Here is a 54,569-nt window from a genome sequence, read left to right on the forward strand (position 1 = left end):
ATCGAAGCGCTGCAGGTGCCAGCAGACTGGTTGCAGGTGGCGCCGTGGGGGGCGCCTCGGGACGATCCTGACAAAGGGTGTGTTCCGGTTGCCAGCTACCGCGAGGCAATCCGGGCGGAACAGAAACTCAAGCTGGTTTACGTCAATTCCGAAGACGAGCGTACGGAACGTGTCGTACGCCCGGTTGCGCTGATCTATCACATCGAATGCACGATGCTGGCGGCATGGTGCGAGTTGCGAAACGGCTTTCGACACTTTCGCACGGACCGTATCTGGGCGTGTGACGTTCTGGACGCGCATTTCTGCGGTCAGGGCCAGCCGCTGCGCGCCATCTGGCAGGAGAACAACAATTGGGATGCGTCATCAGCCCCTGTTTGACCGGCAGGTAATTGCCGATTTCACCGGAATGTTGCTTGAGGCTTCAACGGCCTGCCGTGATATACTGGCCCAAACAAATCAAACCCGATGAACGGGTTCATGAGCAGAGGGTAAATCCATGACGATTTCCAAGTTTGTTATTTCTGCCGGGCTGTGTTCGGCCCTTGTTCTTGGCGCATGTACCGACCCGGGTACGCTTTCAGTGCAAAGCGACCCCAATCAGAATGCAAAGCAGGGTGCCTTACTGGGCGGTTTGATCGGTGCAGGCGTCGGCGCTATTGCCAATGACTCGGATCCGCTTTTGGGTGCGCTGGCCGGTGGTGCCATTGGTGCCGCAGGTGGCGGCGTCATCGGCAATCAGCTTGATCGCCAGGCGGCGGAGCTGCGTCAGCAACTGGCCAATGACGGGATCACCATCGTCAATACAGGCGACCGCCTGATCGTCACCGTCCCCAATGACATCACCTTTGATACCGACAGCTCGACCGTGCGTCCAGGGCTGCGGTCCGATCTGGTGAAGGTGGGGCAGAATCTGGTCAACTACCCGAATTCGAATGTTCAGATTATCGGCCATACCGACAGCGACGGCGACGCCACCTATAATCAGGGCCTGTCCGAGCGGCGGGCCAATGCCGTGGCCGATGTCCTGCAGGCCAATGGCGTTAGCTATTCGCGCATCACTACAATCGGTCAGGGTGAAAACAATCCGGTCGCTTCGAACCTGACGCCGGATGGCAAAGCGCAGAACCGTCGGGTCGAGATTGTCGTCCTGCCCAGCGGCAACGCCTGATCGGATCCAACAACCGTGGACAGGGCACATGCTGTTGCCCTGTCCATGCGCACTGACTGTGCGTCAACAGGGCTATGGTCCCGGTCCATCCCCGTATAAGTTCCCGAAAACAACAAAGCGGAGTTCCCGATAATGTCCGAACCGACCCTTCTGGGCCTGTCTGGTTCGTTGCGCCAGAACGCGACAAACCGAAAGTTGCTGTGCGAGGCCGCGCGGTTGTTCGAGTCCGGCGCTTTCATCGAGGCCGACCTCAACCTGCCTCTGTATGACGGTGATCTGGAGGCGGGTGAGGGCATTCCCGCGTCGGTTCAGGTGCTGGCTGACCAGATTGCGCAGGCCCATGCGGTGATCATTTCGACCCCGGAATACAACAAGGGGCCGTCCGGCGTGCTGAAAAACGCGCTGGACTGGGTCAGCCGAACCAGTGGCAAACCATGGGCGGACAAGCCCGTTGCGGTGATGTCCGCCGCCGCTGGCCGGGCTGGCGGCGAACGCGCGCAGATGATGTTGCGCGCCTATATGGTGCCGTTTCAAACACGCATCCTGCAAGGTCCTGAAATCCATCTTGCCGACAGCTCGAACGCATTTGACGATCAGGGGCGGCTGATTAGCGAGCGCTATGAGAACCCGCTGCGGACGCTGATGCAGAAGCTGAAAGCCGAGGCCGGTTTCTGAGGTCAAGGCGCGGTACTTGTTCCGCAATGCCCTGGCGCGTAACGTGCGGGCATGTCAGATGAAACTCGGGCCGAAACACAGCAGGACATGATGGATCCCGCGCGCGCCGCTGCCTTGCAGGTGGCGCTCGGACAACCAGTTTCCGTTGCGGCGGGCGCACCGCTTCCGCCGTTTTTTCACCAGTTGTATTTCTGGTCACCGCTTCCGCCCGATGAGCTTGGCCGGGATGGGCACCCCAGGGTGGGCGGCGGCCTGATCCCGGATCTGGGCCTGCCACGCCGCATGTGGGCCGGAGGCCGGTTGCGGTTCCGCGCGCCCCTGGTCGCGGGCAAGCCAGCCCAGCGCCGGTCCTTTCTGGAAAGCGCCACGTCAAAAACTGGCCGGACCGGGCCACTGGGTTTTGTCACCTTGCGGCACGAGATCTGGCAGCGGGAAGATCTGTGTCTGACGGAATGGCAGGATCTTGTTTACCGTGAAGACCCTTCGGCTAATGCAATCAAGCCGAAGCCGCCAGTGGCCAGAACCGACCAAACGGATCGCCGAGAGGTTGGGTTTTCCTCAACTTTGTTGTTTCGGTATTCGGCACTGACATTCAATGGCCACCGGATCCACTATGATCTGGACTATGCGCGCGACGTTGAAGGCTATGAGGGGCTTGTTGTTCATGGACCGTTGCTGGCGCAGCATCTGATGCTGTTTGCTACCGATCTGATGGGGCCGCTGTCCGAGTTTTCGTTCCGCGCGTCCTCCCCACTCATGCACTTCGAAACGGCGGCCCTGTGCCGGAACGGTTGCGAGCTGTGGGTCGCGGGGCCGGACGGCCGGCAATGTATGCAGGCGGTTGCCACTCCGGTGTCAGAGTGAGGCTTCGGGTCTGAATCCCTCCGGTATCTGATCGCGGTTTTCCAGTATCAGATCGGCCATGACATCGGCCACTTTGGGGGCCATGCCGAATCCGATCTTGAAGCCGCCATTGGCAATGTACTGACCCCTGTGCATCGGATGTTCGCCCAGCATTGGTGCGCGGCTTTTGCTGCGGGGGCGGACCCCGGCCCAGCGTTCAATCACTTCGGTGCCGTGCAGAACGGGAACGGCGCGCGCGGCGCGGTCGATCACGTCATCTAGGGCGCTGTCGGTGCTGGAAGGGTCTTCATAGTCCCGCTCGGATGTCGATCCGATGGCCAGAGTGCCGTCCGCATGGGGCACGATGTGAATTGCATCAACAAAAAGCTGAGGCACCGTCCCTGCATCGAACCTAAGCAGGGCAGCCTGGCCCTTGACCCCATTGCCAACAGTTTTGCCATAGTGGCAGTTCAGTTCCTGCAGGCCCGCCAATCCGGTGGCGTGTACGACCCGACCCCGGTCGGGCGAGTCTGTGGCAATTTCGACCCCCATCACGGACAGGGCCGCAACCAGCGCGGCACAGGCCCGTCTGGGATGCATGCGCGCACTCAGCGTGTCGTGGATGACGTATCCCGTCGGGCTGGGTGGGCACCAGGCGCCAGCCTTGGCGGTTTCAACAACGCGCCATTCTGCCTGTCCCTGCCACAGTTCGAGGGCCGTTTTAGCGCGCTGATGCGCAAGATCCAGATTGCGCTGGTCAGCGATGGGTTGCAAGCGACCCAGACACGCATAACCGGGTGACACGCCACCTGTCACCTCGACCTGATTCCAGAACGCTTGGGCCATGATCAGGCTGTCGAACTGAAATGCCTTTTTGGCATTCCAGTTTTCCGGCACATGAGGTGCCAGTGCACCGACCAGACCACCGCTGGAGCCCGAGCCGGGACCAAAAGGATCGACTACCTGCACCTTTGCGCCGCGCCGCGCGCAGGTCCAGGCAATGGACAGGCCGAAAATACCCGCGCCACGCACTGTCACATCGACCATTGCCAATCCCCTTTTCCTTGTTCAGTGTCGCGCCGCCTAGCTACAGGATTCCCCGATGGCAGACCAGCGCGCCGCACTGACCTGGACGGACGAGCAGATCCCGATTTCGGACCGTTTCGACGATCCATATTACTCGCTCCAGAACGGGCTGGAAGAGACACGGCATGTGTTTCTGACGGGCAACGATCTGCCCGGTCGCTTCGCGCCGGGTTTCCGAATCGCCGAGCTTGGATTCGGAACCGGCCTGAACATGCTGACGGTCTGGTCCGCGTGGGAGGCATCGGGCCAAACGACGCCTCTGAGCTTCACCAGTTTCGAAGCCTTTCCGATGGATCCTGCAGACATGGCACGCGCACTGGCATGTTTCCCGGAGCTTCAACCCTGGAGCAGCCGGTTTCTGGCGCATTGGCAAGGTGGCGAATGCGATCTTGGCACACTGCACCTGAAAGTGATCGAAGGCGACGCGCGTGAAACCCTGCCCGCTTGGTCGGACATTGCGGACGCCTGGTTTCTGGACGGGTTTTCCCCGGCCAAGAACCCGGAGTTGTGGCAGTCGGACCTGATAAAGCAGGTCGCCGGTCACACTGTGGCTGGCGGAACAGTCGCGACATATACTGCGGCCGGTTTCGTGCGGCGTGCGTTGACCGAGGCCGGGTTTTCAGTCACGCGTTCGCCCGGATACGGGCGCAAACGGCACATGACACGGGCGATCAAAGAATGAGTCAGCAGAACAACGTGCGGGCCGGGATCGCCCTGATGGTCGCGGCCACAATCGTCTTTGCGTTGCAGGACGGGATTTCGCGTCATCTGGCCGGAACCTACAACACCTACATGGTCGTGATGATCCGGTATTGGTTCTTCGCGGCATTTGTCATCACCATCGCGGCCCGTGCACCCGGCGGGCTGAAGGCGGCAACACAAACCAGCCAGCTTGGGCTTCAGGTCATCCGGGGCGTGTTGCTGGCGGCCGAGATCTGTGTGGCCGTTTTCGGATTCACGGTTCTGGGGCTGATCGACAGCATGGCCGTTTTCATCTGTTATCCCCTGCTAGTGGCCGCGCTCAGCGGGCCGGTTCTGGGTGAAAAGGTGGGCTGGCGGCGCTGGTCTGCGATCGGGGTAGGATGCATCGGAGTCCTGATCATTCTCGAACCGGGTGTTGGCGTCTTCAACCCCTGGGCGGTCATTCCTTTGATTTCGGCCCTGATGTTTGCGGTCTATGGATTGCTGACCCGATACGTTGCCCGTCGCGACAGCACGGCCACCAGCTTTTTCTGGACGGGTGTCGTCGGGGCGGTGGCCATGACGCTGGTTGGCATGTGGTTCTGGGAACCGATGGCCCAGGCGGACTGGTTGTGGATGGCACTATTGTGCGTCAGCGGCGTGACAGGGCATTGGTTGCTGATCAAATGCTATGAAATGGCGGAAGCCAGCGCAGTTCAGCCCTTTGCCTATTTCCATCTGGTCTGGAGCGCATTGTTGGGCATTTCGATATTTGGCGAAACGCTGCGCCCAGCTGTTGTCGTGGGCGCGGCGCTTGTCGTGGCGGCAGGTCTGTTCACCCTATGGCGCGAAAGACGCCAGGGTTGAGCCGGTAAGTTCCTGCGAAAACGGAATGGGCAGGGCCGGCTTGCCCAGACGCGCGCGATAGACGGGCATGCTTTCCGCGACGCGCATGACATAGTTGCGCGTTTCGCTGAACGGGATGGTTTCGATCCAGTCGATGACGTCGACCTCTCCGGCGCGGGGATCGCCAAAGCGTTCCATCCACGAAATCGGACGCTTGGGTCCCGCGTTGTACCCGGCCGCCATCATGACCACGTTGCCGTTGAACTCGGCGGCCAGCCCGGACAGGTAGTTCGCCCCCAACTTGGCGTTGTATTGCCAGTCCGATGTGAGGCGTCCGGTCTGATGGCCGCTGAGGATACCCATCTCCTGCGCGACCAGCTTGGCGGTGGCTGGCATGACCTGCATCAAACCACGTGCGCCGGCTCCGCTGACCACGACCGGGTCAAACTCGCTTTCCCTGCGGGCAATGGCCAGGGTCATTTCCTTCGCCATGGGCAGGCCCATATCGGCCACCGGATGGACAGGGTAGTAGGCCGCAGGCAGAACCGATCCTGTTCTGGCGGCGCGCTTGGCGATCATGACTGCCAGATGTGGCTCCTTGAGTTCCAGCACCAGATCACCCAGTTGACCGGCCTCAACCGGATCGAGACCTTCCACCAGATGGGTCAGAAACTGTTCTGTCAGATTGTCTTCGCCGGCTCGCAGCAGCAGAAGCCCAGCTTCCAATACACTGGAATTCGCAAACCCGGCCTGTTTCCAATGCGGTGCACGGCGCGGGTTGGCAAGCTCGCTGTCAAACGGGCGCCCGATGCGCTCGGCAGCCAGCAGGCCATAGAAGGAAGTCTGGTAATCCGCGCCGATTGCGTAGGCGTCATAGGCCTTGTCCGCATCGCCCTGCGCCGCATGAGCCCGGCCCAGCCAATAGCCGCCGCGCCCTTTGGAAATTGGCGACTGAACTGCGGCCGAGAAATTCTGGAAATGGCGCACGGCCGTGTCCGGATCGTTCAGTTTGCGCAGCGCGAGGAACCCGGCGAGCCATTCCAGATCAGCGTAACCATAGCCCATTTCGGGTGTCATGTGATGGTTGGCCGCAACGTCATAAGCGCGTGCGATATTTCCGTTGCGCATCTCCAGCCGCGCCAGCCTGCGCCGACCTTCGGCCCATTTGTCCGGCTCGCCCAACGCCTGTGGGCTGGTCGAGCGTTCCAGCATCAAATCGATGGCGCTGTCGTCAAGTTCCTTGCCGTCCCGCCATACGAATCGGTCGAAGGCCAACCCGGCTGACGACGCCAGCGAGTCCGGCACTGCCGAAATCTTGGCATCCACACCGGGCTGACGTTTTTGCAGCGCGATTCTGGCTTCGGCCAATTTCCGTTCATCCGCACTGACCAGCGGCAACATCTGATCAGCGCTGACCAGATGCCCGTCCCAGAGCATACGGTCCAGCCGGGCCGCGTGATGCGGTTTCAGCAATTTGTCGAAGTTTTCCAGATAGTCCTTCTGCAAACCCGACCCCATGGGCATCGTGCGCCAGGCCATCACGATATCCGCCTCGGCATCGCCCCTGCGACCCTTGGCCATTAGGGCAACCGCGAAATTCAAGGCACCCTCGGCGGTTTGCGGCGGTGAGCCGTCGTAGAACTTCAAAACCCGGTCCGGGTCGGCCCCGGTGAACGAAGGTTCGCTTTTGCGGCGCAGCCACCCCAGTCCGGGCCAGTCCGACCGGCGGTCGAGAAACACAAGTACATCGCCCGAACTGCCAAAGCCGCTGCGCAACCAGTGCCAGACGATGATGTCACGAGACACCGACCCGCGCGTTCCTGCGACGCGCAGGGCCTCGTTCCAGTCGCCTTTGCGCATCTCGTTCAGCGCGGCGCGCAGGTCCGCGGCGGCATCCGCGCGCGCCTGAGCCGTCGAACAAAGAATCACGGTGATCAATACCGCCAGAAAACGTGTCATCCCTTGCATTTCCCAACCAACCAAGGATACAGCCATTCAGGATAAACCTTGCGCCGCCGGGATCAACTCACAAACCGAAGATTGTGATAAAGGGTGGCGCGTTCACAGCAAACTGTACGCTAAGGAGCGTTCCATGTTCAAAGGCTCGATGCCAGCACTCGTCACCCCGTTCCGAAACGGTGAGTTGGACCTGGACACGCTCAAACATCTGGTGGAATGGCAGATCCAGGAAGGTTCGACCGGGCTGGTGCCGGTGGGAACCACGGGCGAAAGCCCAACGCTCAGCCATGAAGAACACGAAGTGGTGGTGGAAGAGGTCGTCAAGGCCGCTGCCGGCCGCGTACCGGTCATCGCGGGTGCCGGATCCAACAACACCGTCGAAGCGATCCGGTTCGTACAGTTCGCCGAGAAGGTCGGCGCGGCTGCGGCTCTGGTTGTCACGCCGTATTACAACAAGCCGACCCAAAAGGGTCTGATTGCCCATTTCAGGGCGTTGCATGATTGCGCGGATATTCCGATTGTCATTTACAACATCCCGGGCCGCTCGGTGATCGACATGACACCGGTGACAATGGGCCAACTGGCACAGCTGCCGCGCATTGTCGGGGTGAAGGATGCAACCGGCGATCTGGCGCGGGTCAGCCAGCAGCGGGCAAGCTGCGGTACCGATTTCTGCCAATTGTCCGGGGAAGATGCGACCGCTCTTGGCTTCAACGCTCATGGCGGGGTCGGATGCATCTCGGTGACGGCAAACGTGGCCCCGCGCCTGTGCGCCGAATTCCAGCAGGCGACCCTTGCCGGTGACTACGCCAAGGCGCTGGCCTATCAGGACCGTCTAATGCCCCTGCACGAAGCGATCTTCATCGAACCCGGCCTTGTCGGCGCAAAATACGCGCTCAGCAAACTGAACCGTTGCAGTGAGGACGTGCGCTCGCCCCTGACCGGGCTGGACGGCAGCACAAAATCCGCCATCGACGCGGCAATGGCACACGCCGGACTTCTCTGAACGCGCTCGACACGAAAAAAGGGCGGCATTCACCGGGTGAAGCCGCCCTGTTTCTTTTCGGTAACCGGACTTCTTTTGTTCGAAAATCCCCCGGTGGTGGACTGAGCCTAAGGTTCAGGAGGGGGCTGGCCCCCTCGTTTCAACGCTTGCCGTAATACAGTCCGACCACATGCTCGGCCTGAGCGAAGAACAGCCAGCGTGATACGGCAACGCCAGCCAGGTGCGACAGCACGGCCAACAGCACAAAGAAATGGCTGAACGGCAATACCAGCAACACAACGGGGACAAGGAAGGCCAGCGTGAACGAAATGATCCGCAGCTTCTCGGCGTGTTTGCGTCCGACCACATACACGAATTCGCGCAACAGGTAGTTGGTCCCGGTATGCGGTGGTTCAAACGCCCGGACAGACCCTCTCGACCCAAGCCCGGTTGCGGTGCCCAGATCGGTCCCTGAAGCCGCAAGGGCTTTGTCGCCCCGCACCCAGTACAGAATCTGAACCAACCCGGCAATCATCAGCAGGGGACGGGCCAATCCCGTCTGTCCGGCCAGCAAGGCACCGCCGGCCAGGCTGAAGGTAAGAAACATGAGCGGGGTCAGTTTCATGTTCCAGCGTGGAATGGTCTTCAGCTGGGTATAGATCATCGAGGTGGTAAACACGGTCGCCAGTGAAAACAGCGCCCCCAATGCGCCCAGAACGCTCCAGCTCTGGCCCAGAAAGACCGCGCCAAAGGCATAGAGGCCCATAAGAACCAATGCGATGACCGCGCACCAGCCCTCACGCGACAGCCAGCTTGATCGCCACTGCGAAAAGGCTTTGAGCGCGCGTTCGGGGTGGCCCAGATGGAAGGTCGACGCCATCAGGCCGCCAACGGCCAGACCGTAAGCGATTGCGTAGAAAACAAAAGCCACCCAGCCGGTGACGTCCGGGCTGCCAAGGCCAAGAAAGAACAGCAGGCCAAAACCAAGGCCGGACAGCGTGGTGAAGATGATAACAGAAGGTGCCGGATGCATCAGAGCTTCTCCAGTGTTTTGTCGAGCCAGCCCAGAAAGCCCTTAGGTTCTTCGGCGACGGGTGCCAGAAGTGGTGCAAGGATGTCGATCTGGTCTTCGACGGTGTCCTTCGGGCGCGGCGGCAGGTATTTGTTGACGGGCTTGGTGCCCATTTCCGGCATCAGATCCATGCCATCCCGTTCGGCGACCAGTTTTGATACATCGCTGTTCGGGTCGCCCAGATCGCCGAAATGCCGGGCCCCGGCGGGGCAGGTACGCACACATGACGGGATGCGATCCACCTCGGGCAGGTTGTCGTTGTAAATCCGGTCGACGCAGAGGGTGCATTTTTTCATCACCCCTTCGGCCTGATCCAGTTCGCGGGCGCCGTAAGGGCAGGACCATGCACACAGGCCGCAACCGATGCAGTCGCTTTCATTGACCAGTACGATTCCATCCTCGACCCGTTTGTAGCTGGCTCCGGTCGGGCAGACGGTGACACAAGGCGCGTCTTCGCAGTGCAGGCAGGATTTGGGGAAGTGGATCAGTTGGGCGTGACCTTCGGCGGGCTGCACCTCATACGAGTGTACCCGGTTCAGGAAAGTCCCCGACGGGTTGCCGCCATAGGCATCCTGATCCGACAAAGGCGCGCCATAGTTTTCGGTGTTCCAGCCTTTGCAGGAAATCACGCAGGCGTGGCAGCCGACACAGGTGTCCAGGTCGATCACCAGACCCATCTTGCGCTCGGTTGACTGAGGGAGTTGGGTCATGTCATTGGATCTCCGCTGCCGGGGAGGGGGCCAGCCCCCTCTTGAGCCTGCGGCTCAATTCACCCCCGGGATATTTCTGGCCAGATGAAGTTTGGATCCCGGTCATTTGCCCACCTTCCATGCCAGATCGGTCGGTCCGGTTCCGACAGGTGACTTGATCGGTGGGAAGGCCGGCTGGCTTTCCGTCATTTCCTGCGGCGCGGCTGCTTTTTCGATTTTGACTTTCAGATCGAACCATGCGGCCTGCCCGGTGATTGGATCGGAGTTTGCCCAACGCAACCCGTCACCTTTCGGGGGCAAAAGCTCGTGGATCAGATGGTTCAGCAGGAAGCCCTTGGTGGCCTCGGGGGCGTCCTCCTGCAGGGCCCACGCGCCTTTGCGTTTGCCAATGGCGTTCCAGGTCCAGACAGTATTGTCGTTCAGCGCCGCCATTTCCATCACCGGCACGGTGATCTCACCGTGCGGAGACGTGACTTTGGCCCAGTCGCCGTCCGACAGGTTGTGTTCCCGCATCAGTTTGGTCGGAACATAGAGCGGGTTGCGTCCGTGCAACTGGCGCAGCCACGCATTCTGGGTACCCCAGCTGTGATACATTGCCATGGGCCGCTGGGTCAGGGCGTTGACGGTGAACCCCTCGTTCCCGGTCTGATCGGTTTCGTACCAGATCGGCAAAGGATCCATCGTGTCCTTGATGCGCTGGCGTAGATGATCGGGCGGTTGGCGCTCGCCATGCCCTTCGGCTGCCAGTTGGAATTTCCGCATCGGCTCGGAGTAGAGCTGGAACAGGTATGGTTGTGGACTGTCATAGAGACCCAGATTGACGGCCCAGTTCTGATAGGCGCTGTTCCAGGGTTTGTAGTACAGCGCCTCATTCGGGACATGTTCGATGTAGAACCCGCCATTTTCAATGTAGCGGTCCAACTGATCCGGGTTCACCTCGCCGCGCCCGGCCTGATCGCCGTTCTCGCCGCGGAAGCCGGCCAGCGGGCCGATGCCCGGCTTGCGCTGATGGTTGACCATATAGTCGGCGTAATCGGTGTACTTGGCGCCGCCGTCTTCGTCGGTAAAACCAGGCAGGCCCAGCTTGTTGGCAAGCTGGATCAGAACCGTCTGGAACCCGCGCACATCCCTGTCAGGCTCGATCACCGGCCAGCGGATGGCGTCTGCGGCGCCGTCCGCCTCGCAGATCGGGCGGTCAAGCAGCGAAATGCAATCGTGCCGCTCCAGATAGGTGGTGTCGGGCAGGATAAGGTCGGCATAGGCGACCATTTCCGAGGAATAGGCGTCGGAATAGATGATATGCGGGATCACATAGTCGCCGTTTTCATCCTTGTCAGTCAGCATGTCCATAACACCCTTGGTGTTCATGGTCGAGTTCCAGGACATGTTGGCCATGTACATGAACAGCGTGTCGATCTTGTAGGGATCGCCGGCATGTGCGTTTGAGATCACCATATGCATCAGTCCATGGCTGGACATCGGGTTTTCCCAGGTGAATGCCTTGTCGATCCGTGCCGCGCTGCCGTCGGCCTTCAGCGCCAGATCATCCGGACCGCGTACAAAGCCCAGATGCGGGCCGTCCAGCGGTGAGTTCGGTGTGACCTTGCAGTGTGGCGTCGGGTGTGCCTCGACCGGTTTGGGGTAGGGCGGTTTGAACCGGAAGCCGCCGGGCACCTCGACCGTGCCCAGAATGATCTGCAGCACATGCAGCGCCCGGCAGGTCTGGAATCCGTTGGCATGGGCCGAGACGCCGCGCATCGAGTGCATGGCGACGGGGCGGCCAATCATCTTGTCATGTTTCTCGCCCCGGAAATCGGTCCATTCCTGATCGATCTCGAAGGCCTCGTCAAAGGCGACGCGGGCGAGTTCCGCTGCAATGGCGCGGATACGCTTGGCGGGGATGCCGCACTTTTCGGCGATGGCTTCGGGGGCGTATTCCTCGCTGAGGTATTTCTCGGCCATCAGGTGGAAGACCGGGCGGTGGGTGACGCCGTCTTTTTCGTATGTGGCCGACAGGTCTGGGCGCACGCCGGGTTTGTCAAAGGCGGTAAGTTCGCCGGTTGCACGATCAATGACCAGCGGTTTGCCGTCTGTATCGCGCAGGAACAGACCCTGTTCCGGTCCGTCCGAGGCGTTTACCAGCACAGGCGCGTTGGTGTAGCGGCTGAGATAGTCCAGATCGATCTTGCCGGCCTTCATGAGCACATGGATCATCGACAGGATGAACAGGCCATCGGTGCCGGGCGTGATCCCGACCCAGTCGTCGGCAACAGCGTTATAGCCCGACCGGATCGGGTTCACGCCGATCACCCGCGCGCCGCGCGCCTTGATTTTGCCGATGCCCATCTTGATCGGGTTGCTGTCATGGTCTTCGGCCACGCCGAACAGCATGAACAGCTTGGTGTGATCCCAGTCGGGCTGTCCGAATTCCCAGAATGCGCCGCCCATCGTGTAGATGCCGCCAGCCGCCATGTTGACCGAGCAGAACCCGCCATGGGCTGCATAGTTACAGGTGCCGAAATTCTGCGCCCAGAAGCTGGTGAAGGATTGAGACTGGTCGCGGCCTGTGAAAAAGGCCAGCTTCTCGGGGTTGTCTTCGCGCAGGGGCTTCAGCCAGCCGACGGCGATGTCCAGCGCTTCGTCCCAACTGATTTCTTCGAATTCGCCCGAGCCGCGTGGCCCAACCCGTTTCAACGGTGCGCGCAGCCGTGACGGCGCGTTGACTTGCATGATCCCGGCACTGCCCTTGGCGCACAGAACGCCCTTGTTCACCGGGTGATCGCGGTTGCCTTCGATATAGGCGACCTTGCCGTCTTTCATGTGCACATTGATGCCGCAACGGCAGGCGCACATATAGCAGGTGGTCCGCCTGATCTCGTCCGAGACCTTGGGAGAAGTGTCTAGGATCGGCTGCTGATGCGTCATTGGCGGGTCCTGTCGGTTGTGTCGGGATGAACTTGTCACTTTCATTCCGAATTGAGAACACCGTTCTGTGAACGGCGCAAATATAAGTTCTATGTTCCGTCGGCCTGCAGGGCGGTCACGGCGATCATCTGGGTCACATCCTCGGCGCTGCAGCCGCGTGACAGGTCATTGGCCGGTTGGGCCAGCCCCTGCAAAACCGGGCCGATGGCAGAATACCCGCCAAGGCGCTGAGTGATCTTGTAGCTGATATTGCCCGCGTCGAGATTGGGGAAGATCATGACGTTGGCCTGACCGGCCACAGACGATCCGGGGGATTTGCGATCTCCGACTGATGGTACGAAGGCCGCATCGAACTGTAATTCGCCGTCGACCTCAAGATCTGGTGCCGTCTGCCGCAGGGTTTCGGTGGCTTCGATGACCTTGTCCACAGCGGCGTGTTTCGCACTGCCCTTGGTTGAAAAGCTGAGCATGGCGATTTTGGGATCAACACACAGCAATGCCCGTGCGGAGTTGGATGATGCGAGTGCGATCCTACTCAGCTCTGAAGCGCTGGGGTCGATCACAAGGCCGCAATCGGAATACAGCATCGCCCGTGCGCCCGGCATTGCGTTTTCTGGCGGGTACATCAGGAAGAATGAGGACACCATTCCCGCGTCCGGCGCCATGCCGATCACCTGAATGGCCGTCCGCACGATATCACTGGTGGTATGGACGGCGCCGCCGACCGTTCCGGTGGCGCGCCCGCTGCGAACCAGCATGGCGGCATAAACCAGAGGAGATTCGGCGGCTTTTCGGGCTTTGGCCTGATCCACGCCCTTGTGCTGGCGCAGTTCGAAATAGGTTTGGGCAAACTCTTCGGTCAGATCCGAAGTTGCAGGGTCGTGTATAGTCACACCATCTGATTCGGACGCGCCCAGGTCTTTCAGAGTGGCCTCGATGTCGGCGTGTACGCCGACCAGAATGACATCGGCCAGTTCAGCCGCATGGGCGGCAAGCGCCCCCGCAACAATGCGGGGATCACTGCCTTCGCATAAGGAAATTACAGGTCGGGTTGCCGGGGCGCGCTGACGCAACAGCTCGATGGGTGTCAGGGTCATGCGCTCCGGCTCCGTCCTGCAATTACACGATCTGTTCGCGCATGTCGTCCGCGGACACACCGGCAACGGCGACGGGTTTCTTCATCGCGTCACGGCGGAACGGTTCGCCCAGTTCCTGGTTGATCAAGGCTTCGATCAGGGTGGTGATGCCGTTCTTCTGATCTTCGATCGCCTGGTTCAGTGCTGCGGTCAGCTCGTCCTGGGTACGGGCAACGACGCCTTTCAGACCACAGGCCTGCGCGATTCCGGCGTAGGAGACCTTGGTGTCCAGTTCGGTGCCGACGAAGTTGTCGTCGAACCACAGGGTCGAGTTCCGCTTTTCCGCACCCCACTGGTAGTTGCGGAAGACGATCTGGGTCACGGCGGGCCATTCGTCACGACCGATGGCGGTCAGTTCGGTCACGGCAATGCCGAAGGCACCGTCGCCCGAGAAGCCAACGACCGGAGTGTCCGGGCAGCCGATTTTGGCGCCAATCACCGATGGCAGGCCATAGCCGCAGGGGCCGAACAGGCCGGGGGCCAGGTATTTGCGGCCTGCCTCAAACGACGGGTAGGCGTTGCCGATGGCGCAGTTGTTGCCGATGTCGGACGAGATGATCGCCTCTTTCGGCAGTGCGGCCTGAATGGCGCGCCACGCCATGCGCGGGCTCATCCAGTCGGGCTTGGCAGCACGGGCGCGTTCGTTCCAGGTGGTGCCCGGATCGTCCTGCTCGTGATCCATCGAGGTCAGTTCCTGCGCCCAGCGCGACTTGGTTTCCGCGATTTTCGCCTTGCGCGCGTCGCGTCCTTCGTCGCCTGCTGTGTCCGAAAGCTGCGCCAGAATATTGGTTGCAACGGTGGCCGCATCGCCCACGATGCCAACCGAGACCTTCTTGGTCAGGCCAATACGGTCGGGGTTGATGTCAACCTGGATGATCTTGGCGTTTGTGGGCCAGTATTCCATTCCATAGCCGGGCAGGGTCGAGAACGGGTTCAGACGGGTGCCAAGGCACAGAACAACGTCTGCTTCCTTGATCAGTTCCATACCCGCTTTCGAACCGTTGTAGCCCAGCGGGCCGGCAAACAGCGGATGCGATCCGGGGAAAGCGTCATTGTGCTGGTATCCAACGCAAACCGGCGCGTCCAGACGCTCGGCCAATGCCTTGGATGCCTCGATTCCGCCCTTGGACAGAACAGTACCGGCGCCGTTCAGGATGACCGGGTTCTTGGCTTCCGACAGCAGCGCGGCGGCTTCGGTGACTGCGGATGCGCCGCCCGACGGCAGTTCGAATTCGACGACGGCGGGCAGGTCGATATCAACAACCTGGGTGAAGAAGTCGCGCGGTACGTTGATCTGTGCCGGTGCCGAGGCGCGCTTGGCTTTGGTGATCACGCGGCTCAGGACTTCGGCCATCCGCGAGGGGTCGCGCACTTCTTCCTGATAGCAGACGCAGTCCGCGAACATGCGCATCTGTTCCATTTCCTGGAAGCCGCCCTGACCCATGGTCTTGTTCGCGGCCTGCGGGGTGACCAGCAGCAGCGGGGTGTGGTTCCAGTAGGCGGTTTTGACGGCGGTGACAAAGTTGGTGATGCCGGGGCCGTTCTGCGCGATCATCATCGACATCTTGCCGGTGGCGCGGGTATAGCCGTCGGCCATCATGCCGCCCGAGCCTTCGTGTGCGCAATCCCAGAAAGTGATGCCAGCTTTTCCAAAAATGTCGGAGATCGGCATCATAGCCGACCCGATGATCCCGAACGCGTGTTCGATTCCGTGCATTTGCAGGACCTTAACAAAGGCCTCTTCCGTGGTCATTTTCATGTGTGCGCTCTCCAAGCAAAGGTGGAACGGGCCAGGCACCTTGCCTTGCCTTTGCATATGGTTTTGGCGCAAGGGTGGCAGCTGCGTTAGGGCCAGAACGCGCGGCGGAATATGTCCAGAGTCGGGCCGGATCGCTCGCCAAAAAAAGGTACCGCCGGTCCCCTGTCGCGCCGTTGGCGTCCTTGGGGCGTTGGAGATACAGGGGGATTCTGTTTGAAAGCCGGGCGTCCTAATACGCGCGGATTGCGTCGGCAATCAACTTGATGCCCGGGGCTATGCGATCCGAAGTGATTGACGAATATCCGAGGCGGTAAAAGTTCCGCGGGCGGTCCGGTCCGGAAAAGAATGGTTCGCCCGGTTCGATATGCACGCTCTGGCTTTGGAGGTTGCGCGAAAGCTGTGTCGCATCCAAATGGTCGGGTGCCGACATCCATATCGATGATCCGCCCAACATACCGCGACCGGCGACCGTCAGGCCGTATTGTTCAACGGCTTTCTCAAGGGCATCCCGCCTTTGGGCAAGCGCGTTCGACATGCGTCGGATCTGCGCGTCGTAGTGGCCGAGCGACAAGAAATAGGCGGCCGTGCGTTGGATATGGCCGGGCGGGTGGCGCAGAACCAGGGATCTCAGGGCGCGGGCTTCGCGAATGAAGGGCTCGGACCCGACCATGTAGCCCAGGCGCAAACCGGGAAACAAAGATTTCGAGAAGCTGCCGACATAGATCACACGCCCGTCCCGGTCCATGGATTTCAAAGCGGGTGAAGGTGCGCCCAGAAAGGACATCTCGAATTCGTAATCGTCTTCGACGATCATCGCGTTTAATTGGCGCGCCCTGTTCAGCAGTTCGCCCCTTCGGGACACCGGCATGGTCGCGGTGGTCGGGCTTTGGTGACTTGGCGTGGTGAAGATGACGTCCGTATCGTCGGGGATGATGTCCGGCGAAAGGCCGTCCCGGTCGACCTTCAGCGGTGTGAGCTGACACTCGGAGTGGCTCAACAGTTCGCGGAGGGCGTAATAGCAGGGGTCCTCGATCGCCGCCTTGCGTGTTTTGTTCAGCAGTATACGCGAGGCCAGCCAAAGCGCGTTCTGGGCACCCAGCGTGATCAGAATCTCTTCTGGGCGCGCCGCGATTCCCCGGCGCGGCAAGGTATGACGGGCGATGAACTCGATAAGCAGGGGATCATCCTGATCCACATAGTCGCCGGTCAGCGAGGCAAAATCCTTGTGACCCAGCGCCCGCACGGCGCACAGACGCCAGTTTGCATGATCGAAAAGGGTTCGGTCTGCCTGGCCGTAGATGAATGGATACCGGTAGTCGCGCCAGTCGCTGGGCTTGGGAAGGACATCGCCTTCGGAGAACCGGCGTGCCAGCGCGGTATTCCAGTCAACGTTTTCAGCCCCACGCTGAACCGGAGTGTATTTTGGCGGCACCGGCGCGTTGTTTGAGACGTAATACCCGGACCGCCCTTTTGCAGTCAGGTAGTCATTTGCCAGAAGCTCGGTGTAGGCCAAAGTCACCGTGATCCGGCTGACACCCAGATGCGCGGCCAGTTTGCGGGAAGAGGGCAGTTTTTCCCCGACGTGAAACCGCCCTGACAAGATGCCTTCGGCAATCATCTGCTGGATTTGCGCCTGCAGCGTGCCCTGTCCGTTCAGCTCAAGAAAGAATGTGTCGACCGATATCCCCATAGGGCCTTATAGAGTGGACTTAATCGCGGGGCAATCTGGACTTAACCTCTATTGGTACGATTAGGCAAAAATCTGTTGACACGAAGAAACTATAAACCTAAATAACTAGAAAATTAGTTTAATAGAGGTGATGAAAATGTGGGAAACCGCTGCTGCAGGGTTTTCAGCCATGGGGTCCGAGGCCCGGCTGAAAGTTCTTAAGACCCTGGTCCGCGCCGGGCAGGCGGGCCTGACCGTGGGCGAAATCCAAAGTCGCACGGGCATTGCGCCATCGACGTTGGCCCATCATCTGCGGTTCCTTGCCGCTGGTGGTGTCGTGGAACAGGAAAAGATCGGGCGCACCACGATTAACCGCGCCTGTTTCGATGAGCTTCGGGATCTTGCCCAGTTCATTCTGAGTGAGTGCTGCATGGACGAAGTGGGAAAGGCCGCGAACGATGGCTGAGCTGACACAAAATCCGAAGGTACCGGCCAGATCCGTCGCCGATCTGATTAAAACGCCCTGGACAGTGATCGTGGCGCTTCTTGCAGCCGTCGCTTTTCTGGATCCCGGAAACTGGACCGAGGTGGTGACGTTTGCCGGCAAGGCGCTGGCCCATACCGGTCAATACATCCTGTTTGCCGTGTTGCTGCTGTCCTATCTCAAGGCAACAGGGGCCGAGGTCATGGTGGCACGGGCCTTTGAGGGGCGCGAGACACGAATGATCTTTCTGGCCGCCTTGTTTGGTGGCCTGGCTCCGTTCTGCTCCTGCGAGGTCATCCCGTTTATCGCCGGACTTCTGGCCCTGGGCGCGCCTTTGTCGGCCGTTATGGCCTTCTGGCTCAGCTCACCCCTGATCGATCCGCCAACGCTGTTGATCACGGCCGGGGCACTGGGGTGGCCGTTTGCCGTAGGCAAAGCCGTTGCGGCAGTGGCGCTTGGGCTGTTCGGCGGGTTCGTGGTGCGTGCCCTGATGCGCAACGGCGCCTTCTCGCAGCCTCTGCGTGAATACAAACCCGCCGGTTGCTGCGGCTGCGGCCCGAAGAAGGACGACAAACCGGTCTGGCGTTTCTGGCAGGATCCCGATCGCCGCGTGCGCTTCCGGTCCGAGTTTGTGCACAATGGTGTTTTCCTGCTCAAATGGCTTGCGCTGGCCTATGTGCTCGAGGCGCTTCTGGTCAGCTACGTACCTGCTGACATGATCGCCCGGGTTGTCGGCGGGGACGGTGTTCTGCCGATCGTGATCGCGGCGCTGGTTGGTATGCCTGCCTATCTGAATTCCTACGTCGCACCGCCGTTGCTGGCTGGCCTGACCGAGCAGGGGATGAGCGCGGGTGCCGCCATGTCCTTCATGATCGCAGGCGCGGTCAGTTCGATCCCGGCGATGGCAGCGGTTTGGTCGCTGGTCAAACCCCGTGTCTTCGCAACCTATCTGGGTCTGGGGATCAGCGGTGCAATCATCGCCGGAATACTGTTCCAGATGATCTGAAAATGAAAAACCGCCCGGCTTTCAGGCCGGGCGGTTTCAATTAGGTCGAGGCGGCTCAGCCAGCCTCGCAATATCGCGGCAGTTTGAACCGGTACCGCGCCTCGCCGCTCTCCACGTAAACCCGTTTTTCGACGCAGGCGCTGGTGCCCACGGATTGTGCAATCGGAGCTTCGGTCGACGTTATCGATGCCGCTGAACCATCCGGCAGGCGCACCGACGCCACCACGCCATTCTTCAGGTCGCCATTGATCGGCGAAGCGGTCAAAACATCGGCGACAAAATAAGAGTCGTGTTCGTGCACGCCGTCGTCATTCAGGATCAGCAAACTTGCCGTTACGGCGATGAGGGCCAGCACACCAGCAATGGCCAGACCCTTCGTCTGGACAAAAGCATAGATGGATACAGCGCGATGCGGGCCAAAAATGGCTGACAGTACGTTCAGCATGGTTCTTCCAAAAGCAAAACCCCGACCAGTCGGGCCGGGGTCACACGTCAATTATGGGCGAAGATCGTCTTCATCCTCTTCCTCGCCGCCACCCTTGGGCAGGTTGAAGAAGCTGTCGGCGTCCACGATCGGTTCGTTCTCTTCCTTGTCATCACCGTCATCGGACAGCGAGAAGGTCTCGAGACCCTCGATGGCAGTCGGGATCTTGGGCGCGGCGTCCATTTCCAGCGACTGCTCGGTCGACACCAACCTGCGGCGTTCGTCGTCGCTCATGACGCCGCCTTCGGCGGCTTTCTTGGCGGCGGCCTTCTGAACGATCGCGTCCAGCTCGGATTGTTTGCACAGGCCCAGCGCAACCGGGTCGATCGGCTGCATGTTGGCGATGTTCCAGTGGGTACGCTCGCGGATCGACTGGATGGTCGGCTTGGTGGTGCCGACCAGCTTGGCGATCTGACCGTCGCTGAGTTCGGGATGGAACTTGACCAGCCACAGGATCGAGTTCGGGCGGTCCTGACGCTTGGACAGCGGGGTGTAGCGCGGGCCACGGCGCTTTTCCTCGCCCGAGGCGGCCGGGTTGAACTTGAGCTTCAGCTTGTGCAGCGGATTGTTCTGCGCCGAGTCGATTTCTTCCTGGGTAAGCTGGTTGTTGGCGATGGGGTCGAACCCTTTGACGCCAGCAGCAACATCGCCATCCGCGATGCCCTGCACTTCAAGCTCGTGCATGCCTACGAAATCCGCGATCTGCTTGAAGCTGATCGTGGTGTTGTCCACCAGCCATACGGCTGTTGCCTTGGCCATAAGCGGTTTTGCCATCAGCCCATCTCCTATAAATACATCTTTCCCGTCGCCGGAATTCGGCGGCCCCTTGGTGTTGGGGCAGGTTTCCGTTGTCGGGGAACTTGGCCCGCTTATAGTCGCGGGAAGGCAAGAAGGGAAGAGGCGAATGCGCCAAGGAATTGCGGGGCTGGTTTTGTGGGTGTTCGGTTCAATGGCGGCGCTGGCCGATGGCGAAAAGGCGGGTGAGTTCGACTATTACGTACTGGCGCTCAGTTGGTCGCCCAACTGGTGCGCCCGCGAAGGCGATGCGCGCGGATCGGAGCAATGCGATGCGCGGCATGATCACGGCTGGATTTTGCATGGTCTCTGGCCGCAATACCATCAGGGCTGGCCAGCCTACTGCCGCACGCCAGAGTCACCGCCAACGCGCCGCATGACCCGGGAAATGGAAGACATTCAGGGCAGTTCTGGTCTGGCGTGGCATCAGTGGAAAAAGCACGGCACCTGTTCGGGTCTCAGCGCGACTGACTATTTCACATTGTCCCGCCAAGCCTATGAACGCGTTGAACGCCCACCGGTGTTTCGTAAACTGGATGCGTCGGTGAAACTGCCCGCCTCGGTCGTCGAGGACGCTTTTTTGAAAGCAAACCCCGGTCTTGAGCGCGATATGGTCACCGTAACCTGCAAACAGGGTTATATAGAAGAGGTCCGCTTGTGTCTGTCGCGTGATCTGAAACCAGTGCCCTGCGGACGGGATGTGATCCGCGACTGCACCGCCAAGGACGCCCTGTTCGATCCGATTCGTTAGAGCTTCTTGTTCTGGCAGTCCCGCGCATACTCCAGCGCCTTGGCCGTGCCTTTGAGGTCGATTGCCATCACACGCTCACCCGCCGGGTTGTAGACGGTCATGGTACTGTTCTGCGCAATCGCGTTTACGAAGTTGCGGTCGGTGAAAAACACCGTCCCCCCTGGCACGCGATCCTGCCTGAACCCGATGGCGGTGGCGTCAAAGCTCTTGCCGTCCAGATCGAACCGGATCGGATAGTTTTTCCCGGGTTCGATATCGCCCCATGCCTTGTTGTAGACGGTGAAGTATCCGCGATCACCCAACGCGTCATAGCCCAGCCGCACGACCGACAGATCCTGATAGATCGTCTGGATCAGGCACCCGTTGCCAAGTGCGGGGTCCATCATGATGTTCCAGCCCTCGACAAAGCCTTTGTCGACAAGTTGTTGTGACAGAGCGGAGGTTGCGGTGAAAGCTGCAAAGGTGAAGGCGAGAAGGCGGGTCATCGAGGAATGCTCCAGCTAAAATGGTAGTGTTTGGATATCCTTAGCGCAGTTTTGCGCATAACCAAAGGCTGTGATCCGAAAGCGTGCAGCAGGCACGTGTCGAATAATAATGCGGCCGCCTCTACCGAAGTATCGTTTCCGTACCGTTGGAAAGATGGAAGACACACCCTTGTGTGCGAGGCAGCTTAAGCAGGCCTTCCTGATCTAGACCCAGCCAGATCCCCCTCAGCACCAAAGAAGTTACACCGTGGGTCACAATGATTGAGGGTTCTTCTTGCTCATCCAGAAAGGATCGGACTCTTGCCGATATCTCCTCAAAGCTCTCACCGCCAGGGCTGCGAAAAAACCACAAATAGCTTTCGTAAGCGTAGTCGATCTGCGACCTGATGACGTTCTTGGTTACACCTTCCCATTGGCCAAATGCGATTTCCTGAAGGCGGTGGTCAGTTTCCTGTTGCAGCTGGGGTGCAATCGCGAGCCGAGCCGTGTGCTGCGCGCGCTCTTGCGGGCTGACGACGACCCGAGACGGTGTGTTCGGAATGCGGCTCAGAATTTGGTTTTGAGTGCGCGCCTGCGCCTTGCCCGTTTCGGTCAGCGGAGAGTCCTTGCGGCCTTGAAATTTCCCAAGAGTATTCCACTCGGTTTCGCCGTGTCGCAGTATGAATAGATCGGGATATCTGCTCATAAGTCACGCACAACTCTGGAAAATCAAAGCATGATTCAAATATGTTCTCTGGACAGGTTCTGTGACCTTACAGTTCTTTCCGCGCCCTCAGCGCAGCCGTGATCGTCCCGTCGTCCAGATAATCCAGCTCACCCCCAATTGGCACACCCTGCGCAAGTGAGGTCAGGCGAACCTGTCCCTCCAACTGGTCGGCAATGTAGTGCGCGGTGGTCTGTCCGTCGACTGTGGCGTTCAGGGCAAGGATGATCTCGGTGATGCCCTCGGCCATCACGCGGTCTTTGAGGCGGGGAATGCGTAACTCGTCCGGGCCGACACCGTCCAAGGCCGACAGTGTACCGCCCAGAACGTGATAGCGGCCTTTGAAGACACCGGCACGTTCCATCGCCCAAAGATCAGCGACATCCTCGACGACACAAAGCTCTCCGGTGGCGCGGGCCTCACTGTCGCAGATGTCACAGATGTCAGCGGTACAGACATTGCCGCAATTCAGGCATTCGCGGGCGGTGGCGGCGACCTGCTGCATTGCGTCCGACAGCGGTGTCAGCAGCAGGGCGCGTTTTCGGATCAGGTGCAGAATCGCGCGACGGGCCGAGCGCGGGCCAAGGCCCGGCAGCTTGGCCATCAGGTCGATCAGGTTGTCGATGTCGCTGTTCGAACTCACGGCCTGTCCTGTTTGGCACCGAAGGGAGCCTCCGGCGGGAGTATTTTGGAAAAGATGAAGATCAGAACGGCAGCTTGATGTCTGCCGGCAGCCCCATGCTTTCGGTCAGCTTGGCCATTTCCGCCTGAGAGCGCTCGGCGGCCTTGGTCTGCGCGTCCTTGATGGCGGCCAGGATCAGATCCTCGACCACTTCCTTGTCGTCGCCGTTGAAGATCGACGGGTCGATGTCCAGACCTTTGAGTTCGCCCTTGGCGGTGGCGGTGGCCTTGACCAGACCGGCGCCGGATTCGCCGACAACCATGAGGTTGTTCAGTTCTTCCTGCATTTCGGTCATTTTGGTCTGCAGGTCCTGCGCGGATTTCATCATCTTGGCCATATCGCCCAGACCGCCTAAACCTTTGAGCATCGGGTTTCTCCTGTAAATCGATTTGACGCCTAAATACGAAGGGTGACTGCGTGACACAAGGGGCATGGGCATCCTCCTGTCTTCCAGGCAGATGTTCAGTCCTCTTCGAACGGGTCCCATTCGTCTTCGACCTCGGGCAGAGCCTCGGTTTCGACCTTGGCGGCGCGCTGTTCCGGGGTTTCGATCCATTTGATGCGCGCCTTGGGAAACTGCATGAGTACCGCCTGAACCAGCGGGTGTTGCTCGGCCTGGGCCCTTAGCGCGAGGTCGGCCGCGTCGCGGACCTCGGCAATCGTGGCGGCTTCGCCATCTGCCACGATGGAGACGGCCCACCGATTGCCTGTCCAGCGCTGCAGCGCCGTACCCAGCCGTTGGGCAAGGTCTGTCGGGGCATGATCGGTCGGCGTAAATTCGATCCGGCCCGGTGAGTAGGCCATCAGCCGCACACCGTTTTCGACCTCGACCAGCAGCTTTACGTCCCGATTTGACCGGATCAGTTCGACCACATGTTCGAAGGTCGGATAGCGCGCCAGAGCGGTTTGGACGTCCTGTGCCAGGGCCGCAGTCGGCGCGCCGGCAGGGCCATGCGGAGCGGAAACGTAGGAAGACCTTGCCGATGCCTGAGGTTGTACCGGGGCGTGCGAGGGTACGGCCATGCCGCCACCGGGGCCTCCGTTCGGCGTGGGTGGAGGTGCGTCCTGCAAACGTTTGATCAGTTCTTCCGGGCTTGGCAGGTCGGCCACATGGGTCAGCCGAATGACGGCCATTTCCGCTGCCATCATGGCGTTTGGCGCGGCTGAGACCTCTTCGAGTGCTTTCAGCAACATCTGCCACATGCGGGTCAGAACGCGCATCGGCAGGGCTTCGGCCATTTGCTGACCGCGTGCGCGTTCGTCGGGCGAAACGGTCGGGTCCTCGGCGGCGTCCGGCGTGATTTTGACCACGGACACCCAATGGGTGATTTCGGCCAGATCGCGCAGCACGGCAAGCGGATCGGCACCCTCGGCGTACTGAGCGCTGAGCTCTGTCAGAGCCCCCGCCGCGTCGCCCCGCAGGATCATGTCCATAAGGTCCAGGACGCGGCCCCGGTCCGCCAGGCCCAACATCGCCCGGACCTGATCGGCACTGGTTTCCCCGGCCCCGTGCGAGATCGCCTGATCCAGCAGCGAAGTTGCATCACGCGCCGAACCTTCGGCCGCTCGGGTGATCAGCGCCAGTGCGTCTTCTGCGATCTGGGCGCCCTCGGCGGCGGCGATCTTGTTCAGAAGACCGATCATGTCCTCGGGTTCGATCCGGCGCAGGTCGAAGCGTTGGCAGCGCGACAGGACCGTCACCGGAACCTTGCGGATTTCCGTCGTGGCGAAGATGAATTTCACATGCTCGGGCGGTTCTTCAAGCGTCTTGAGCAACGCGTTGAACGCGCTGGTCGAAAGCATGTGAACCTCGTCGATGATATAGATCTTGTAGCGTGCGCTGGCTGCACGATAGCGGACGCTGTCGATGATTTCGCGGATGTCGTTCACGCCCGTGCGGCTGGCCGCGTCCATCTCCATCACGTCGACATGGCGGCCTTCCATGATCGCCACGCAATGTTCGCATTGGCCGCAGGGTTCGGTCGTCGGTTTGCCGTCGCCATCGGGGCCGATGCAGTTCATGCCCTTGGCGATGATCCGCGCCGTTGTCGTTTTGCCGGTGCCGCGGATGCCGGTCATGATGAAGGCCTGCGCGATCCGGTCTGCCTCGAACGCGTTTTTCAGGGTGCGCACCATGGCATCCTGACCAACCAGGTCGGCAAAGGTTTCCGGGCGGTATTTGCGGGCAAGAACCTGATAAGCGGGGCGTGGCGAGTCGGTCATTTCTGCTCTGTCGGATTCGTATCAGAAGTGCAGCGTAGAGTGCGCCGCCGCCTGCGTCCACAGCCGGTTCGCGAAATTCATTTGGGAATGCTTCGGGATGCGCGTAAAAATGAAGGCGAAAGCATTTTTGACCGGATTCTTGTGCGTAACGATTAAGGAGGGCGCGTTGCATGTCTCAGATGATTATTCATGCGCTGCAGGTCGGAGGAGGTACTCTGGCCCTGACATCAATGCCGGGGCGTGGGGGTAAATATGCCCAGGACCTGAATGCGATTTCCGACTGGAAGCCAGGTCTTGTCATTTCAATGACGACCGAAGTCGAGATGCTGCAGGACGGCGCGCGTGACTTCGGAACCGACATTCAGGCGCGCGCCTGCCGCTGGGTCCATCTGCCGGTCGAAGATTTCGGTGCACCCCCCGACGCCGTGACCGCGCGCTGGCCCGATGTAAGCGCGGCCGTCCGCCATGCCCTGTCAGGGGGCGGGCGCATTCTGGTGCATTGCCGGGGCGGCTGTGGCCGGTCCGGAATGGTGGTGTTGCGCCTGATGGTCGAATGTGGCGAGCAACCGGGTGCAGCCCTGAAACGGTTGAGGGCGGTGCGGCCCTGTGCGGTTGAAACAGATGCACAACTGGCATGGGCCACGCAATTGATTCCGGCCAGCGCGGACCCGTAGGTCAGGCCGACAAATGTCCGGCCTGGGCCGCTACTTGGCGACCTGCCAGGGCCGAAGCTTCAAGCATGGCGCAGGGCGGGTCCGACAGAATTGCGGACGGCAGCGCACGGAACTCTGCGCAGAACATCATGTCTGCATAATCCTCCAACCTGTCGCCCGGAGTTTCCTCATTCGTTCCGCAAAACACCCGGATTTTGTCTGGCCGCGCGTGGAACCGGGCCATGCACCCTTCGGGGCAATGGGCAAGCTCGCTGCTGCCTTCAATGGCGAATTGCGGGGTTGCGGCCGGGCCGGCGCTTGCCACGGCGCGCGTCAGAGCCCGCGCCATTTGCGCCAGTGCCGGACAGGGTTTGCCGGTGCGCTGGCACACAGTGGCAGAAAATTCGTGTGTCCTTGTCTTCCAGATCATAATGCGCCCTCCGCGCGCGGCGCGGGGCAAGGATCAGGTGTGACGGGGCTATGCCATCAGGACCTGCCCGGACACCCCGCCCGAGTTTCGGTTTCAGTATCGATGGCAGGTCTCCTGACTTGCGGGTCATCGCTTTGCCGACCTTCCCAGCCTTTCGGCCAGTGGTGTTTCGGCATTGCTCACCGCTTACAGTTGCGGGGGCAGTCTCGGCCTTGGTTCCTTCCGGCAATGCCAGACAGAACCGCACCGTGTTCCCTTTTCATCCCGGCCCCGGAAAGGGCGCGGAAACCATCGCCTCATCGCTAGCGGTTGCGGGGTCCCCGAGTCAAGCGCATTGCGCGGGCCGAGGCATTTGGTCCGATGCGTGGTCGGGAAAGCGGACGTTTGGTCATGTTTGCACCGGGTTGACTTGAGCGGGCGACTGGCCTGACAGATAGGTGAACTGAACTGTTCAGTTGAGAGCGGAGCATGAGATGTTGGACATACAGGAACAGGTCTTGACCGAAGACATACGATTTCCCGCCGGGACGGCTATGCTGTCGGGTCGTCTGTACCTGCCTGTTGCAGCGCCTGATATCGTAGTTGTTCTGAACAGCGCGACCGGCGTTCCCCAGGACTATTATCAGCATTTTGCCCGGTGGCTGGCGGAAGAGCAGGGCATTGCCTGTCTGACCTATGATTACCGCGATTTCGGAAAATCGCTATCGGGGCGTTTGAAGGATTCGCGTGTCACCATGTCCGATTGGGCGCTGATCGATATTCCCGCGGCCCGGGCCGAGATGCGGCGGCGATTCCCAAGTGCGCGGCAGTGGACCATTGGTCATTCGCTGGGGGGTATGCTTGGGCCATTGCAATCGGATGTGGATCAGATCGACCGGATGATTTGTGTGTGTTCCGGCCTGGTTACGTTGTCGGATCATCCCTGGCCCTACCGGGGGCTGGCCGGAATCTTCTGGTACGGGCATGCGCCTTTTGCAGTTCATATGCTGGGGTATCTGCCCGGCAAGGCCATTGGGTTTGGTTCGGACCTGCCGTCAAAGGTCTACTGGCAATGGCGAAAATGGTGCACCTCGCCGAACAGCTATCTGCCTGAAATTGGCCAAGGCCTGCCCGCAGTGACCTGGTCGCGGGCCGGTGGTCCGGTTGACCTGTTTGCGATTTCGGACGACCAGATGGTGCCTGAAAATGCGGTCCGGAGGCTGGCCGAGCTATACGGCCCGGACGCCAACCGTCATGTGCTTGAACCAAAGGATTTCGGGCTGAAATCCATTGGCCACATTGGTGTTTTTGCGCGCAAAAACAAAGCGGTCTGGCCGAGGCTGATCGAGTCTGCGGAGCAGCAAGTCCGTTCCGACCGGAAAGATGTGACGATTGCGGGATGAAGTGAGAGGTTGGACATCGACCCAAGCGGGGCTCGTTGTGGCTGCTTCCTTCCGGACCTGACCAGGTTGGCGAGGCGCTCGCCCGCGCCAACCTCTCAATCGTCGATATAGGGAAGTTGCGCCAGGAAGACAACCCGTCAGAGTGACAGTCTGATCCGCAGAAAGCCTTCCGGGTCATGCCCCAGCACATGCGGATCGTATGCGTCCAGTTCGGAGAGATGCGCCCTTGCTCCCGGCCCGGTTTTCAGAATCGAAGCGTGGCCGGGAAGCCGGACAAGGCTGAAGGGGAAGGGCGCAGATTGCATCGGGTCGCCCGGTAATCCCCCCGAAAGATAGTCGCGCAGGACGTCCCTGATGGGTAAGGTCGGCAGATCGATCTGCCGGGCCTGATGCGCAACTGGGAAGTGTCCGCCGCCGCTGGCCCGGTAACTGTTCAGGGCCACAACGAATTTCTGGGTGGGTTCAATAGGGATTCCACCGCAGCAAATCTCGCAGACACGGTTTGCGGTGGGATCGACCAGCATTCCGTGAGAATCAAAACGCGCCGGCTGAGAAAGATCGATCCGATAGGTCAGGCCGAACAGCACATCGAAGTTATGCCCGGCCCGTGTTTCATCGGTCAGAGTGCGGACAGCTCCTGCATCAACCTGATTGAAAATGCCCGCCGACATTTCAAGCCAGTCACGGACCATGTCGCCGGTGACAAGCACGGCGCGCAGTTCATTCGGGAAAGAATGAAGATCCGAAACATTGCGCAAACGAACCTTTCCGGGCGGTACTTCCGTGTAGGAGCGCGGTCCCGCGCGGCCTCCGAACTTGCAGGGCGAAACAGCGGACAACAGTGGAAGCCCCCGTAGGTCTTCGTCCAGATGGAGGTTCAATGCCGCTGCCTGGGCGCTGGCGACCAAAGCGAGGCCCCGATCCGGTGCGCAAAAGCTGAAATAGCTTTGCAGGCTTTGATTGTTGTGGCCCACGGGTCTTGAGGCCAGTGCACGGGTTTCTTTGTGGCCGTAACTGAACAGATGCCGCATTCCGGGGTCTTCGGATACCGCTCCGTTCCCGTGCCGGGAAAGAACAGGAGGCAGCTGAACCTGCTGCCCGACAACCTTCCATGGCCCGGCAGAGGTTTTCTGCACATGCAGGTCGATGATGCCAAGATGCGTCCCGGCGACGCTAGGCATGACAACCGGTTTGCCATGTACATGCCCCCGGGTTGCGTCCGTATGATCCAGCCCTTCGTGATCCTTGCCGGGAAGTGTGAGATGCGTATGGCCTGCAACAATGGCGTCGATCCCGTCGATCGCGGCCAACGGTATGACGGCGTTCTCCAATCCGCGCGCGGGTTCCGAAGGTCCAAGGCCCGAATGCGCCAGCGCGACAATCACATCGCTGCCGTCCGTGCGCAGGGCCTCGACCGTCTTTTGCGCGGCCTCCAGAATATCTTCGAACACGACCACATCCTGAACCCTGTGCGCATTCCATTGCTCCGTCTGCGGCGGCAGGATCGACAAAAGACCCAGACGAAACGGGGTTTCGACGCCGTCGATCAGAAGAGAGCGTTCTAGTATTGCGCGGTCATTCCATTTGGCCCCGGTGGTCAATTGCCGGGCATTGCTGCAAATCACCGGGCACGGTGCGCCGTCCAGAATACGATTCAGCGTCGGCAGGCCAAAGTCGAAATCATGGTTGCCCAGTCCGATTGCGTCATAGCCAAGTTCCCGGAAGGCCTGAATCAACACGTGGTTGTCATCAGTCTGCTCTGCCGCCCAATCGCCAAACGGCGTTCCCTGAAGGGCATCTCCGTTGTCGAACAGGAATACCAGTGCTCCGTCTTTCTGCGCTTCTTCTCTGGCAGCGCGGATCAGGCTGGCCGTTCGGGTGAAGCCCCGCGCCGGATCCGGTTCATCCGCGTGATAGTCGAACCCTGTCAGATTCATATGCAGATCGGTCGTGGCCAAAATCCGAATGCGACCGGCTGAAGTGTGTTGGCGCTGAGACGAAACAGTGGTCGGGTGCAATTTTCTACTTTGGGCAATTCAATCTAAGCCATGTTCACCAAAAGAATGAGTAAGTGCAAATAACTTGGCGCCGGTGGGACCATTCAGCGGCATTGCCACGTCCAGGTGTTCATGAATTGGCATTGCAACAACTCGGCAGTCGTGGCAGCCCTGTGCGCAACACACTGAGGATATTAAATGAAAAACGCGGAGACAGTGACATTTGGCGGCTCGGTCCTGGATCGCGCAGCGCATCTCCGGGGAGATTCGGACAGGCTGGAACAGATGAAAACTGATCCACGCGCCGAATGCCTGCTGGTCTGGCGTGGCAAGATATTGGTGCAGGGCGAAGGTCTGGACCGGCTTGGATTGGTCGCGATGGCACATAGCCTGGTGCGCGAAGGTCCCGGAGGGGTTGTGGAAGCCCCGGTATTTCTGGGCCTTCGTGAAGACGATGCACCGATTTTTGCGGCGGATATATCGGACTGGTCGGCGGATGGGCAGGATTTGTCGGATATCGGTGCTTTTGTAGACCGGTCCGAGCAGCAGCATCCGGACCTGCCGGACGGGTACGTGTTTGCCGAATTGCGCCGGATCATGACGCGGCTGAGCGCCCGCGATGCCGAGCTTGCGGCAGCGGCCAAGGCCGTGATCGGCTGGCATGAAACGCACCGGTTCTGTGCGCGTTGCGGGGCTGCCAGTGAAATTGCACAGGCGGGGTGGCAGCGCAGCTGCCCCACTTGTGGCGGGCAGCATTTTCCGCGTACCGACCCTGTGGTGATCATGCTGATTACCCATGGAAACTCGGTCCTGATGGGGCGGTCTCCGGGTTGGCCCGAAGGCATGTACTCGCTGCTTGCGGGATTTGTCGAACCGGGTGAAACGCTGGAAGCCGCTGTGCGGCGCGAAGTAATGGAAGAGGCAGGCGTGCCAGTTGGTGCCGTTCACTATCTGGCCAGCCAGCCGTGGCCGTTTCCGGCCTCGTTGATGTTCGGCTGCGCGGGTGAGGCCCTGTCCCGCGAACTCAGGATTGATCCGGTCGAGATCGAAGACGCGATGTGGGTCAGCAAATCGGAAATGATGCGCGCTTTTTCCGGAGAGCATCCGGTCTTGTTGCCGGCCCGAAAAGGCGCCATTGCGCATTTCTTGCTGCAAAACTGGCTTGCAGACACTCTGGACTGACGAGACACTGAACGAAGGCAAAGGCACCGAGGGCGGACATGCAGTTTTCAGCGCGCGAAGATATCGAGGCCCCGATTGACGCGGTTTTCGACATGGTCGCGGATTTTGAGCGGTTCGAGCGGATGGCCATGCGCCGGGGTGTCGAAGTACGGCGACTGAACGAACAGGCCCCGATAACAACTGGTGCCACTTGGCTGACGGATTTCAATCTGCGGGGAAAACCGCGTCGGGTCGAAATACAGATGACCGATTGCGATACCCCGTCCCGCATGTGCTTTGAGATGTCCAGCAAGGGTATGAAAGGGGTGACATCGGTTGACTTTCTTGCCCTGTCCCAACGCAAAACCCGGCTGAGTGTCGAAATGTCGCTTGCTGCGAAGTCACTACCGGCTCGCCTGTTGCTTCAGTCCCTGAAGCTGGGACAATCGCGGTTCCGCCGACAGTTTCAGATTCGCCTGAGCGAATTTGCCCGTGAATTGGAAGAGCGGCATGCACACGGTGTATGACGGAAAACTTGCAGGCATAGATTGAGCAGCTATTCCATTCGCCCCGCCGTTGCGGACGATGCCGAGGGGTTGGCCGTCGTTCTGAAGGCCCTTGTTCTTGCCGGACAACGCAGCAAACCATCGGATGCGGCTTTTGCGCTGTCGCATTATCTTTGCCACCCTCAGCAGATCCGGTGTTCGGTCGCCATCGACCCCCGGGGAGCAGCATTGGGGTTCCAGTCTTTGAAGCTTGCAACTGCAGGCAATCCGTACAAGGTCGCTGAGGGGCTGGGCATTATTGGCACGCATATCAACCCGTCATCGGCCCGGCAGGGAATCGGACGGGCCTTGTTCAGATCCACCTTGCAGGCTGCGCAGAAAGTCGGCTTGCCTGCGATAGATGCCACCATTGGGGAAACCAATGTCGGGGGGTTGTCCTATTATGGTGCAATGGGCTTCACCGAATACCGCAGGTTGCCCGGCGCGATTTCGAAGTCGTTCACTCTGTCAGACTGTCAGTCGTTGAACTGACTTTTTCTGATCGTATTAGCTGGTGAGGATCGCAAAACAAAATGGGCCGCTGTCAGGCTATGACAGCGGCCCTTACCGATCAGAGTTCGGGGATCGGTTTCGCCCCCTCGAAAACCACTTAAAACACCAGCAACCAGAAAATCTTTCGATACTTTCGAAACTGACCCGCCTTGCTGATCGGTATGTCACTGTAATGCCGATAAACTTCGAGGCTCACAGTGAAGCAGTTCACATTGTTAAAACTTTTTTCATTTTTTCCAGTCGAAGAAGCCCGGTCCGGCCTGTTGCAGCAGTCTCGCTGCCATCTGGCGACCCATTTCCGCGCCGTCTGCAACATCTCCGGTCACATCCTCGGCGATTGATTCTGACCCGTCTGGGCGCAGGACTTCTCCGCGCAGCCGAAGTTGTCCATTCAGAATTTCGGCTAGGCCGGCGATCGGTGTCTCGCAGGAACCGTCAAGCGCCGCCAGCAGCGTGCGTTCCGCCGACATGCGCTGTCCGGTCTCGGCATGGTGGATGGCTTCGAGCATTTCAGCCGAACGGGTGTCGGACGCCCGGCGTTCAATGCTGATAGTGCCCTGCGCGATGGCGGGCAGCATGTCCTCGGGCGCAATGGCCGTGGCGGGGACGTCGTCCATCTGCAGTCGGCGCAGTCCGGCCATGGCCAGAAAGGTGCAGTCCGCCACCCCGTCGCCCAGCTTTTTCAGCCGGGTCTGAACGTTGCCCCGGAACTCGACAACCTTCAGGTCAGGCCGCCGGTTCAGCAATTGCGCCTTGCGGCGCAGCGACGACGTGCCGACCACGGCGCCATCGGGCAGGTCATGGATGGAACTCAGGTCCGGCGAGATGAAAGCGTCGCGAACATCCTCACGCGGCAGGAACGTGTCCAGTACCAGTCCCGCGGGCTGTTCGACCGGCATGTCCTTGGTCGAATGCACGGCGATGTCGATATCGCTGCGCAGCATTGCCTCTTCGATTTCCTTGGTGAACAGGCCCTTGTTGCCGATCTCCTTCAGCGGGCGGTCCGCGTCGATCATGGCGCGATTGTCGCCGGTGGTCTTGATGACCACGATCTCGAACGCCTCTTGGGGCAGATCAAACGCATCGCGCAGTCTTTGACGGGTTTCGTAGGCCTGCGCCAGCGCCAGTGGCGAGCCACGGGTTCCAATCTTCAGCGGCGATGCGGGGGTCGGCAGAGTCAATGTCATGCGCACAGCTTTAGTCGCGTCACATTGCCCTGACAATGGGGGCAGAGCTTGACAAATTGCCGCCGAAGGCAGACCCGTTGCGGCAAACCGGACGATTGGGGACAAATATGGCCGAGACAAAGAAACTGCTGCGGGCGCTGGCGGGCGAGGTGCAGGACGTGCCGCCGATCTGGATGATGCGTCAGGCGGGGCGGTATCTGCCGGAGTATCGCGCGACACGGGCGCAAGCAGGGGATTTCCTGTCCTTGTGCTACAACCCCGAACTGGCCGCCGAGGTCACTTTGCAGCCGATCCGCCGCTACGGGTTCGACGCAGCCATTCTGTTTGCCGATATCCTGCTGGTGCCACAGGCGCTGGGTGCCGACCTGTGGTTCGTCACGGGTGAAGGGCCGCGCCTGTCGACCATCACACGGCAGTCCGATTTTGACGCTCTGAAGCCGGTAGAGGACATCCACGAAACCTTGTCTCCGGTCTACGAAACGGTTCGGATTCTGGCGCGGGAACTGCCCTCCGAAACCACGCTGATCGGATTTGCTGGCGCGCCCTGGACCGTGGCAACGTACATGATTGCCGGGCGCGGCACGCCGGATCAGGGCCCAGCCCATGCGCTGCGCGAAGGTGACACTGCCTTGTTCGAAGCATTGATGGACCGGATCACCCTGGCCACGATCGAATACCTTTCCGCCCAGATCGAAGCCGGGGCCGAGGTGGTCAAGATTTTCGATAGCTGGGCCGGGTCGCTGAAGGGTGAAGCGTTCCGCAAATACGCCCTTGAGCCCTGTCGGGTTATCACGAAGGCCATCAAGGAACGTCACCCGGGCATCCCTATCATTGGTTTTCCGCGTGAGGCAGGGGACGGCTATGTCGGTTTTGCCAAGGCCACCGGTGTGGATTGTGTCGCGTTGGACAATTCCGTGTCGCCCGAGTGGGCTGCAGAACATGTGCAGGCCGATGGATGTGTTCAGGGAAATCTGGCGTCGTCGCATATGGTGACAGGTGGGCAGGCGCTGGTCGATGAGACGCGGCGAATTGTCGAGGCATTCTCGAATGGGCCGCACATTTTCAATCTTGGGCATGGGATCACGCCGGACGCGAACCCGGACAACGTGCAATTGATGATCGATACGGTGCGCGGTCGTTAACGACGGGCAAGGGGGCCAGCCCCCTTCTTGGCCTTCGGCCAATTCATCCCCCGGGATATTTCCGGCCAGATGAGGGGCGGATCAGCGCAGGTTGTCGAGTTCGGCCAGGATTTCCCCAGTGTGCTCACCGCGAGCAGGGCTGACGCCGGGTTGCCAATTGGCGTCTGAAAACCGCGGCGCGCCGGCAGCCTGCAAGGTTCCGTCAACCTCCCGCCAGGTTTGGCGGGCGAGGTTCATCTCGTGGTTCTGCGCCTCTTGCGGGCTGAGGACCGGGGCGACACAGGCGTCGGTGCCATTGAACAGGTCTGCCCAGTGATCGCGGGGCTTGTCGGCAAATATGGCGCTCAGCCGCCGCGTCTGGTCGTGCCAGAGCTGTGGCTTGAACTGTTCCTTGAAAGCCGGATCCCCGGACAGATTCAGAACGCTCAGGAAAACAGCGTAGAATTTCGGTTCGAGGCATTGAACCGAGACAAAGCCACCATCGGCGCAGCGATAGGTGCGGCTCCAGTGCGGACCGTCCAGCAGGCTTTGACCGCGGGTGTCTGACAGGTTGCCGGTCTGGCGTAGACTCATCAGCAGGTTCATCATATGGGCGGATCCGTCGTAGATCGCCGCATCGACAACGGTGCCTCGTCCGGTTCGTTGCGCATTGATCAGTCCGGCCAGAACACCGGCGACCAGATACATCGCCCCTCCGCCAATATCGCCGACCAGCGTTGCCGGTGTTTGCGGCGGGTGATCCGGAGCAGAGGCGTACCAGAGTGCGCCCGACATGGCGATATAGTTCAGATCGTGGCCAGCGTCGCCCGACAGCGGGCTGTCCTGTCCCCATCCGGTCATGCGGCCGTAAACCAGCCTGGTGTTCCGGGCCTGGCAGATCTGCGGACCGAGGCCCAGTTTTTCCATGACACCTGGGCGAAATCCTTCGATCAGCGCATCGGCCGAGGCGATCAGGCGTTTGGCCGTTTCAAGGTCATCGGGATTTTTGAGGTCCAGATCGATTGAGCGTTTTCCACGATCCAGCAGCGAACGTTCCGGCATTCCGGGTGTCACAGCCCCGCCCTTGCGGTGAATGGTAATGACGTCCGCCCCAAGATCCGCCAGCAACATGGCCGCGAATGGGCCAGGTCCCAGCGCTTCGATTTCGATGACGCGTATTCCGTGCAGCATGACTGTCCTCCGTTGTCGCGCAAAATTTCGGGATGGCCGCAAAAATGCAAGGTCGGAGTTGCCGGGCGGGTGCGTTTCGAATCCGGCGTGCTTGCCTGCCACCACTATTCAGCGCTAGGTCTGTGAGAACCGTCAGAGAAACGACAAAGGGTCCGCGACCATGCAGATGAGTGATACCCGTGAAATCAAGGCATCGCCTGCCGAGTTGTATGCCGCGTTGCTTGACCCGGAGGTTTTGAAAGCCTGTGTCAGCGGCGCGCAAGAGGTTTCGGGCAACCCGCAGGACGGCTACGAGGCCACGGTTGTGCAGAAGGTTGGCCCGGTAAAGGCGACGTTCAAAGGCATCGTCACAATGTCGGACATGGTCGAGGCCGAACGGCTGACCATTGCTGGTGAGGGAAAGGGCGGCGCGGCGGGTTTTGCCAAGGGTCGCGCCACGGTGACATTTCAGCCAAACGCCGAGGGCGGCACAGTTCTGAGCTATGACGTCGATGCCAGTGTCGGTGGCAAACTTGCGCAACTGGGCAGCCGTCTGATCGACGGTTTTGCCAAGAAAATGGCAGATCAGTTCTTCGTAAACCTGCAGTCGCATTTCGAAGGTCCGGCAGAAGAAACTGCGGAAGACGGGGATGGGGAAAGCGGTAAAGGATGGCTGGGGCGCTTGACGGGCCGGGACTGATCCGTTTGTAAATGGTCCGTTCGGTAACGGCGCGGCACGGATGGGTCGCTGTCACCACAGGGAATATGCATGACCACCATTCTGTCCATCAGGGATCTGCGAAAATCGTATGCCGATGGTTTTGAAGCGCTGAAAGGCGTCTCTCTGGATATCGAGCAAGGTGAAATACTGGCACTGCTGGGGCCAAACGGGGCCGGAAAGACAACTCTGATTTCAACGATTTGCGGGATAACCACGCCCAGTTCCGGGTCTGTCACGGTGGGTGGTCACGATATTCAGACAGAGTTTCGCGCCGCCCGCAGGATGATCGGTCTGGTGCCGCAGGAGATTGCGCTGGAACCGTTTGAGAAGGTCTGGAACACGGTGCGGTTTTCCCGGGGTCTGTTCGGGCTGGGCCGTGACAACGCCCGGCTTGAGGAGATTCTGCGCAAGCTCTCGCTGTGGGAAAAGCGCAGAAACGCCATCCGGGAATTGTCGGGCGGCATGAAGCGGCGGGTGCTGATTGCCAAGGCGCTGGCTCATGAGCCACGCGTGCTGTTTCTGGATGAACCCACCGCCGGTGTTGATGTCGAATTGCGCAAGGACATGTGGGAGATCGTGGCCGAGTTGAAGCGGGCCGGTGTCACCATCATCCTGACCACCCACTACATCGAAGAGGCCGAGGCCATCGCCGACCGTGTAGGCGTCATCGACAAGGGTGAGTTGTTGCTGGTGCAGGACAAGGACACCCTGATGGCGCAGATGGGGAAAAAGCAGATCGAGGTCATGCTGACCGAGCCGATCCCGACCATCCCGGACAGTCTTGCCGCGCACAATCTGGTTCTGAACGGAAGCGGGGACACCTTGGTCTACACCTACGACACGCATGCCGACAGGACGGGTATCACCACGTTGCTGAACGATGTTGCACAGGCCGGTCTGGTGTTGCGTGACGTGCAGACCCGGCAGTCGAGCCTTGAGGAGATTTTCGTCAACCTGGTGTCGGGAGAACCCGCATGAACTGGTCTGCCATTGCCGCCATCTACCGGTTCGAGATGCAGCGCTTTTTCCGCACTCTGGCGCAAAGCTTTCTGTCGCCGGTGTTGTCGACCTCTTTGTATTTCGTGGTCTTCGGCACGGCCATCGGCAGCCGCATCCAGGAGGTTGAGGGCGTATCGTATGGCGCCTTCATCGTGCCGGGGCTTATCATGCTGTCGGTGGTGATGCTTTCGATCTCGAACGCATCTTTCGGCATCTATTTCCCGAAATTCCTGGGCACGATCTACGAACTCCTGTCGGCCCCGGTCAATTTCATCGAAATCGTGATCGGTTACGTTGGCGCGGCAGCGACAAAAGCGTTGTTTGTGGGCGTGGTGATTTTGATTACCGCTACCTTCTTTGTGGATCTCAGGATTGAACACCCATTGGCGATGATGGCCTTTCTGGTGCTGACTTGCCTCAGTTTTTCGTTGCTGGGCTTCATCATTGGTATCTGGGCCAGCAATTTCGAGCAGATGTCGCTGGTGCCGCAACTTGTGGTCACGCCTTTGATCTTTTTGGGCGGGACATTCTACTCGATCTCGATGCTGCCGCCGGTGTGGCAGACAATCACCCTGTTCAATCCGGTCGTCTATCTGATTTCGGGGTTCCGGTGGTCCTTCTACGGGCTTGCGGATGTGCCCATCGTGTTTAGCCTGCTGGCCATTCTGGCCTTTACCGGGATCTGTCTGGGCATCATCGGCTGGATCTTCAAAACCGGCTGGCGCATTCGCAGCTAGGGCGTTGCATTTTTGCCCATCGGATGTGTTTATTTGGTTCACGTCGCGTTTATGGCCGCGTCCGTCTCTTGTTTACCGTCAGGCAGCACTCTACATCGGCATCCATGAAACTCAGCCTTCCGTTTGTCAAAAAGCAGCCGCTTGTGGCCGTTGTGCGTTTGTCCGGCGCGATCGGGATGGCCGGTCGCGGGTCGCTGAACGACACCACGCTGGCCCCGATTCTGGAAAAGGCATTTCGCAAGGGCAAGCCTGCTGCCGTCGCGCTTGAGATCAACTCGCCCGGCGGTTCCCCGGTGCAAAGTTCCTTGATCGGCGCACGTATCCGGCGGCTGGCGGAGGAGCTTAACATCCCTGTTTTCGCCTTTGTCGAGGATGTCGCGGCCTCGGGCGGCTACTGGCTGGCGGCGTCTGCGGATGAGATCTTTGCCGATGACAGTTCCGTGCTGGGTTCGATTGGCGTGATTTCTTCGGGCTTTGGTGCGCATGTGTTCCTGAAACGCCAGGGGCTCGAACGGCGCGTACACACAGCGGGTCAGTCGAAATCCATGCTGGACCCTTTCGCGCCGGAAAAGAAAGAGGATGTGGCACGACTGCAGGGTTTGCTGGGCGCTATCCACGATAACTTCATCACCCATGTCGTCACTCGACGCGGTGACAAGCTGGATGACGCGGCGGACCTGTTCAGTGGCGAGATCTGGCTGGCCAAACGCGCGCAGGAGCTGGGGTTGATCGATGGTATTGCCCATCTCAAACCTAAGATGCAGGAGCGGTTTGGCGACAAGGTGAAATTCCGCCGCTACGGCGTCCGCAAACCGATCTGGTCCCGCTTTGGGGCCGCCGTGGCGCAGGATGCCATTGCCGGGCTGGAGGAGCGGGCGGCTTACGCGCGCTTCGGCTTGTAGCGTGATCATCAAGGCCGTCACTCTTTTTCTGATCGCCATGGGTGTATTGGCGATGTTCGGAAAGTTGCGCTTTCCGGGGCAGAAGCGGCTGCAGTCCTCACGATGTCCCCGCTGCGGGCGGTTCAGGATCGGTAAAGGCCCCTGCGCCTGCGAAAAAGGAGGGCGGACATGACGGCATGGCTGTTATCCGGCCTTGGATTGCTGATCCTTTTGCTGGCCGGAGACGCGCTGGTTCGGGGGGCGGTCAACCTGAGTCTGCGTCTGGGCGTGCCTGCTTTGATTGTCAGTCTGACGATTGTTGCCTTTGGCACATCGGCACCGGAACTGCTGATCTCCATCAGTGCCATATTGGAAAACGCGCCCGGTATCGCACTGGGGAACGTCGTCGGGTCGAACACGGCGAATATCCTGTTGGTGCTGGGCCTTCCCGCGCTGCTTGCTACGCTTCACACCAGTGAATGCGACAGCCGCAAGAACTATGTTTTCATGTTGCTTGCCTCGGTTCTGTTCATCGGGCTGGCCTTCTGCGGCACGTTCACCGTGATCAGTGGCCTCATACTTCTGGCTGCGTTGGCTCTGATGCTGTGGAACGCGTTCCGGGAAGCCCGTGCCCATCGCAAGGCCTGTGGCAAAGCCTGCGCCGACGATGAGGAGCTGGAAGGATTGGAAGAAGCCGATCCCGAAATGCCCTATTGGAAAGTGTCGATCTTTTTGGTTCTGGGTCTGGTCGGCCTGCCGATGGGTGCGCATTTGCTGGTCGAGAACGCAACAGTAATTGCGCGGCATTACGGTGTCAGTGAAACCGTGATCGGACTGACGCTGGTGGCGGTCGGAACATCTTTGCCCGAGCTGGCGACAACGGTCATGGCGGCGCTGCGCCGGCAGGCAGATGTGGCGCTGGGGAACGTCATCGGTTCGAACATGTTCAATCTGCTGGCGATTGTGGGGATCGCGACGCTGGTCGGTCCCATTCCCGTCGGTCCCGAGTTCCTGCACTTCGATCTGTGGGTCATGCTGGGCGCGTCGCTTCTGCTGATCCCGTTTGTTTTCCTCAAGCAAGACATCACACGGACCTGGGGTTTTGTCCTGTCCATCCTTTACGTGATTTATGTCATCATCCTGCTGGCGTGATCTGACGAAGAAAGGTGATCCATGACCCGAGCTCTAGTTACCGGTTCAGGCATTCGTCTTGGCCGGGCCATGGCGCTTTTTCTTGCGCGGCGGGGATATGACGTCGCGGTTCACTACGCCAGTTCGCGGGCCCCGGCAGAGGAGACCGTGGCCGAGGTTCAGGCGATGGGGCGCAAATCCGTTGCACTACAGGCCGACCTGCTGGACGAAGCCCAGGTTCAGGCGCTGCTGCCTCGCGCGGTCGAGGCGCTGGGCGGGCCGATCACCTGTCTGGTCAACAATGCTTCGGTCTTTGAGTACGACAATATCCGGACGGCCACTCGGCAAAGCTGGGACCGCCATCTCGACAGCAATCTGCGCGCGCCGTTTGTGCTGACGCAGGCAATGGCTGCGCAGGGCCTGGAGCCTGAAACGGACGACGCGGGCGAGCCCGTTGCCACCGGTCTGATCGTCAACATGGTCGACATGCGGGTGCGCAAGCTGACGCCGGAATTCATGTCCTACACCATTGCCAAGATGGGTCTTTGGGCGCTGACACGCACCGCGGCGCAGGCGCTGACGCCCGCGATCCGCGTCAATGCGATCGGGCCGGGTCCGACCATGCAGGGCCACCGGCAAAGCGAAGGGCACTTCAAAGCGCAACGCGCCAATACTGTTCTGGAACGCGGCGCGAACCCCTCCGATATCACCGCGGCGCTGGGGTATTTTCTGGATGCCCATGCCGTAACCGGGCAGTTGCTTTGCGTCGACGGCGGCCAGCACCTTGGCTGGCGGACGCCTGACGTGCTGGGACTGGAATAGGCAATTTTGCTGTAAGTTTTGCACCGCTCTCATTTGTGTTACCGGCACGTTACAAAAATGTCTTTTTTTTCATACACTTGTCACGCGTGAGAAAAAATCTCTATAAATAACAGGTGGTTAAATGATCGCCTAATTATTAGGCAAACAGGGAAATAGGCAATGAAACAAGGGAAAAACGAGGCGATACAAAAGTTATCTGCACAGTTATCCACAGAAACCGTGGACTTGTTTACTCTTGATCTGAGGTCGACAAGATTGCAGCCATGGTCAGAGAATCATATCTCAGGCCAATGACCACCCAGGACGACCCTTCATCAGACACGCAGCCCACCGGCTATGCCTGCATTCAGCGTTACGTGAAAACGTTGGACAGCTCACCCGGTGTTTATCGCATGCTGGATAGCGACAGCCGCGTTCTTTATGTGGGAAAGGCGCGGAACCTCAGGGCGCGAGTGTCGAACTATGCGCGTCCGGGGCATTCGGGGCGGATCGAGCGGATGATTGCTGGGACGTCGTCGATGATGTTCCTGACCACCCGGACCGAGACCGAAGCGCTGCTGCTGGAACAGAACCTGATCAAGCAGCTCAAGCCGAAATACAACGTGCTGCTGCGCGATGACAAAAGCTTTCCGAATATTCTTGTCGCAAAGGATCATTCTTTTCCGCAGATCAAGAAACATCGCGGGGCGAAAAAGGAAAAGGGGGCCTATTTCGGCCCATTTGCCAGTGCGGGTGCGGTGAACCGGACCCTGAACCAGCTACAAAAGGCGTTCCTGCTGCGCAACTGCTCGGATTCCATGTTCGACAGCCGCACACGACCTTGTCTGCTTTATCAGATCAAGCGCTGTTCCGGGCCGTGCGTCGGTCTGATCTCCGAGGCTGACTATGGCGCAAGCGTCAAGGATGCGGAACGGTTCCTGTCAGGGCGCTCCACTCGGGTGCAGGAAGAATTGGCTGAACAGATGATGGCCGCCTCCGAGGCGATGGAGTTCGAACGCGCCGCCGGTCTGCGTGATCGCATCCGGGCGCTGACGCAGGTGCAGACCTCGCAGGGCATCAATCCGCGAGGGGTGGCCGAGGCAGATATCATCGGTCTTTACATGGACAGCGGGCAGGCTTGCGTTCAGGTGTTTTTCATCCGCGCCAACCAGAATTGGGGCAACAAGGATTTCTATCCGCGTGTGGGGCCAGACGTCTCGGCGGCCGAGGTCATGGAAGCTTTTCTGGGTCAGTTTTACGACAACAAGGAACCGCCCCGGCAATTGATCCTGTCAGACGGGATCGAAAACGCCGATCTGATGCAGGAGGCACTGTCTGAGAAGGCTGGCCGAAAGGTCGAAATCCTTGTGCCCCAGCGCGGCGAGAAGCAGGAACTGGTGGCTGGGGCCTTGCGCAACGCACGTGAATCTCTGGCCCGGCGCATGTCGGAAAGCGCGACGCAGGCCAAGCTGTTGCGCGGCGTGGCCGAGGCGTTTGATCTGGACAGTCAGCCGAACCGGATCGAGGTTTACGACAACAGCCACATTCAGGGCACCAACGCGGTGGGCGGCATGATTGTTGCGGGCCCGGAAGGCTTCATGAAAAACGCCTATCGCAAGTTCAACATCCGGGGCGATGATCTGACCCCCGGTGATGATTTCGGCATGATGAAAGAGGTTCTGACCCGCCGGTTCACCCGTCTGCAAAAGGAGGACCCAGACCGGGACAAGGGGCTTTGGCCCGATTTGCTGTTGATCGATGGCGGCGCTGGGCAGGTGAGTGCCGTGCACGAAATTATGGTCGAACATGGCGTGGAAGACATCCCGATGGTGGGTGTCGCCAAGGGCGTTGATCGAGATCACGGCAAAGAAGAATTTCACCGCATCGGTCAGCGCCCCTTTGCGCTGAAACGTAACGACCCGGTGCTGTATTTCATTCAGCGCCTAAGGGACGAAGCGCATCGGTTTGCCATCGGAACACATCGCGCGAAACGGGCCAAGGCGGTGGGCGCGACACCTCTGGACGAAATCCCGGGGGTGGGCGCCGCGCGCAAACGGGCGTTGCTGGCGCATTTCGGCAGTGCCAAGGCCGTCAGCCGAGCCAATCTGGCAGACCTGAAGGCGGTCGAGGGGATCTCAGCCGGGCTGGCGCAGAAGGTTTACGATTACTTCCACGACAAGGGCTAGACCTTCCGCCCGCGCCACAGGATGTACAGCCCCGAGGCAACGATCAGCGCGCTGCCGGTCCACATGGTCCGGTCCAATTGCTCGCCAAACATGACGACCCCCAGTCCGATACCGAACAACAACCGGGAATAGCGGAAGGGCGTGACCGCCGAGACCTCGCCCGTGCGCATCGCCTTCATCAGCGACGCATAGGCGATTGTGCCCATCAGTGTGGCACCAACCAGGTGCAGGCTTGTGTGCAGGGTCAAAGCGGCCATCGGCACATTTTCCCAGAACCGATAGGCTAAACCGGCAACGACGATGCAAAGAAAGCCATAGAACCCCAGCACTTCGGTTCCCAGCGACGCGGGTGCGGCACGGCTGGCCAGATCGCGTCCGGCAAAGCCCAGCATTCCCAACACGGCGAGGATGGAGAGGGCCGAGAAACTGTCCCCGGTCGGCTGGATGATGATCACGACGCCGATCAGCCCGATCAGGATTGCGCTCCACCGCCGCCAGCCGACGGTTTCACCAAAGAACAGGGCCGCTCCGGCGACCACGACAAGGGGCGTGGCCTGCAGAATTACCGTGGCCGAAGACAGGGGTGTCAGCGCAATGGCCAGCACGTAGAACAAACGCCCAAGGATTTCGAAGACCACGCGCACCTTCATCGGGCGCGATAGCACGTCAGGCTGAAACAGCCGCGTGCCGCGCAGCAAGGCGGCAATTCCAAACACAAGCGCACCGCCCGCGCCGAACAGAATCAGGACCTGCCAGATCGGCAACGCGGCCGAGGCGCTTTTCAGCAGCGCGTCCTCGAGCGCAAACAGCGCCATTGCCGAGATCATCCATAAACTGCCGATCAGGTTTGACCGGGGGTCCGTTTGAATATGCGGTGTCATGCTGCTGTCGTTCCCCAACCGGTCCGCACGCCAATCTGACGGCAAAGCGCGCGCGCGCCAAGCTGTATCTGGTTGAGATGTCCGGCTTGCGACCCTTTGACCACCAGTGCCGCAACCGCCTGTGATCGGGTCAGTTTTTTGCATGGCTGTCTTTTCTGTCCCGAAGTGGCGATGTAGTGTCGATCCATGAAGTGGAACCTGCCCAATATCCTGACCGTCCTGCGCCTGTTGGCGGCACCCGGTCTGGCCGTGATGTTTCTGTATTTCACCCGCCCCTGGGCGGACTGGTTCGCTTTGATCCTGTTTCTGACGGCCGCCATCACCGACTGGTTCGATGGATATCTGGCGCGTGCGTGGAAACAGGAAACCAAGATCGGGGCCATGCTGGACCCGATTGCCGACAAGGCGATGGTTGTGATCGCCCTGATGATTCTGGTCGGCTATTCCGCCGAGCACTGGACGCCCTGGCTGGTACTGCCCGCGACCGTCATCCTGTTTCGCGAGGTTTTCGTCTCGGGCTTGCGTGAATATCTGGGTGACGTGGCCGGGACGCTGAAAGTCACGAAGCTGGCCAAATGGAAAACCACTGCGCAGATGGTGGCGATTGCCATCCTTTTTTCGCAAGGGATATTCGAGCACCATTTTGTGATGGGGTCCTTTGGCATGGATGCCGAAACTCTCGATCGGGTCCTGATGGGCGAGATCGAGGACCTGAACGGCCTGCGCTGGCATCTTGAGGGGATGTTCTGGTCCGGGCGGATCGGGCTTTGGTTGTTGTGGATCGCGGCCACTCTGACGTTGATCACGGGCTACGACTACCTACGTAAAGCCATGCCGCATCTGAAGGAGAGCTGAGCGATGGATGTGCTGTATTTCGCATGGGTGCGCGAACGCATCGGTCTGCCGAAAGAAAGGGTCGAGACCGAGGCCGCAACCGTATCCGACCTTGTGGCCGAGCTGAGCGCGCGAGAAGACCGCTATGCCGCCGCCTTTGCGGACCTGTCCGCATTGCGGGTAGCGCTGGATCAGGAACTTTCGGACTTTGACGCCTCGCTGGCCGGTGTGCGTGAAGTGGCGTTCTTTCCGCCCATGACCGGCGGCTGACGCGATGCGTATTGCCGTTCAGGAAGAAGCGTTTGACCTTGGCGCCGAAGCCAACGCTTTTGCGTCAGGAGATTCAGCCAACGGCGCCATCGTGACCTTTACCGGTATCGTGCGCGATCTGGCCACGGGTGATCTGGATGTGATGGAGATTGAGCATTACCCGGGCATGACCGAGCGCGCGCTGACCAGGATCGCCGAAGAGGCTCAGGAACGCTGGTCTTTGGGGGATGTTCTGGTAATCCACCGCCACGGGCGGCTGGCCCCGGGGGACCGGATCATGATGGTCGCCACGGCTGCGCGGCATCGCAAGGATGCATTCGAGGCGGCAGAGTACTTGATGGACTATCTGAAATCCCGCGCGCCCTTTTGGAAGAAAGAGATCACCTCGGGCGGGGCAGAGTGGGTGGCCGCGAAAGATGAAGACGAAGACGCGTTGACCCGCTGGTAATACGCGAACCGGCACCCGTCGGGCGGATGCCGGCGCGTGTCAGGGCAGATTAGCTGGATTGTTCCGCGTTGCAGGTCCGTGCTGCCTCAATGGCTTTCTTTGTTCCATCCAGGTTGACGGTGAATGCGAATTCCTTTTCCGGGAACACGATCATTTCGTTTTTGTTGATGACGTCGTCAACGAACTGAGCGTTGTTCGCCAGGATGTACCCGCCGGTATATCCATCGGCCAGGTGCTTGGTTTTCTTGTGCGCTTCGGCCTCATAAACGTTGCCGTCCAGTGACAGGAAAATCTTTTCCTTCTTACCTTTCAGGCCGATGTCATTCTTCGTGAAAACCCCCAGATAGCCCATCTCATGGTCTTTGGTCAGGCCCATTTGAACGACGTTCTGGTTTTCGTCCATGCGCTCGATCAGGCAGGACCCGCGCGTATCATCTACAAAGATGGTCCATCCGGATTCTTCCCCCAATTTGAAAACGTATCGTTTTCCGAGGGGATGACATCGCCGGAAGCCAGGGCTGAGGTTGCGGAAAATGCGCAAAGCACTGTGGCGGTTTTCAAAGTATCTTGGAAATTCATAGTACACTCCAATTTTCTGGATAGTGGACAGTGATGTGTGTAGGTAAAAACACACCAATTCGTAGTATTGAATTTGTCGTCAATATTGAAGGCGAAAGAAACAGACCGGCCAAAACACGCCGATCTTGTTTACTGTTGTCCTGAGGCAAGCTCAGGTTGTGCAGTCGACGCCAAGGTTCAGTCGGCGTTGTTTATCCGCCCGCGGAGTTCTTCCGCTTCTTGCCGCGCCGCGCGCAGGCCGTCCATCGCGGCGGCAAGTTCGGCTTCGGTCTGGGTCAGCTGGTTGGACAGTTCGGCCTCGCGCTGTTGCAGGTAGGTAATCGCCTGATCGCGGGTTTCTTCGGCTTCATGTAACTCCTGGCTCATACGGTCCAGATCAGCGACGTCGCTTTGGCGGACGCGGGACAGACGATGAGCCAGCCAGTTGGCGAACCAGCCCATGCAGAAAGCTGCAAACAGGATAACGGCAGTGGCGATGATGAATTCGGTTCTGTTCACTTTACTGATCCCCTGCATCCGCATCAGATGCGCTGTTTTCCGGTTCTTCAGGCTCGGATGGCGTTGCCTCCAGCGCATCTAACCCGGTTTCCCTGTCCGCAACCGGTTCGGGCCGGATCAGGCGAAACTCGATGCGGCGGTTTTCTTCCCGGCCTTCTTCGCTGTCGTTGTCCGCGATGGGTTGCGTTTCACCATAGCCGACGGCCGAGTAGCTTGCCGTCGGGATCCGGCGCGCGCGCAGCTCACTCAGAACGGACTGGGCGCGGGACTGGCTCAGCTGCTGGTTCATCTCTTCGCGGCCCTGACTGTCCGTGTGGCCCTGAATTTCAAGCCGGATGGGGCCACATTCCCGCAGGATCTCTGCGATCTGGTTCAGCGTATCCCGCGATTCGGTGGCAACGGTGGCCGAACCGGGTTCAAACGCGATCTTGCCTGTCGCCTGAATCTCGGCAATCCGGGATTCGCAAAGTTCCGGATCGGGCAGGGCATCTTCGGGTTCGGGCGGTTCCTGATAGGTGATCGACAGGGTGAAATCCTGCGCTTCACCCAGTTTGTCAGACAGATGCCCGGCTATGCGGGCCTTTGCATCTTCCTCATGGCTGACACCGGACAGTTCCACCACCTCGGGCGTGACCGTCAGAACACCGTTGTGCAGTTCCGACAACGCCTCAAGCCCGGCCAGCACCCGCAGCGGCCAGTCGGCGGGCAGATCGGGAACAATGCGGGTTGCCACGTGCACCTGTTCCGAGCCGAAGGCCGCGCGGGCAAAACTGTCGACCATGTCCCGCAGGGTTTCATCCCCGACACGCCCGCGCAGTTGCACCAGGCCTTCCGGGCTGCGGGTTGCGGAAAATTCGGGCGGGCCGGCCTGGTCTTGGGCATCTGGTTCGGGCAAAACGGCGTGCAGGGCAAACACTTCCGGCAATGCGTTTTCCAATTCACCCACGACCCGGTCGAATGTGGCGGGGTCCGCGCCTTGCGCCGCGATCAGCGTGATGTCGGCATCGGACATGGTCACCGAACCCTGCCCGATATCGGCCAGCGCCCCGATGCTGAGTTCGGCTGCGCGGGCCCAGCGAGGCGAGGGGACACCCAGCCCGATGGTGCAATGGTAAGGACCGGACAATCCTGCTGCTTGCGCGGCGGCCACGATTGTCTGACGGGCCTCGTCATCCTGCGCCGAACAGGCGTCGAAACGCCCCCCTTCTTCGGTGATCAGGTAGCGCAACGTAAAAGGTGTGATCACCGGGCGCGGTGCTGAAATCGACAGGCCGATCCGAAGGCTTGGCGGTGCTGCGCGCGTCAGGTCGCGCTCCAGCATCTCTTTTTCCTTCTGGCTGTCGGTGATGGCCGTGATCCGCACCAGCCCGGGGCTGGCCGAGATCTTGGCCCGGGGCAGCTTCGCCAGCGCGCTCAGCGCGTAAGTAAACGCGTCGTCCCAACCCTTCGGCTTGGGATAGTCAGCCGTTTCCAGCAGATCTGACACGGGGGTGTTTGGAACCAGTTTTTCCAACTGGCTGATCATGGCGTCACGATCCACGCTGGCCGGGATCAGACCGATGACCGAGATGCCACTGTTGTTGCGCAGGATTTCGGTCGAAAACCGCGGTGCCGCCAACGTTGTGGTGGGCGCAACTTCCATCTCATCGATGACACGCGATGTATCGACTTCGGTTCCGGCAGCGGTCAGCGCGTTGAAACGCGTTGCCTCGTCCGAAGCGGTGCCGGTCAGAACCACGCGCAGCCCGTCTGAATGCACTTCGGTCCAGTCGTGACCCTTGAGATCCAGCGCCCGCCGCACGGCAAATTCCGAAGCTTCTTCGACCTTTGTCACGGCATAACTGGCCGCCAGCAGCGACAAACCGCCCGACACGAGAAAGATCAGGACAACAGCGATGGAAAAAGGCAAACGCATGTGCGGTTTCGGGACTCCTCGGGCGATTGGTCGGGACTCTTACAGAGGCGTGGCCTGGGGTGCAATCAGAGCAGAAGCGCGACGCAGAGGAAGATCAGCGGAATCAAGCCGGTGTCGCGGTTGGCCCGGAACAGTTGCAACAGTTTGGCGTTGTCTTCGATATCCAGCCCGCGCAATTGCCAGGCCATGTGCCAGCCCATCGCCCATGGCCCGGTCAGGGCAACGACCAGTGCCATGATGGACGCCTGCTGGGCCGCGCCATCGATGATGGCAAGTCCCATAAGCGCGACGGTTGCGACCAGAAAATACTTGAGCCATTTCGCCGTATCCGTCCCGAACAGCCGCGCAGTGGATTTGATGCCGATCAGTTCGTCATCCTCGGCATCCTGATGGGCATAGATGGTGTCATAAAACAGCGTCCAGGCGATGCCTGACAGGTACAGGGTAACTGCGGGCCAGCCTACCGTGCCGCTATGGGCGGCCCAGGCCAGCAGCGCGCCCCAATTGAAGGCCAGGCCCAGAAAGACCTGAGGCCACCAAGTGAACCGCTTTGCGTAAGGGTAGATGGTCACGGGCAACAGGGACAGAACGCCCATGGCGATGGCCGCCTGATTGAAAGTCAGAAGAATCCCCAGCGCCAGCAGGCATTGCAGGCCCATCCAGACAACGGCCTGCCGAACGCTGACCTGTCCGGACGGGATCGGCCGGGACCGTGTGCGCTCCACCTGCCCGTCAAATTCGCGGTCGGTGATATCGTTCCAGGTACAGCCTGCACCACGCATAAGAAAGGCTCCGATGGCGCAGCCGATGGCGATCCACAGATCCTCCCAGCGTGGGTTTCCGTCGCTGAGAATTGCCAGCGCAAGGCCCCACCAGCAGGGAATCAGCAGCAGCCACGTGCCGATGGGCCGGTCCGCGCGGCTGAGGCGCAGGTAGGGCCGCGCAAAGGCGGGCGCATGGGTGTCGACCCAGTTGCCGCTGACGGCATCGGCGACCTGACCATCTGGTGTTGGGGCATTGCCTTGCATATGTAAGGTCTCATGAGTGCAAAAATCAGACTGTATGTAGAGCACCCTCTGGGTCGGGGGCAATCCGTTGAATTGACGCGCGAGCAGGCACATTACCTGTTCGGCGTCATGCGCCTGGCTGTCGGGGGGCACGTTGCCCTGTTCAACAGTCGGGACGGAGAGTGGCTGGCCGAGGTGGCCGAGGCAGGCAAACGCGGCGGCACGCTGGCCTGTGTCGAACAGACAAGACCGTTGCAGATGCCGCCCGACCTTTGGTTTCTGTTCGCGCCGATTAAAAAGGCACGCACCGACTTCATCGTTGAAAAGGCGGCGGAAATGGGTGCCGCTCGGATCATGCCGGTGCAGACCGAATTCACCAATTCCGAACGCATCCGGCAGGACCGTTTGCAGGCCCATGCGGTTGAGGCCGCCGAACAGTGCGGCGGAACCTTCGTACCCGAAGTTTGCGAGCTGCAGCGCCTGGAACGTGTGCTGGATGCTTGGCCCGATGGGCGGCAACTGATGTTCTGCAACGAGGCGGAAGTAGGCTCGGCTCGGCGTCTGGCCGAACAGGAAAAGGGCGGGCCTTGGGCCATTCTGATCGGTCCCGAGGGCGGGTTTTCCGAGCGTGAGCGCAACCGCCTGACCGCATTGCCTTATGCGCATGTGGTCAGTCTGGGCCCGCGCATTCTGCGCGCGGATACTGCGACTGTGGCGGCCCTGACCATGTGGCAGCAGGCGCTGGGGGATTGGTCGTGACCTGGTGTTTGGCGCAGGCGGCCGACCTGCCCGCGATCGAGGAATTTCTGCGCCGTCACCTGCAATCTTCAATGTTTCCGCTGGCCAATCTGCGGGATTTCGGACTGAACGGATCGGAACCCCGGTCCCTAAAGGTCTGGATGCTGGGCGAGCCGCCGCGCGCCGTTCTGGCCATCACGAACGAAGGAATGCTGTTGCCGCAGTGCCGGGATTGCACCGATGCCGAGCTTGAAGCGGTACTAAAGATGTTGAAAAGCCGCCCGGTCATCGGTGTGATCGGTGAGGCCGCCCAAGCCCGGCGCATTTTGCAACTGGCTGGCTGGCAAAACAGACCCGCTATCCTCAGCCGGGATGAGCCTGCCTTTTCGCTGGAACTGGAACAGCTGATTATTCCAGACCTGCCGGGAGCGCGCCTTGTCCCCTTGTCGGCAATTGACCGGGCGCTGGCCGTTCACTGGCGGCACAGCTACCATCTGGAATCCTTGGGAAAGGACTCGGATCAGGCGCAACATCAGGCCGAGCGCGACATTGACGGGTATCTGAGCCTGGACAGCCACCGGGCGTTGTTGTTGAACAACCAACCTGTCTGCATGACCGGTTTCAACGCCGTTTTGCCAGACGTGGTTCAGATCGGCGGGGTTTATACGCCGCCTGAACTGCGCCGCCGCGGCTATGCCCGAACCGCCGTCGCGCTGCATCTGGCCGAGACGCGCGCAAAGGGTGTGTCACGTGCCGTACTTTTTGCCGCTTCAGATTTTGCGGCGCGGGCCTATATCGCAGTAGGATTTGTTCGGGCAGGTCAGTTCTCGGTGAACCTGTTCAAGACGGAAAAGGAGGCCGCCGCATGAGTTTCATCCGCCCGGAAGCGAAACTGGCCCTTTGGCGCTGGCGCGAAGTGCTGGTGGCTGTCGCCGTTTTTCTGGTAGGCCTGAGTTGGATTAGCGGGCCCGGCGGGCTGCTGGGCTGGATGGGATGGATTTTGGTCGCCGTGGCGGTGGCGCTGGCGGTGATCGGGGTGCAGCGGGTGCGATTCCGCATGGGTGCGGGTGGTCCCGGTGTCGTGACAATAGATGAGGGGCAGATCACCTATCTCGGGCCTCTGGATGGCGGCATTGTCGCAGCGCGCGAAATCGAGAGGCTGGCGCTGGACCCGACCTCGGACCCGGCGCATTGGGTGCTGGACCAGCCGGGACAGCCCGCACTTCACATTCCTGTGAACGCCGAAGGCGCCGAGGCGCTGTTTGATGTGTTCTCGGCCCTGCCGGGGCTGAAAACCGAACAGATGTTGTCGGAACTCAACGGCGGATCGGCGCATCCGGTGGTAATCTGGGAACGCACGCCCTCGCGCCCTTCGCATATGCGCCTGCATTGACACTGGCCGCGTTTGCGACCACGACTGACCCAGCAACAGACACTTCAGGAGCGGAGCGCGGTTCATGTCCATTCCCCAGTCCGGCGGCGGGCCGATCGAACGCCACGAGCAACTGGCCGAATATCTGGAATCGGGCTGCAAGCCCAAGGCCGATTGGCGTATCGGTACCGAGCATGAGAAGTTCGGGTATTGCAAGGACACGCTGAAACCGCTGCCGTTTGAAGGCACCCGGTCCATCGTTGCGGTGCTTGAAGGCTTGCGCGACCGTCACGGCTGGAGCGAGGTACGCGAAGCCGGGCATCTGATCGGTCTGGAAAAGGACGGCGCGAATGTCAGCCTGGAACCGGGCGGCGCGCTGGAATTGTCGGGTGCTCCGCTGGAGACCATCCACGAAACCTGTGACGAGGTGAACACTCACCTGCGCGAGGTGAAGGATATCGCCGACGAGATTGGTGTCGGTTTCATTGGTTTGGGGGCGGCTCCGATCTGGACCCATGACCAGATGCCGCTGATGCCCAAGGGCCGTTATCGGCTGATGAACGACTATATGGAAGAAGTCGGCACCATGGGCCGCGCCATGATGCGGCGCACATGCACGGTACAGGTCAATATCGACTTCGGCTCCGAGGCCGACATGGTTCAGAAACTGCGCGTGGCACTGGCGTTGCAGCCGGTGGCAACGGCGCTGTTTGCAAACTCTCCGTTCTTTGAAGGTAAGGTCAACGGACAGAAAAGCTGGCGCAGCCACATCTGGCGGCATCTGGACGATGCCCGTACCGGGATGTTGCCCTTCGTGTTCGAGGACGGATTCGGGTTCGAGCGTTACGTTCAGTATGCGCTCGATGTGCCGATGTATTTCGTCTATCGCGACGGACAGTATATCAACGCTCTGGGCATGTCCTTCCGTGATTTCCTGCAGGGCAAACTGCCGGCGCTGCCGGGGGAAACCCCGACCCTGTCCGACTGGGCCGACCACCTGACCACCGCCTTCCCCGAAGCGCGGATCAAGAAGTTCATGGAAATGCGCGGTGCCGACGGCGGCCCGTGGCGCCGCCTGTGCGCGCTGCCTGCCTTCTGGGTCGGGCTGACCTACGATCAGGGCGCGCTGGATGCGGCGTGGGATCTGGTCAAAGGCTGGGACGCGGAAACCCGCGAGGCGCTGCGGGTTGAGGCCGCCAAAGACGGGCTGCAGGCGCGGGTTGGCAACATCAGCATGCATGATCTGGCACGCGAAGTGGTGGCCATTTCCGAGGCCGGCCTGAAATCCCGTGCCCGCCCCGGCGCCGGAGGTCTGGTCCCCGATGAGACCCATTTCCTGAATGCGCTGAAGGACAGTATCGAGACCGGTAAGATTCCGGCAGACGAGTTGCTGGATCACTTCTATGGAGACTGGAACGGCGATCTGACCCGTATTTACCCTGAATACAGCTACTGAGACCATCGGGCGCGTTAAGGCATGATTTGCCAAAACAGGCCTAATGTCTTGTACTTCTTGCGGGCCGTCAGATACTAGCACGCATTCCGTCGCGCGAGTGATCCATGGCCCGTATCAGTGAACTTCATTATTCCAACGCCTACGCCGCCAGTTCGGGCGTAAACGAATTTCTTGAAGTCGCACTGCGCCCAGATGAGATTCCGGCAGATTTCACGGTCTCGTTCTACCAGGCAAACGGGCAGGTCGGGATCGAAATTCCGCTGGATCATCCCTCAGTTCAGATGTCGGTCGATGCCGACAACAATGAGCTTGTTTTTGTCATATCGGCGGATGACTTCCCGATCCTTTTGACAGACCCCAACGGGGGCGGGCCGACCAACTACGAAACTTATGCACTGACCAATACGAACACTGGTCAGGTCATCGATTTTTACGATATCGGTGGCGGCACAACGAACATCGTCGCGCAAAACGGGCTTGCGGCGGGGCAGACTTCGGTCAACCTGCCGGTTCTGGTCGGACCGAACCAGACCACGACAACGTTGCAATTCAATCAGCCCGATCCGGATATCCTGACCTACGGGTCAGTGGCCCCCGGCGACAGTGGTGCGGCCTGTTTCACGGCGGGCACAATGGTGGAGACGCCCGACGGACGTTGCGCTGTCGAAAATCTGCGGCTGGGTGATCTGGTGCACACAATCGACGCCGGGCCGCTGCCGGTTCGCTGGGTTGGCGGGCGCACGGTCTCAGGTCGTGGCCGCTTTGCGCCGATCCGGATCCACGCGGGTACACTTGGGGCCGAGGCCGATATTCTGGTCTCTCCCCAGCATCGTATCCTGATCACCGGTTGGCAGGCCGAATTGCTGTTTGGCGAAGATGAGGTACTGGTTCCCGCGATATCTCTGGTCAACGGCACCACCGTGACACAATACCCTTGCGACATTGTCAGGTACATCCACCTGCTGTTTGACCGCCATCAGCTTGTCACCACCTCTGGCTTGATCTCCGAGAGCTTTTTTCCGGGGCAGGAGGGGCTTGCGGGTTTGGGATCGGACACTCAGGACGAGTTGCTGGCGCTATTTCCCCAGCTGCGCAATCACCCCGAGGCATATGGTCTTGCTGCGCGCCCGGTGCGGCAGGACAGAACCACCGCGCTGTTACGTTCCGCCTGAATGTGCGCGCCCTCTTGCTTTCGCGGGCTGCTGTGATAGCAGGTCCGCAACAGCATTCAGGGGCCAAAGTCAGGAAGCGTCATGGACGATCTTAAGGCAAAATATCTGGGTCAGATCGCAGACGCAGGCGACGAGAACGCGCTCGAAGCGATCCGCGTGGCCGCCGTGGGCAAAAAGGGCGAAGTCGCGCTGAAGATGCGCGAGCTGGGCAAAATGACACCCGAGGAACGCCAGGTTGCAGGCCCGGCGCTGAACGCCCTGAAGGATGAGATCAACTCGGCGCTATCCGCCAAAAAAGCCGCTCTGGCCGACGCCACGCTGGATGAGCGTCTGCGCACCGAATGGCTGGACGTCACCCTGCCGACCCGCGCCCGCCGTCAGGGCTCGATTCATCCGGTCAGCCAGGCGACCGAGGAACTGACCGCGATTTTTGCCGAACTGGGTTTCTCGGTGGCCGAAGGGCCGCGGATCGAAACCGACTGGCACAACTTCGACGCACTGAATATCCCCGGCCACCACCCCGCGCGGGCCGAAATGGATACGTTCTACATGCACCGCGCCGCAGGCGACAACCGCCCGCCGCATGTGCTGCGGACGCATACCTCGCCGGTGCAGATCCGCTCGATGGAGAAACAGGGCGCGCCGATCCGCGTGATC

The 54,569-nt window shown here is 60.2% G+C and carries 57 protein-coding genes, 1 other RNA gene and 1 riboswitch (2 of these 59 running past the window's edge); of the genes, 32 read left to right on the top strand and 26 right to left on the bottom strand.

The window, feature by feature from the left end:
- The 4 genes from ACR0CG_RS02925 to ACR0CG_RS02940 form a co-directional block, all read left to right on the top strand.
- On the top strand, window positions 1-378 hold the 3' portion of the coding sequence (locus ACR0CG_RS02925) for a helix-turn-helix transcriptional regulator (protein WP_480522787.1). It extends 315 nt beyond the left edge of the window; only the last 378 of its 693 coding nucleotides appear in the window; the start codon falls outside the window, past its left edge; it ends in the stop codon at window positions 376-378.
- 118 nt (window positions 379-496) lie between these two features.
- On the top strand, window positions 497-1,168 hold the full coding sequence (locus tag ACR0CG_RS02930; RefSeq protein ID WP_480522788.1) for a YiaD family glycine zipper/OmpA-like lipoprotein: 672 nt from the start codon (window positions 497-499) through the stop codon (window positions 1,166-1,168).
- A 132-nt stretch (window positions 1,169-1,300) separates the two neighbouring features.
- Window positions 1,301-1,843 carry an NADPH-dependent FMN reductase gene (locus tag ACR0CG_RS02935; RefSeq protein ID WP_480522789.1) on the top strand — a complete coding sequence of 181 codons (543 nt, stop codon included), beginning with the start codon at window positions 1,301-1,303 and terminating at the stop codon, window positions 1,841-1,843.
- A gap of 51 nt (window positions 1,844-1,894) precedes the next feature.
- Window positions 1,895-2,707, top strand: coding sequence for an HTD2 family dehydratase (locus ACR0CG_RS02940; RefSeq protein ID WP_480522790.1), 813 nt, complete (start codon window positions 1,895-1,897; stop codon window positions 2,705-2,707).
- Here the strand turns inward: ACR0CG_RS02940 and ACR0CG_RS02945 are convergent.
- Complete coding sequence (locus ACR0CG_RS02945; RefSeq protein WP_480522791.1) at window positions 2,699-3,733, bottom strand: NAD(P)/FAD-dependent oxidoreductase; 1,035 nt, start codon at window positions 3,731-3,733, stop codon at window positions 2,699-2,701. The two genes, ACR0CG_RS02940 and ACR0CG_RS02945, sit on opposite strands and share 9 nt — an antisense overlap.
- A 55-nt stretch (window positions 3,734-3,788) precedes the next feature.
- Here ACR0CG_RS02945 and mnmC2 point away from each other — a divergent pair, with 55 nt between their 5' ends.
- Both mnmC2 and ACR0CG_RS02955 read left to right on the top strand, forming a co-directional pair.
- Window positions 3,789-4,454, top strand: coding sequence for a tRNA (5-methylaminomethyl-2-thiouridine)(34)-methyltransferase MnmC2 (gene mnmC2 / locus ACR0CG_RS02950; protein WP_480522792.1), 666 nt, complete (start codon window positions 3,789-3,791; stop codon window positions 4,452-4,454).
- Complete coding sequence (locus tag ACR0CG_RS02955) at window positions 4,451-5,320, top strand: DMT family transporter (RefSeq protein WP_170614282.1); 870 nt, start codon at window positions 4,451-4,453, stop codon at window positions 5,318-5,320. Before mnmC2 ends, ACR0CG_RS02955 begins: the two co-directional genes overlap by 4 nt.
- Here the strand turns inward: ACR0CG_RS02955 and ACR0CG_RS02960 are convergent.
- On the bottom strand, window positions 5,294-7,258 hold the full coding sequence (locus ACR0CG_RS02960) for a lytic transglycosylase domain-containing protein (RefSeq protein WP_480522793.1): 1,965 nt from the start codon (window positions 7,256-7,258) through the stop codon (window positions 5,294-5,296). The two genes, ACR0CG_RS02955 and ACR0CG_RS02960, sit on opposite strands and share 27 nt — an antisense overlap.
- A gap of 133 nt (window positions 7,259-7,391) precedes the next feature.
- On the opposite strand from ACR0CG_RS02960, the gene dapA reads away from it, so the two are divergent.
- Window positions 7,392-8,264: a 4-hydroxy-tetrahydrodipicolinate synthase gene (dapA, locus tag ACR0CG_RS02965; RefSeq protein WP_480522794.1), complete on the top strand. Its 873-nt coding sequence runs from the start codon at window positions 7,392-7,394 to the stop codon at window positions 8,262-8,264.
- Window positions 8,265-8,403: 139 nt separating this feature from the next.
- On the opposite strand, the gene ACR0CG_RS02970 is transcribed toward dapA, so the two are convergent.
- The 6 genes from ACR0CG_RS02970 to pdxR all read right to left on the bottom strand — a co-directional run bounded on the left by ACR0CG_RS02970 (window position 8,404) and on the right by pdxR (window position 17,535).
- Window positions 8,404-9,276: a dimethyl sulfoxide reductase anchor subunit family protein gene (locus ACR0CG_RS02970; RefSeq protein ID WP_480522795.1), complete on the bottom strand. Its 873-nt coding sequence runs from the start codon at window positions 9,274-9,276 to the stop codon at window positions 8,404-8,406.
- Window positions 9,276-10,025 carry a 4Fe-4S dicluster domain-containing protein gene (locus ACR0CG_RS02975; RefSeq protein ID WP_480522796.1) on the bottom strand — a complete coding sequence of 250 codons (750 nt, stop codon included), beginning with the start codon at window positions 10,023-10,025 and terminating at the stop codon, window positions 9,276-9,278. Before ACR0CG_RS02975 ends, ACR0CG_RS02970 begins: the two co-directional genes overlap by 1 nt.
- Window positions 10,026-10,127: 102 nt before the next feature.
- On the bottom strand, window positions 10,128-12,950 hold the full coding sequence (locus ACR0CG_RS02980; RefSeq protein ID WP_480522797.1) for a molybdopterin oxidoreductase family protein: 2,823 nt from the start codon (window positions 12,948-12,950) through the stop codon (window positions 10,128-10,130).
- A gap of 89 nt (window positions 12,951-13,039) precedes the next feature.
- On the bottom strand, window positions 13,040-14,047 hold the full coding sequence (gene pta, locus ACR0CG_RS02985; RefSeq protein ID WP_480522798.1) for a phosphate acetyltransferase: 1,008 nt from the start codon (window positions 14,045-14,047) through the stop codon (window positions 13,040-13,042).
- A 22-nt stretch (window positions 14,048-14,069) separates the two neighbouring features.
- The gene (gene xsc / locus ACR0CG_RS02990) at window positions 14,070-15,845 is read right to left on the bottom strand and encodes a sulfoacetaldehyde acetyltransferase (protein ID WP_170614289.1); all 1,776 of its coding nucleotides are present in this window, start codon (window positions 15,843-15,845) and stop codon (window positions 14,070-14,072) included.
- Window positions 15,846-16,074: 229 nt separating this feature from the next.
- Entirely contained in the window at window positions 16,075-17,535 is a 1,461-nt protein-coding gene (gene pdxR, locus ACR0CG_RS02995; RefSeq protein WP_480522799.1) for a MocR-like pyridoxine biosynthesis transcription factor PdxR, read from the bottom strand.
- A 136-nt stretch (window positions 17,536-17,671) separates the two neighbouring features.
- Here pdxR and ACR0CG_RS03000 point away from each other — a divergent pair, with 136 nt between their 5' ends.
- Complete coding sequence (locus ACR0CG_RS03000; RefSeq protein ID WP_170807456.1) at window positions 17,672-17,980, top strand: ArsR/SmtB family transcription factor; 309 nt, start codon at window positions 17,672-17,674, stop codon at window positions 17,978-17,980.
- The gene (locus ACR0CG_RS03005) at window positions 17,973-19,004 is read left to right on the top strand and encodes a permease (RefSeq protein WP_480522800.1); all 1,032 of its coding nucleotides are present in this window, start codon (window positions 17,973-17,975) and stop codon (window positions 19,002-19,004) included. The genes ACR0CG_RS03000 and ACR0CG_RS03005 overlap by 8 nt, the downstream gene beginning before the upstream one ends.
- Before the next feature lie 55 nt (window positions 19,005-19,059).
- Here ACR0CG_RS03005 and ACR0CG_RS03010 read toward each other — a convergent pair whose 3' ends face one another.
- On the bottom strand, window positions 19,060-19,449 hold the full coding sequence (locus ACR0CG_RS03010) for a hypothetical protein (RefSeq protein WP_480522801.1): 390 nt from the start codon (window positions 19,447-19,449) through the stop codon (window positions 19,060-19,062).
- 51 nt (window positions 19,450-19,500) lie between these two features.
- Complete coding sequence (locus ACR0CG_RS03015; protein WP_170614294.1) at window positions 19,501-20,262, bottom strand: DUF1013 domain-containing protein; 762 nt, start codon at window positions 20,260-20,262, stop codon at window positions 19,501-19,503.
- A 130-nt stretch (window positions 20,263-20,392) separates the two neighbouring features.
- Here ACR0CG_RS03015 and ACR0CG_RS03020 point away from each other — a divergent pair, with 130 nt between their 5' ends.
- Window positions 20,393-21,034: a ribonuclease T2 family protein gene (locus tag ACR0CG_RS03020; protein ID WP_480522802.1), complete on the top strand. Its 642-nt coding sequence runs from the start codon at window positions 20,393-20,395 to the stop codon at window positions 21,032-21,034.
- Here ACR0CG_RS03020 and ACR0CG_RS03025 read toward each other — a convergent pair.
- The 5 genes from ACR0CG_RS03025 to ACR0CG_RS03045 all read right to left on the bottom strand — a co-directional run bounded on the left by ACR0CG_RS03025 (window position 21,031) and on the right by ACR0CG_RS03045 (window position 25,127).
- On the bottom strand, window positions 21,031-21,519 hold the full coding sequence (locus ACR0CG_RS03025; protein WP_480522803.1) for a hypothetical protein: 489 nt from the start codon (window positions 21,517-21,519) through the stop codon (window positions 21,031-21,033). The genes ACR0CG_RS03020 and ACR0CG_RS03025 overlap by 4 nt on opposite strands.
- A gap of 121 nt (window positions 21,520-21,640) precedes the next feature.
- Entirely contained in the window at window positions 21,641-22,204 is a 564-nt protein-coding gene (locus ACR0CG_RS03030; RefSeq protein ID WP_480522804.1) for a histidine phosphatase family protein, read from the bottom strand.
- Window positions 22,205-22,271: 67 nt separating this feature from the next.
- On the bottom strand, window positions 22,272-22,865 hold the full coding sequence (gene recR / locus ACR0CG_RS03035) for a recombination mediator RecR (protein ID WP_480522805.1): 594 nt from the start codon (window positions 22,863-22,865) through the stop codon (window positions 22,272-22,274).
- A gap of 61 nt (window positions 22,866-22,926) precedes the next feature.
- On the bottom strand, window positions 22,927-23,271 hold the full coding sequence (locus tag ACR0CG_RS03040) for a YbaB/EbfC family nucleoid-associated protein (RefSeq protein WP_170328851.1): 345 nt from the start codon (window positions 23,269-23,271) through the stop codon (window positions 22,927-22,929).
- Window positions 23,272-23,366: 95 nt separating this feature from the next.
- Complete coding sequence (locus ACR0CG_RS03045) at window positions 23,367-25,127, bottom strand: DNA polymerase III subunit gamma/tau (protein ID WP_480522806.1); 1,761 nt, start codon at window positions 25,125-25,127, stop codon at window positions 23,367-23,369.
- A 170-nt stretch (window positions 25,128-25,297) separates the two neighbouring features.
- Here ACR0CG_RS03045 and ACR0CG_RS03050 point away from each other — a divergent pair, with 170 nt between their 5' ends.
- A complete protein-coding gene (locus tag ACR0CG_RS03050; RefSeq protein ID WP_480522807.1) occupies window positions 25,298-25,801 on the top strand; it encodes a protein-tyrosine phosphatase family protein in 504 nt (167 codons plus the stop codon).
- Between the two features lies 1 nt (window position 25,802).
- On the opposite strand, the gene ACR0CG_RS03055 is transcribed toward ACR0CG_RS03050, so the two are convergent.
- Window positions 25,803-26,210: a hypothetical protein gene (locus ACR0CG_RS03055; protein WP_170679526.1), complete on the bottom strand. Its 408-nt coding sequence runs from the start codon at window positions 26,208-26,210 to the stop codon at window positions 25,803-25,805.
- Window positions 26,211-26,297: 87 nt separating this feature from the next.
- Window positions 26,298-26,518: riboswitch (cobalamin riboswitch) on the bottom strand.
- Window positions 26,519-26,683: 165 nt separating this feature from the next.
- Here ACR0CG_RS03055 and ACR0CG_RS03060 point away from each other — a divergent pair.
- A complete protein-coding gene (locus ACR0CG_RS03060; protein WP_480522808.1) occupies window positions 26,684-27,592 on the top strand; it encodes an alpha/beta hydrolase family protein in 909 nt (302 codons plus the stop codon).
- Here the strand turns inward: ACR0CG_RS03060 and ffs are convergent.
- Together ffs and ACR0CG_RS03070 are read right to left on the bottom strand one after the other, a co-directional pair.
- Window positions 27,592-27,690, bottom strand: an RNA gene (ffs, locus tag ACR0CG_RS03065) — signal recognition particle sRNA small type. The genes ACR0CG_RS03060 and ffs overlap by 1 nt on opposite strands.
- 39 nt (window positions 27,691-27,729) lie before the next feature.
- The gene (locus ACR0CG_RS03070; RefSeq protein WP_480522809.1) at window positions 27,730-29,610 is read right to left on the bottom strand and encodes a bifunctional 2',3'-cyclic-nucleotide 2'-phosphodiesterase/3'-nucleotidase; all 1,881 of its coding nucleotides are present in this window, start codon (window positions 29,608-29,610) and stop codon (window positions 27,730-27,732) included.
- 177 nt (window positions 29,611-29,787) lie between these two features.
- Here ACR0CG_RS03070 and nudC point away from each other — a divergent pair, with 177 nt between their 5' ends.
- Genes nudC through ACR0CG_RS03085 form a run of 3 tightly spaced genes read left to right on the top strand, consistent with a single transcriptional unit; the run spans window position 29,788 to window position 31,787 of the window.
- Window positions 29,788-30,771 carry an NAD(+) diphosphatase gene (nudC, locus tag ACR0CG_RS03075; protein WP_480522810.1) on the top strand — a complete coding sequence of 328 codons (984 nt, stop codon included), beginning with the start codon at window positions 29,788-29,790 and terminating at the stop codon, window positions 30,769-30,771.
- Between the two features lie 38 nt (window positions 30,772-30,809).
- Entirely contained in the window at window positions 30,810-31,277 is a 468-nt protein-coding gene (locus ACR0CG_RS03080) for an SRPBCC family protein (protein WP_170679533.1), read from the top strand.
- A gap of 21 nt (window positions 31,278-31,298) precedes the next feature.
- Window positions 31,299-31,787, top strand: a complete 489-nt coding sequence (locus ACR0CG_RS03085; protein WP_480522811.1) for an N-acetyltransferase family protein — start codon at window positions 31,299-31,301, stop codon at window positions 31,785-31,787.
- Window positions 31,788-32,035: 248 nt separating this feature from the next.
- Here ACR0CG_RS03085 and hemC read toward each other — a convergent pair whose 3' ends face one another.
- Window positions 32,036-32,995 (bottom strand): hydroxymethylbilane synthase, encoded by a 960-nt coding sequence (gene hemC, locus ACR0CG_RS03090; RefSeq protein WP_480522812.1) that lies wholly within the window; start codon window positions 32,993-32,995, stop codon window positions 32,036-32,038.
- 107 nt (window positions 32,996-33,102) lie between these two features.
- Here hemC and hemE point away from each other — a divergent pair, with 107 nt between their 5' ends.
- Window positions 33,103-34,137 (top strand): uroporphyrinogen decarboxylase, encoded by a 1,035-nt coding sequence (gene hemE, locus ACR0CG_RS03095; RefSeq protein ID WP_480522813.1) that lies wholly within the window; start codon window positions 33,103-33,105, stop codon window positions 34,135-34,137.
- An 81-nt stretch (window positions 34,138-34,218) separates the two neighbouring features.
- Here hemE and ACR0CG_RS03100 read toward each other — a convergent pair whose 3' ends face one another.
- Window positions 34,219-35,307 carry a CaiB/BaiF CoA transferase family protein gene (locus ACR0CG_RS03100; protein WP_480522814.1) on the bottom strand — a complete coding sequence of 363 codons (1,089 nt, stop codon included), beginning with the start codon at window positions 35,305-35,307 and terminating at the stop codon, window positions 34,219-34,221.
- Window positions 35,308-35,467: 160 nt separating this feature from the next.
- Between ACR0CG_RS03100 and ACR0CG_RS03105 the strand changes: the two genes are divergently transcribed.
- From ACR0CG_RS03105 to uvrC, 7 genes are all read left to right on the top strand, one after another.
- Complete coding sequence (locus ACR0CG_RS03105; protein ID WP_480522815.1) at window positions 35,468-35,986, top strand: SRPBCC family protein; 519 nt, start codon at window positions 35,468-35,470, stop codon at window positions 35,984-35,986.
- A gap of 69 nt (window positions 35,987-36,055) precedes the next feature.
- A complete protein-coding gene (locus tag ACR0CG_RS03110; protein WP_170679543.1) occupies window positions 36,056-36,985 on the top strand; it encodes an ABC transporter ATP-binding protein in 930 nt (309 codons plus the stop codon).
- A complete protein-coding gene (locus ACR0CG_RS03115) occupies window positions 36,982-37,743 on the top strand; it encodes an ABC transporter permease (protein ID WP_170614311.1) in 762 nt (253 codons plus the stop codon). Before ACR0CG_RS03110 ends, ACR0CG_RS03115 begins: the two co-directional genes overlap by 4 nt.
- A gap of 104 nt (window positions 37,744-37,847) precedes the next feature.
- Complete coding sequence (locus ACR0CG_RS03120) at window positions 37,848-38,645, top strand: S49 family peptidase (RefSeq protein ID WP_480522816.1); 798 nt, start codon at window positions 37,848-37,850, stop codon at window positions 38,643-38,645.
- 168 nt (window positions 38,646-38,813) lie between these two features.
- Window positions 38,814-39,776, top strand: coding sequence for a calcium/sodium antiporter (locus tag ACR0CG_RS03125; protein ID WP_480522817.1), 963 nt, complete (start codon window positions 38,814-38,816; stop codon window positions 39,774-39,776).
- A gap of 21 nt (window positions 39,777-39,797) precedes the next feature.
- Complete coding sequence (locus ACR0CG_RS03130; protein WP_170614314.1) at window positions 39,798-40,577, top strand: SDR family oxidoreductase; 780 nt, start codon at window positions 39,798-39,800, stop codon at window positions 40,575-40,577.
- Window positions 40,578-40,867: 290 nt separating this feature from the next.
- Window positions 40,868-42,742, top strand: a complete 1,875-nt coding sequence (gene uvrC, locus ACR0CG_RS03135) for an excinuclease ABC subunit UvrC (RefSeq protein WP_480522914.1) — start codon at window positions 40,868-40,870, stop codon at window positions 42,740-42,742.
- Here the strand turns inward: uvrC and ACR0CG_RS03140 are convergent.
- Together ACR0CG_RS03140 and ACR0CG_RS03145 are read right to left on the bottom strand one after the other, a co-directional pair.
- Window positions 42,739-43,623 carry a DMT family transporter gene (locus ACR0CG_RS03140; protein WP_170807355.1) on the bottom strand — a complete coding sequence of 295 codons (885 nt, stop codon included), beginning with the start codon at window positions 43,621-43,623 and terminating at the stop codon, window positions 42,739-42,741. The genes uvrC and ACR0CG_RS03140 overlap by 4 nt on opposite strands.
- The gene (locus tag ACR0CG_RS03145; protein ID WP_170614316.1) at window positions 43,620-43,811 is read right to left on the bottom strand and encodes a hypothetical protein; all 192 of its coding nucleotides are present in this window, start codon (window positions 43,809-43,811) and stop codon (window positions 43,620-43,622) included. Before ACR0CG_RS03145 ends, ACR0CG_RS03140 begins: the two co-directional genes overlap by 4 nt.
- On the opposite strand from ACR0CG_RS03145, the gene pgsA reads away from it, so the two are divergent.
- The 3 genes from pgsA to ACR0CG_RS03160 are packed head-to-tail and all read left to right on the top strand — an operon-like array spanning window position 43,810 to window position 45,175.
- Entirely contained in the window at window positions 43,810-44,478 is a 669-nt protein-coding gene (gene pgsA, locus ACR0CG_RS03150; protein WP_170614317.1) for a CDP-diacylglycerol--glycerol-3-phosphate 3-phosphatidyltransferase, read from the top strand. The two genes, ACR0CG_RS03145 and pgsA, sit on opposite strands and share 2 nt — an antisense overlap.
- Before the next feature lie 3 nt (window positions 44,479-44,481).
- Window positions 44,482-44,727 carry a molybdopterin converting factor subunit 1 gene (moaD, locus tag ACR0CG_RS03155; RefSeq protein WP_058281820.1) on the top strand — a complete coding sequence of 82 codons (246 nt, stop codon included), beginning with the start codon at window positions 44,482-44,484 and terminating at the stop codon, window positions 44,725-44,727.
- 4 nt (window positions 44,728-44,731) lie between these two features.
- Window positions 44,732-45,175 carry a molybdenum cofactor biosynthesis protein MoaE gene (locus ACR0CG_RS03160; RefSeq protein WP_480522818.1) on the top strand — a complete coding sequence of 148 codons (444 nt, stop codon included), beginning with the start codon at window positions 44,732-44,734 and terminating at the stop codon, window positions 45,173-45,175.
- 49 nt (window positions 45,176-45,224) lie between these two features.
- Here ACR0CG_RS03160 and ACR0CG_RS03165 read toward each other — a convergent pair whose 3' ends face one another.
- The 4 genes from ACR0CG_RS03165 to ubiA all read right to left on the bottom strand — a co-directional run bounded on the left by ACR0CG_RS03165 (window position 45,225) and on the right by ubiA (window position 49,195).
- On the bottom strand, window positions 45,225-45,644 hold the full coding sequence (locus ACR0CG_RS03165; protein ID WP_480522819.1) for a hypothetical protein: 420 nt from the start codon (window positions 45,642-45,644) through the stop codon (window positions 45,225-45,227).
- 287 nt (window positions 45,645-45,931) lie between these two features.
- Complete coding sequence (locus ACR0CG_RS03170) at window positions 45,932-46,252, bottom strand: hypothetical protein (RefSeq protein ID WP_170614320.1); 321 nt, start codon at window positions 46,250-46,252, stop codon at window positions 45,932-45,934.
- A 1-nt stretch (window position 46,253) separates the two neighbouring features.
- Window positions 46,254-48,167, bottom strand: coding sequence for an OmpA family protein (locus ACR0CG_RS03175; protein ID WP_480522820.1), 1,914 nt, complete (start codon window positions 48,165-48,167; stop codon window positions 46,254-46,256).
- Between the two features lie 65 nt (window positions 48,168-48,232).
- Complete coding sequence (gene ubiA / locus ACR0CG_RS03180; RefSeq protein WP_480522821.1) at window positions 48,233-49,195, bottom strand: 4-hydroxybenzoate octaprenyltransferase; 963 nt, start codon at window positions 49,193-49,195, stop codon at window positions 48,233-48,235.
- A gap of 12 nt (window positions 49,196-49,207) precedes the next feature.
- Here ubiA and ACR0CG_RS03185 point away from each other — a divergent pair, with 12 nt between their 5' ends.
- The 6 genes from ACR0CG_RS03185 to pheS form a co-directional block, all read left to right on the top strand.
- A complete protein-coding gene (locus ACR0CG_RS03185; RefSeq protein WP_480522822.1) occupies window positions 49,208-49,933 on the top strand; it encodes a 16S rRNA (uracil(1498)-N(3))-methyltransferase in 726 nt (241 codons plus the stop codon).
- Window positions 49,930-50,781: a GNAT family N-acetyltransferase gene (locus tag ACR0CG_RS03190; protein WP_170807360.1), complete on the top strand. Its 852-nt coding sequence runs from the start codon at window positions 49,930-49,932 to the stop codon at window positions 50,779-50,781. Before ACR0CG_RS03185 ends, ACR0CG_RS03190 begins: the two co-directional genes overlap by 4 nt.
- The gene (locus tag ACR0CG_RS03195) at window positions 50,778-51,305 is read left to right on the top strand and encodes a hypothetical protein (RefSeq protein ID WP_480522823.1); all 528 of its coding nucleotides are present in this window, start codon (window positions 50,778-50,780) and stop codon (window positions 51,303-51,305) included. Before ACR0CG_RS03190 ends, ACR0CG_RS03195 begins: the two co-directional genes overlap by 4 nt.
- 64 nt (window positions 51,306-51,369) lie before the next feature.
- Window positions 51,370-52,740 (top strand): glutamate--cysteine ligase, encoded by a 1,371-nt coding sequence (locus tag ACR0CG_RS03200; protein WP_480522824.1) that lies wholly within the window; start codon window positions 51,370-51,372, stop codon window positions 52,738-52,740.
- 104 nt (window positions 52,741-52,844) lie between these two features.
- Complete coding sequence (locus ACR0CG_RS03205) at window positions 52,845-53,912, top strand: Hint domain-containing protein (RefSeq protein ID WP_480522825.1); 1,068 nt, start codon at window positions 52,845-52,847, stop codon at window positions 53,910-53,912.
- An 81-nt stretch (window positions 53,913-53,993) separates the two neighbouring features.
- A protein-coding gene (pheS, locus tag ACR0CG_RS03210; RefSeq protein ID WP_480522826.1) for a phenylalanine--tRNA ligase subunit alpha crosses the window boundary here: on the top strand, window positions 53,994-54,569 show its 5' portion. 498 nt of this gene lie beyond the right edge of the window; 576 of the gene's 1,074 nt are visible here — the first part of the coding sequence; it begins with the start codon at window positions 53,994-53,996; its stop codon lies beyond the right edge, outside the window.

Source organism: Ruegeria sp. AB8, assembly GCF_056542605.1.

What these genes read in the sequence shown, in the direction of transcription:
- xsc (WP_170614289.1), bottom strand. Translation starts at nt 15,845, where the DNA reads ATGAAAATGACCACGGAAGAGGCCTTTGTTAAGGTCCTGCAAATGCAC.
- ACR0CG_RS02955 (WP_170614282.1), top strand. Translation starts at nt 4,451, where the DNA reads ATGAGTCAGCAGAACAACGTGCGGGCCGGGATCGCCCTGATGGTCGCG.
- nudC (WP_480522810.1), top strand. Translation starts at nt 29,788, where the DNA reads ATGAAAAACGCGGAGACAGTGACATTTGGCGGCTCGGTCCTGGATCGC.
- ACR0CG_RS03045 (WP_480522806.1), bottom strand. Translation starts at nt 25,127, where the DNA reads ATGACCGACTCGCCACGCCCCGCTTATCAGGTTCTTGCCCGCAAATAC.
- ACR0CG_RS03100 (WP_480522814.1), bottom strand. Translation starts at nt 35,307, where the DNA reads ATGCTGCACGGAATACGCGTCATCGAAATCGAAGCGCTGGGACCTGGC.
- ACR0CG_RS03030 (WP_480522804.1), bottom strand. Translation starts at nt 22,204, where the DNA reads ATGAGCAGATATCCCGATCTATTCATACTGCGACACGGCGAAACCGAG.
- ACR0CG_RS02935 (WP_480522789.1), top strand. Translation starts at nt 1,301, where the DNA reads ATGTCCGAACCGACCCTTCTGGGCCTGTCTGGTTCGTTGCGCCAGAAC.
- ACR0CG_RS03025 (WP_480522803.1), bottom strand. Translation starts at nt 21,519, where the DNA reads ATGACCCGCCTTCTCGCCTTCACCTTTGCAGCTTTCACCGCAACCTCC.
- ACR0CG_RS03120 (WP_480522816.1), top strand. Translation starts at nt 37,848, where the DNA reads ATGAAACTCAGCCTTCCGTTTGTCAAAAAGCAGCCGCTTGTGGCCGTT.
- mnmC2 (WP_480522792.1), top strand. Translation starts at nt 3,789, where the DNA reads ATGGCAGACCAGCGCGCCGCACTGACCTGGACGGACGAGCAGATCCCG.
- ACR0CG_RS03010 (WP_480522801.1), bottom strand. Translation starts at nt 19,449, where the DNA reads ATGCTGAACGTACTGTCAGCCATTTTTGGCCCGCATCGCGCTGTATCC.
- ACR0CG_RS03195 (WP_480522823.1), top strand. Translation starts at nt 50,778, where the DNA reads ATGAGTTTCATCCGCCCGGAAGCGAAACTGGCCCTTTGGCGCTGGCGC.
- ACR0CG_RS03050 (WP_480522807.1), top strand. Translation starts at nt 25,298, where the DNA reads ATGTCTCAGATGATTATTCATGCGCTGCAGGTCGGAGGAGGTACTCTG.
- ACR0CG_RS03125 (WP_480522817.1), top strand. Translation starts at nt 38,814, where the DNA reads ATGACGGCATGGCTGTTATCCGGCCTTGGATTGCTGATCCTTTTGCTG.
- uvrC (WP_480522914.1), top strand. Translation starts at nt 40,868, where the DNA reads ATGACCACCCAGGACGACCCTTCATCAGACACGCAGCCCACCGGCTAT.
- ACR0CG_RS02960 (WP_480522793.1), bottom strand. Translation starts at nt 7,258, where the DNA reads ATGACACGTTTTCTGGCGGTATTGATCACCGTGATTCTTTGTTCGACG.
- dapA (WP_480522794.1), top strand. Translation starts at nt 7,392, where the DNA reads ATGTTCAAAGGCTCGATGCCAGCACTCGTCACCCCGTTCCGAAACGGT.
- ubiA (WP_480522821.1), bottom strand. Translation starts at nt 49,195, where the DNA reads ATGCAAGGCAATGCCCCAACACCAGATGGTCAGGTCGCCGATGCCGTC.
- ACR0CG_RS02970 (WP_480522795.1), bottom strand. Translation starts at nt 9,276, where the DNA reads ATGCATCCGGCACCTTCTGTTATCATCTTCACCACGCTGTCCGGCCTT.
- ACR0CG_RS03175 (WP_480522820.1), bottom strand. Translation starts at nt 48,167, where the DNA reads ATGCGTTTGCCTTTTTCCATCGCTGTTGTCCTGATCTTTCTCGTGTCG.
- hemC (WP_480522812.1), bottom strand. Translation starts at nt 32,995, where the DNA reads ATGACATTGACTCTGCCGACCCCCGCATCGCCGCTGAAGATTGGAACC.
- pta (WP_480522798.1), bottom strand. Translation starts at nt 14,047, where the DNA reads ATGACCCTGACACCCATCGAGCTGTTGCGTCAGCGCGCCCCGGCAACC.
- ACR0CG_RS02945 (WP_480522791.1), bottom strand. Translation starts at nt 3,733, where the DNA reads ATGGTCGATGTGACAGTGCGTGGCGCGGGTATTTTCGGCCTGTCCATT.
- ACR0CG_RS03060 (WP_480522808.1), top strand. Translation starts at nt 26,684, where the DNA reads ATGTTGGACATACAGGAACAGGTCTTGACCGAAGACATACGATTTCCC.
- ACR0CG_RS03020 (WP_480522802.1), top strand. Translation starts at nt 20,393, where the DNA reads ATGCGCCAAGGAATTGCGGGGCTGGTTTTGTGGGTGTTCGGTTCAATG.
- ACR0CG_RS03055 (WP_170679526.1), bottom strand. Translation starts at nt 26,210, where the DNA reads ATGATCTGGAAGACAAGGACACACGAATTTTCTGCCACTGTGTGCCAG.
- ACR0CG_RS03115 (WP_170614311.1), top strand. Translation starts at nt 36,982, where the DNA reads ATGAACTGGTCTGCCATTGCCGCCATCTACCGGTTCGAGATGCAGCGC.
- pgsA (WP_170614317.1), top strand. Translation starts at nt 43,810, where the DNA reads ATGAAGTGGAACCTGCCCAATATCCTGACCGTCCTGCGCCTGTTGGCG.
- ACR0CG_RS03160 (WP_480522818.1), top strand. Translation starts at nt 44,732, where the DNA reads ATGCGTATTGCCGTTCAGGAAGAAGCGTTTGACCTTGGCGCCGAAGCC.
- ACR0CG_RS03105 (WP_480522815.1), top strand. Translation starts at nt 35,468, where the DNA reads ATGCAGATGAGTGATACCCGTGAAATCAAGGCATCGCCTGCCGAGTTG.
- ACR0CG_RS02975 (WP_480522796.1), bottom strand. Translation starts at nt 10,025, where the DNA reads ATGACCCAACTCCCTCAGTCAACCGAGCGCAAGATGGGTCTGGTGATC.
- pdxR (WP_480522799.1), bottom strand. Translation starts at nt 17,535, where the DNA reads ATGGGGATATCGGTCGACACATTCTTTCTTGAGCTGAACGGACAGGGC.
- ACR0CG_RS03080 (WP_170679533.1), top strand. Translation starts at nt 30,810, where the DNA reads ATGCAGTTTTCAGCGCGCGAAGATATCGAGGCCCCGATTGACGCGGTT.
- ACR0CG_RS02940 (WP_480522790.1), top strand. Translation starts at nt 1,895, where the DNA reads ATGTCAGATGAAACTCGGGCCGAAACACAGCAGGACATGATGGATCCC.
- ACR0CG_RS03005 (WP_480522800.1), top strand. Translation starts at nt 17,973, where the DNA reads ATGGCTGAGCTGACACAAAATCCGAAGGTACCGGCCAGATCCGTCGCC.
- moaD (WP_058281820.1), top strand. Translation starts at nt 44,482, where the DNA reads ATGGATGTGCTGTATTTCGCATGGGTGCGCGAACGCATCGGTCTGCCG.
- ACR0CG_RS03015 (WP_170614294.1), bottom strand. Translation starts at nt 20,262, where the DNA reads ATGGCAAAACCGCTTATGGCCAAGGCAACAGCCGTATGGCTGGTGGAC.
- ACR0CG_RS03130 (WP_170614314.1), top strand. Translation starts at nt 39,798, where the DNA reads ATGACCCGAGCTCTAGTTACCGGTTCAGGCATTCGTCTTGGCCGGGCC.
- ACR0CG_RS03205 (WP_480522825.1), top strand. Translation starts at nt 52,845, where the DNA reads ATGGCCCGTATCAGTGAACTTCATTATTCCAACGCCTACGCCGCCAGT.
- hemE (WP_480522813.1), top strand. Translation starts at nt 33,103, where the DNA reads ATGGCCGAGACAAAGAAACTGCTGCGGGCGCTGGCGGGCGAGGTGCAG.
- ACR0CG_RS03110 (WP_170679543.1), top strand. Translation starts at nt 36,056, where the DNA reads ATGACCACCATTCTGTCCATCAGGGATCTGCGAAAATCGTATGCCGAT.
- ACR0CG_RS03140 (WP_170807355.1), bottom strand. Translation starts at nt 43,623, where the DNA reads ATGACACCGCATATTCAAACGGACCCCCGGTCAAACCTGATCGGCAGT.
- ACR0CG_RS03200 (WP_480522824.1), top strand. Translation starts at nt 51,370, where the DNA reads ATGTCCATTCCCCAGTCCGGCGGCGGGCCGATCGAACGCCACGAGCAA.
- ACR0CG_RS02930 (WP_480522788.1), top strand. Translation starts at nt 497, where the DNA reads ATGACGATTTCCAAGTTTGTTATTTCTGCCGGGCTGTGTTCGGCCCTT.
- ACR0CG_RS03185 (WP_480522822.1), top strand. Translation starts at nt 49,208, where the DNA reads ATGAGTGCAAAAATCAGACTGTATGTAGAGCACCCTCTGGGTCGGGGG.
- ACR0CG_RS03000 (WP_170807456.1), top strand. Translation starts at nt 17,672, where the DNA reads ATGTGGGAAACCGCTGCTGCAGGGTTTTCAGCCATGGGGTCCGAGGCC.
- ACR0CG_RS02980 (WP_480522797.1), bottom strand. Translation starts at nt 12,950, where the DNA reads ATGACGCATCAGCAGCCGATCCTAGACACTTCTCCCAAGGTCTCGGAC.
- ACR0CG_RS03145 (WP_170614316.1), bottom strand. Translation starts at nt 43,811, where the DNA reads ATGGATCGACACTACATCGCCACTTCGGGACAGAAAAGACAGCCATGC.
- ACR0CG_RS03040 (WP_170328851.1), bottom strand. Translation starts at nt 23,271, where the DNA reads ATGCTCAAAGGTTTAGGCGGTCTGGGCGATATGGCCAAGATGATGAAA.